Origin of the sequence: Providencia sp. PROV150, assembly GCF_028481025.1 — a bacterium.
Lineage (GTDB): Bacteria > Pseudomonadota > Gammaproteobacteria > Enterobacterales > Enterobacteriaceae > Providencia > Providencia hangzhouensis.
The window spans coordinates 115,343-173,013 of sequence record NZ_JAMPPJ010000012.1; the positions used below are offsets into that span (position 1 = coordinate 115,343).

Annotated in this window: 53 protein-coding genes and 2 pseudogenes (1 of these 55 cut by a window edge); 15 read left to right on the plus strand and 40 right to left on the minus strand. The window is 38.4% G+C overall.

Annotation, left to right across the window (positions count from 1 at the left end; all coding sequences use genetic code 11):
- The 28 genes from PSE83_RS09990 to PSE83_RS10125 all read right to left on the minus strand — a co-directional run.
- Window positions 1-154, minus strand: partial view of a LemA family protein gene (locus PSE83_RS09990; RefSeq protein ID WP_164564627.1) — the 5' end (the start) only. The gene continues 389 nt to the left of window position 1, outside the view; 154 of the gene's 543 nt are visible here — the first part of the coding sequence; the start codon lies at window positions 152-154; its stop codon lies off the left edge, out of view.
- Between the two features lies 1 nt (window position 155).
- Window positions 156-1,196 (minus strand): hypothetical protein, encoded by a 1,041-nt coding sequence (locus tag PSE83_RS09995; protein WP_004905361.1) that lies wholly within the window; start codon window positions 1,194-1,196, stop codon window positions 156-158.
- A gap of 29 nt (window positions 1,197-1,225) precedes the next feature.
- Window positions 1,226-1,783 (minus strand): LemA family protein, encoded by a 558-nt coding sequence (locus PSE83_RS10000; RefSeq protein WP_272660835.1) that lies wholly within the window; start codon window positions 1,781-1,783, stop codon window positions 1,226-1,228.
- 151 nt (window positions 1,784-1,934) lie between these two features.
- The gene (locus PSE83_RS10005; protein ID WP_004905357.1) at window positions 1,935-2,198 is read right to left on the minus strand and encodes a helix-turn-helix domain-containing protein; all 264 of its coding nucleotides are present in this window, start codon (window positions 2,196-2,198) and stop codon (window positions 1,935-1,937) included.
- 49 nt (window positions 2,199-2,247) lie between these two features.
- A complete protein-coding gene (locus tag PSE83_RS10010) occupies window positions 2,248-3,708 on the minus strand; it encodes an O-antigen ligase family protein (protein ID WP_232062764.1) in 1,461 nt (486 codons plus the stop codon).
- Between the two features lie 18 nt (window positions 3,709-3,726).
- The gene (locus tag PSE83_RS10015) at window positions 3,727-4,779 is read right to left on the minus strand and encodes an adhesin (protein WP_094962169.1); all 1,053 of its coding nucleotides are present in this window, start codon (window positions 4,777-4,779) and stop codon (window positions 3,727-3,729) included.
- Window positions 4,780-4,794: 15 nt separating this feature from the next.
- Window positions 4,795-5,304, minus strand: a complete 510-nt coding sequence (locus tag PSE83_RS10020; protein WP_004905345.1) for a fimbrial protein — start codon at window positions 5,302-5,304, stop codon at window positions 4,795-4,797.
- An 11-nt stretch (window positions 5,305-5,315) separates the two neighbouring features.
- A complete protein-coding gene (locus PSE83_RS10025) occupies window positions 5,316-5,843 on the minus strand; it encodes a fimbrial protein (protein ID WP_164564628.1) in 528 nt (175 codons plus the stop codon).
- Window positions 5,836-6,186 (minus strand): hypothetical protein, encoded by a 351-nt coding sequence (locus PSE83_RS10030; protein ID WP_004905343.1) that lies wholly within the window; start codon window positions 6,184-6,186, stop codon window positions 5,836-5,838. Before PSE83_RS10030 ends, PSE83_RS10025 begins: the two co-directional genes overlap by 8 nt.
- A 28-nt stretch (window positions 6,187-6,214) precedes the next feature.
- Complete coding sequence (locus tag PSE83_RS10035; RefSeq protein ID WP_004905342.1) at window positions 6,215-6,943, minus strand: fimbria/pilus periplasmic chaperone; 729 nt, start codon at window positions 6,941-6,943, stop codon at window positions 6,215-6,217.
- 13 nt (window positions 6,944-6,956) lie between these two features.
- On the minus strand, window positions 6,957-9,446 hold the full coding sequence (locus PSE83_RS10040) for a fimbria/pilus outer membrane usher protein (RefSeq protein WP_164564630.1): 2,490 nt from the start codon (window positions 9,444-9,446) through the stop codon (window positions 6,957-6,959).
- A 34-nt stretch (window positions 9,447-9,480) separates the two neighbouring features.
- Window positions 9,481-10,050, minus strand: a complete 570-nt coding sequence (locus tag PSE83_RS10045) for a fimbrial protein (RefSeq protein ID WP_004905333.1) — start codon at window positions 10,048-10,050, stop codon at window positions 9,481-9,483.
- Window positions 10,051-10,092: 42 nt separating this feature from the next.
- Window positions 10,093-10,644, minus strand: a complete 552-nt coding sequence (locus PSE83_RS10050) for a fimbrial protein (protein ID WP_004905332.1) — start codon at window positions 10,642-10,644, stop codon at window positions 10,093-10,095.
- Window positions 10,645-11,046: 402 nt separating this feature from the next.
- On the minus strand, window positions 11,047-11,529 hold the full coding sequence (locus PSE83_RS10055) for a FidL-like protein (RefSeq protein ID WP_004905330.1): 483 nt from the start codon (window positions 11,527-11,529) through the stop codon (window positions 11,047-11,049).
- On the minus strand, window positions 11,519-12,337 hold the full coding sequence (locus PSE83_RS10060) for a winged helix-turn-helix domain-containing protein (protein WP_004905329.1): 819 nt from the start codon (window positions 12,335-12,337) through the stop codon (window positions 11,519-11,521). The genes PSE83_RS10055 and PSE83_RS10060 overlap by 11 nt, the downstream gene beginning before the upstream one ends.
- 363 nt (window positions 12,338-12,700) lie before the next feature.
- Complete coding sequence (gene hpaC, locus PSE83_RS10065) at window positions 12,701-13,219, minus strand: 4-hydroxyphenylacetate 3-monooxygenase, reductase component (RefSeq protein WP_004905327.1); 519 nt, start codon at window positions 13,217-13,219, stop codon at window positions 12,701-12,703.
- Window positions 13,220-13,238: 19 nt separating this feature from the next.
- Window positions 13,239-14,801: a 4-hydroxyphenylacetate 3-monooxygenase, oxygenase component gene (gene hpaB, locus PSE83_RS10070; RefSeq protein ID WP_004905326.1), complete on the minus strand. Its 1,563-nt coding sequence runs from the start codon at window positions 14,799-14,801 to the stop codon at window positions 13,239-13,241.
- 518 nt (window positions 14,802-15,319) lie between these two features.
- On the minus strand, window positions 15,320-16,210 hold the full coding sequence (gene hpaA, locus PSE83_RS10075; RefSeq protein ID WP_164564632.1) for a 4-hydroxyphenylacetate catabolism regulatory protein HpaA: 891 nt from the start codon (window positions 16,208-16,210) through the stop codon (window positions 15,320-15,322).
- A gap of 243 nt (window positions 16,211-16,453) precedes the next feature.
- Window positions 16,454-17,821: a 4-hydroxyphenylacetate permease gene (gene hpaX / locus PSE83_RS10080; RefSeq protein WP_004905323.1), complete on the minus strand. Its 1,368-nt coding sequence runs from the start codon at window positions 17,819-17,821 to the stop codon at window positions 16,454-16,456.
- Between the two features lie 163 nt (window positions 17,822-17,984).
- On the minus strand, window positions 17,985-18,791 hold the full coding sequence (gene hpaI, locus PSE83_RS10085; RefSeq protein WP_004905322.1) for a 4-hydroxy-2-oxoheptanedioate aldolase: 807 nt from the start codon (window positions 18,789-18,791) through the stop codon (window positions 17,985-17,987).
- A 10-nt stretch (window positions 18,792-18,801) separates the two neighbouring features.
- Window positions 18,802-19,605 carry a 2-oxo-hept-4-ene-1,7-dioate hydratase gene (hpaH, locus tag PSE83_RS10090; protein WP_004905320.1) on the minus strand — a complete coding sequence of 268 codons (804 nt, stop codon included), beginning with the start codon at window positions 19,603-19,605 and terminating at the stop codon, window positions 18,802-18,804.
- Between the two features lie 120 nt (window positions 19,606-19,725).
- Window positions 19,726-21,189: an NAD-dependent succinate-semialdehyde dehydrogenase gene (locus PSE83_RS10095; RefSeq protein ID WP_004905318.1), complete on the minus strand. Its 1,464-nt coding sequence runs from the start codon at window positions 21,187-21,189 to the stop codon at window positions 19,726-19,728.
- Window positions 21,186-22,412 (minus strand): Bcr/CflA family multidrug efflux MFS transporter, encoded by a 1,227-nt coding sequence (locus tag PSE83_RS10100; RefSeq protein WP_004905316.1) that lies wholly within the window; start codon window positions 22,410-22,412, stop codon window positions 21,186-21,188. Before PSE83_RS10100 ends, PSE83_RS10095 begins: the two co-directional genes overlap by 4 nt.
- Window positions 22,413-22,452: 40 nt before the next feature.
- A complete protein-coding gene (locus tag PSE83_RS10105) occupies window positions 22,453-22,836 on the minus strand; it encodes a 5-carboxymethyl-2-hydroxymuconate Delta-isomerase (RefSeq protein ID WP_004905302.1) in 384 nt (127 codons plus the stop codon).
- A gap of 9 nt (window positions 22,837-22,845) precedes the next feature.
- The gene (gene hpaD, locus PSE83_RS10110; RefSeq protein WP_004905296.1) at window positions 22,846-23,727 is read right to left on the minus strand and encodes a 3,4-dihydroxyphenylacetate 2,3-dioxygenase; all 882 of its coding nucleotides are present in this window, start codon (window positions 23,725-23,727) and stop codon (window positions 22,846-22,848) included.
- 240 nt (window positions 23,728-23,967) lie between these two features.
- Entirely contained in the window at window positions 23,968-25,434 is a 1,467-nt protein-coding gene (hpaE, locus tag PSE83_RS10115; protein ID WP_094962174.1) for a 5-carboxymethyl-2-hydroxymuconate semialdehyde dehydrogenase, read from the minus strand.
- Complete coding sequence (locus PSE83_RS10120; protein WP_272660845.1) at window positions 25,434-26,201, minus strand: fumarylacetoacetate hydrolase family protein; 768 nt, start codon at window positions 26,199-26,201, stop codon at window positions 25,434-25,436. The genes hpaE and PSE83_RS10120 overlap by 1 nt, the downstream gene beginning before the upstream one ends.
- 11 nt (window positions 26,202-26,212) lie before the next feature.
- Complete coding sequence (locus PSE83_RS10125) at window positions 26,213-26,842, minus strand: fumarylacetoacetate hydrolase family protein (protein ID WP_272660836.1); 630 nt, start codon at window positions 26,840-26,842, stop codon at window positions 26,213-26,215.
- Window positions 26,843-27,272: 430 nt separating this feature from the next.
- On the opposite strand from PSE83_RS10125, the gene hpaR reads away from it, so the two are divergent.
- The 4 genes from hpaR (at window position 27,273) to cdiI (PSE83_RS10145) (ending at window position 35,702) form a co-directional block, all read left to right on the plus strand.
- Window positions 27,273-27,728: a homoprotocatechuate degradation operon regulator HpaR gene (gene hpaR, locus PSE83_RS10130; protein ID WP_004905292.1), complete on the plus strand. Its 456-nt coding sequence runs from the start codon at window positions 27,273-27,275 to the stop codon at window positions 27,726-27,728.
- Window positions 27,729-28,272: 544 nt separating this feature from the next.
- Window positions 28,273-30,054, plus strand: a complete 1,782-nt coding sequence (locus PSE83_RS10135) for a ShlB/FhaC/HecB family hemolysin secretion/activation protein (RefSeq protein WP_272660837.1) — start codon at window positions 28,273-28,275, stop codon at window positions 30,052-30,054.
- Between the two features lie 24 nt (window positions 30,055-30,078).
- Complete coding sequence (locus PSE83_RS10140) at window positions 30,079-35,277, plus strand: two-partner secretion domain-containing protein (RefSeq protein WP_272660838.1); 5,199 nt, start codon at window positions 30,079-30,081, stop codon at window positions 35,275-35,277.
- Window positions 35,278-35,288: 11 nt separating this feature from the next.
- Window positions 35,289-35,702 carry a ribonuclease toxin immunity protein CdiI gene (gene cdiI / locus PSE83_RS10145; RefSeq protein ID WP_136134808.1) on the plus strand — a complete coding sequence of 138 codons (414 nt, stop codon included), beginning with the start codon at window positions 35,289-35,291 and terminating at the stop codon, window positions 35,700-35,702.
- A gap of 109 nt (window positions 35,703-35,811) precedes the next feature.
- Here cdiI (PSE83_RS10145) and PSE83_RS10150 read toward each other — a convergent pair.
- Window positions 35,812-36,078: pseudogene (locus tag PSE83_RS10150) on the minus strand (choline transporter); the annotation flags it as partial.
- A 265-nt stretch (window positions 36,079-36,343) separates the two neighbouring features.
- Here PSE83_RS10150 and PSE83_RS10155 point away from each other — a divergent pair.
- The gene (locus PSE83_RS10155) at window positions 36,344-36,559 is read left to right on the plus strand and encodes a hypothetical protein (RefSeq protein ID WP_004905277.1); all 216 of its coding nucleotides are present in this window, start codon (window positions 36,344-36,346) and stop codon (window positions 36,557-36,559) included.
- Window positions 36,560-36,568: 9 nt separating this feature from the next.
- On the plus strand, window positions 36,569-36,964 hold the full coding sequence (locus PSE83_RS10160) for a hypothetical protein (protein ID WP_164564638.1): 396 nt from the start codon (window positions 36,569-36,571) through the stop codon (window positions 36,962-36,964).
- 591 nt (window positions 36,965-37,555) lie between these two features.
- On the opposite strand, the gene PSE83_RS10165 is transcribed toward PSE83_RS10160, so the two are convergent.
- The gene (locus PSE83_RS10165; protein WP_164564642.1) at window positions 37,556-38,386 is read right to left on the minus strand and encodes a hypothetical protein; all 831 of its coding nucleotides are present in this window, start codon (window positions 38,384-38,386) and stop codon (window positions 37,556-37,558) included.
- On the minus strand, window positions 38,386-38,865 hold the full coding sequence (locus PSE83_RS10170; protein ID WP_036958545.1) for an Hcp family type VI secretion system effector: 480 nt from the start codon (window positions 38,863-38,865) through the stop codon (window positions 38,386-38,388). The genes PSE83_RS10165 and PSE83_RS10170 overlap by 1 nt, the downstream gene beginning before the upstream one ends.
- Before the next feature lie 451 nt (window positions 38,866-39,316).
- On the opposite strand from PSE83_RS10170, the pseudogene cdiI (PSE83_RS10175) reads away from it, so the two are divergent.
- Window positions 39,317-39,472: pseudogene (cdiI, locus tag PSE83_RS10175) on the plus strand (ribonuclease toxin immunity protein CdiI); the annotation flags it as partial.
- A gap of 115 nt (window positions 39,473-39,587) precedes the next feature.
- Here the strand turns inward: cdiI (PSE83_RS10175) and PSE83_RS10180 are convergent.
- The 4 genes from PSE83_RS10180 to PSE83_RS10195 form a co-directional block, all read right to left on the minus strand.
- On the minus strand, window positions 39,588-41,594 hold the full coding sequence (locus PSE83_RS10180) for a BCCT family transporter (protein WP_004905267.1): 2,007 nt from the start codon (window positions 41,592-41,594) through the stop codon (window positions 39,588-39,590).
- Between the two features lie 423 nt (window positions 41,595-42,017).
- The gene (locus PSE83_RS10185) at window positions 42,018-42,284 is read right to left on the minus strand and encodes a DksA/TraR family C4-type zinc finger protein (RefSeq protein WP_096864748.1); all 267 of its coding nucleotides are present in this window, start codon (window positions 42,282-42,284) and stop codon (window positions 42,018-42,020) included.
- A gap of 75 nt (window positions 42,285-42,359) precedes the next feature.
- Window positions 42,360-42,797, minus strand: coding sequence for a GNAT family N-acetyltransferase (locus tag PSE83_RS10190; protein ID WP_004905264.1), 438 nt, complete (start codon window positions 42,795-42,797; stop codon window positions 42,360-42,362).
- Between the two features lie 143 nt (window positions 42,798-42,940).
- Window positions 42,941-43,264: a hypothetical protein gene (locus tag PSE83_RS10195; protein ID WP_036958543.1), complete on the minus strand. Its 324-nt coding sequence runs from the start codon at window positions 43,262-43,264 to the stop codon at window positions 42,941-42,943.
- Between the two features lie 301 nt (window positions 43,265-43,565).
- On the opposite strand from PSE83_RS10195, the gene PSE83_RS10200 reads away from it, so the two are divergent.
- Complete coding sequence (locus PSE83_RS10200; RefSeq protein ID WP_004905262.1) at window positions 43,566-44,252, plus strand: DUF421 domain-containing protein; 687 nt, start codon at window positions 43,566-43,568, stop codon at window positions 44,250-44,252.
- A gap of 49 nt (window positions 44,253-44,301) precedes the next feature.
- On the opposite strand, the gene cptA is transcribed toward PSE83_RS10200, so the two are convergent.
- Window positions 44,302-46,011, minus strand: a complete 1,710-nt coding sequence (gene cptA, locus PSE83_RS10205) for a phosphoethanolamine transferase CptA (protein WP_036958542.1) — start codon at window positions 46,009-46,011, stop codon at window positions 44,302-44,304.
- 360 nt (window positions 46,012-46,371) lie between these two features.
- On the opposite strand from cptA, the gene PSE83_RS10210 reads away from it, so the two are divergent.
- From PSE83_RS10210 to PSE83_RS10240, 7 genes are all read left to right on the plus strand, one after another.
- On the plus strand, window positions 46,372-47,550 hold the full coding sequence (locus PSE83_RS10210) for an ion channel (RefSeq protein ID WP_004905258.1): 1,179 nt from the start codon (window positions 46,372-46,374) through the stop codon (window positions 47,548-47,550).
- A gap of 32 nt (window positions 47,551-47,582) precedes the next feature.
- Window positions 47,583-48,215 carry a cytochrome c biogenesis heme-transporting ATPase CcmA gene (gene ccmA / locus PSE83_RS10215; RefSeq protein WP_004914240.1) on the plus strand — a complete coding sequence of 211 codons (633 nt, stop codon included), beginning with the start codon at window positions 47,583-47,585 and terminating at the stop codon, window positions 48,213-48,215.
- Complete coding sequence (gene ccmB / locus PSE83_RS10220) at window positions 48,200-48,865, plus strand: heme exporter protein CcmB (RefSeq protein WP_004905254.1); 666 nt, start codon at window positions 48,200-48,202, stop codon at window positions 48,863-48,865. The genes ccmA and ccmB overlap by 16 nt, the downstream gene beginning before the upstream one ends.
- Window positions 48,866-49,411: 546 nt before the next feature.
- Window positions 49,412-49,633: a hypothetical protein gene (locus PSE83_RS10225; protein WP_036958541.1), complete on the plus strand. Its 222-nt coding sequence runs from the start codon at window positions 49,412-49,414 to the stop codon at window positions 49,631-49,633.
- Window positions 49,634-50,023: 390 nt separating this feature from the next.
- Complete coding sequence (locus PSE83_RS10230; RefSeq protein WP_096864752.1) at window positions 50,024-50,371, plus strand: thioredoxin family protein; 348 nt, start codon at window positions 50,024-50,026, stop codon at window positions 50,369-50,371.
- 42 nt (window positions 50,372-50,413) lie between these two features.
- Entirely contained in the window at window positions 50,414-51,208 is a 795-nt protein-coding gene (locus tag PSE83_RS10235) for a sulfite exporter TauE/SafE family protein (protein WP_004905249.1), read from the plus strand.
- A 222-nt stretch (window positions 51,209-51,430) separates the two neighbouring features.
- Window positions 51,431-52,438, plus strand: a complete 1,008-nt coding sequence (locus tag PSE83_RS10240) for a LacI family DNA-binding transcriptional regulator (protein WP_004905247.1) — start codon at window positions 51,431-51,433, stop codon at window positions 52,436-52,438.
- A 156-nt stretch (window positions 52,439-52,594) separates the two neighbouring features.
- On the opposite strand, the gene PSE83_RS10245 is transcribed toward PSE83_RS10240, so the two are convergent.
- The 4 genes from PSE83_RS10245 to PSE83_RS10260 all read right to left on the minus strand — a co-directional run bounded on the left by PSE83_RS10245 (window position 52,595) and on the right by PSE83_RS10260 (window position 57,303).
- Window positions 52,595-53,566, minus strand: coding sequence for an ABC transporter permease (locus tag PSE83_RS10245; protein WP_004905244.1), 972 nt, complete (start codon window positions 53,564-53,566; stop codon window positions 52,595-52,597).
- 10 nt (window positions 53,567-53,576) lie between these two features.
- A complete protein-coding gene (locus PSE83_RS10250) occupies window positions 53,577-55,061 on the minus strand; it encodes a sugar ABC transporter ATP-binding protein (protein WP_004905242.1) in 1,485 nt (494 codons plus the stop codon).
- Between the two features lie 156 nt (window positions 55,062-55,217).
- The gene (locus PSE83_RS10255) at window positions 55,218-56,078 is read right to left on the minus strand and encodes an ABC transporter substrate-binding protein (protein ID WP_370661211.1); all 861 of its coding nucleotides are present in this window, start codon (window positions 56,076-56,078) and stop codon (window positions 55,218-55,220) included.
- A 151-nt stretch (window positions 56,079-56,229) separates the two neighbouring features.
- Window positions 56,230-57,303: an erythritol/L-threitol dehydrogenase gene (locus PSE83_RS10260; protein WP_004905239.1), complete on the minus strand. Its 1,074-nt coding sequence runs from the start codon at window positions 57,301-57,303 to the stop codon at window positions 56,230-56,232.
- Window positions 57,304-57,671 lie beyond the last annotated feature (368 nt).

The following is a 57,671-nucleotide window of genomic DNA, read 5'->3' on the forward strand; positions in this document are numbered from 1 at the left end:
ATTCAACTTGCTTCTTTAATAGCACATCTATATTCGCAAATGCTTTATGGCAATTGTTTTTTAAGAATACAATATTGTTATAAATATTAATTATATAGCGTATAAAAATATAGCTAATAACAGCGATAATAATGAAAAAAATCAGCTTTTCCATGTTAGTTATCACCGAATAATGATATCTGGTCGAAATGCATATTTAGCAGCCCGTTTTGATAATCCATTGGCGTAACTAAAATCATACCAATCAGAAAAAGTGCAATTATGGCGGTAATAGCTAAATTTCGACGTAATGGACCTGTTTTGTTCCAACGAACGACATAGTCTGAGGGGGAGACGCCTAATAGCATATGAGGTGCCTTACGTATAATAATCGATTCGCCTTTTTCATTGGCATCTGCTGTACCAATTAATAAATAACCGCGGTTTGCTTCAAGTAAATATTCTTTGTAACGGCGATTACCGCTTTCAATATCCATATGCGGTTCTAAGCCAGGGTAAACAAAATAATCTGGGTCGCACTCTACTTTTACCGAACCAGTATCATCCGTAAGAGTGAAGCTATGCATGTTGTATTTACTATTTTGTAAGGTATAGCTTTTTTTACCGTCTTTATCTTTTGATATGGAATATTCAAAATAAAATGAGCCGTAACAGGTTTTATTACCTAGTTGGCTTTTAATGGCTGTGCCCGCCGTGATTTTTCCTTCAATTTCCACAAGCCCCATTGCCATTGAGCGGATTTTGGAGGTGGCTAAATTTTTCTGAAATTTTAAAAAGCGCTTGGTTGGCGTATTTTCAATTGCTTTAAATACAAAAGCTAAGACAAATGCGATAAAAAATACACGCATGTCGATAAAGAACCCTGCAAATAGGCAAGTGGCGATCAGCATACCTATAAGGGTTTTAAGAAACGCACTAAACTTTGATGAGCCTTCATTTTGTAAACGTTGATAACGTTGATAGCCAACTTTACTAGCCTTGACAACATTACGGGTAATAAAAAAGGTGATGATGAGAACAACGACGTAATAAATGATACTGCCATAGTCGCCGATAGAAGGAGAGAGCGAGTACCACATACCACAAGCAACACTGATAAAAGGAATGATCCCCCAGTTTACTTTTTTATTTATCGAGAACTTGTTATCAATAAATAAAATTAAAGCACCAATAGCTGCTCCGAGTAAAAAATACATATTCACGCATTAATACCTTTAGGCTGACATTATTTAAACTGGACGCCCTGATATTTTTTTTCATCTTCAGAAATATCAAGTAATGGCAGTGCTGAAAAAAGAAAGGCATTGGCAATTAGGCTGTCAGGGAACATTTGTATTGCAGTATTATACTCTGTTGTTGCATCGTTAAAGCCTTCACGTCGTTGGGCTAATTTATTTTCAACATCACTTAAGGCGATTTGTAATTGGGTAAATTGCTCACCAGAAATGAGAGTAGGGTAATTTTCTGCAATGGCAATAAGGTTACCCAGTGCACGGTTCATTTCATTCGATGCTGCGATTTTATCGTTCATGTTTTTGGCATTAAAGTAGTTCTGACGCGCATCACTTAGTGAAGTAAAAAGGCTTTCCTCATGTTCCATAGCCTTTTCTGTAATGGTAACGAGTTGTGGGATCTGATCGGCTCTTTGCTTTAAAATAACATCAATATTGGCAAATTGATTGCTGACTTGATTACGGGTGTTGATCAGGCGGTTATAGATAGAGATCCCCCAACCTATAGCCAATAAGAGTAAAACAAATACAACGATAAGTGTGATGGTCATATTGATGCCTTTTAACCCGTGATAAGTAATTTGGGTTAAAAGTATAAGAGCCTTACTACTTATGCAATCAGAAAAGAATGAAAGTAAGGTGAGAATAAAGAAAATCTGATCTTTTTGAGTGACAAGATCAGATTTTACTTTTGAATAGTGCTTAAAGATTTGTATTTACAAGAGAAAGGTTCTTATAGCTATTTTGTTCAAGAAAATAATCTAGGTCACACTGCAATACATTAGCAAATATACAGAGCCGATGAATCGTAAAATTCTGTGTACCGCGTTCATAACGGGAGATTTGCTGTTGGCTTAATCCCGACTTTTTCCCTAAAGTGTGTGCTGTCCATCCCATCTGTAAACGGCGTTTACGAACTTGTAGTCCTATATAGGCATTTGAAATTTCAGTTTGATATATTCTCATAATATTATCCTGATTAATATCACACTACTTAAGTGTAAATAAGGTTTAGTTATGTGTTCTTATATTGATACGTTGTTTTTTCGAAAGTAATTGAATCTGATAGTCTAATTGCTATGTTTTCATTTCGATAATTACCCTGAGTATAAAAAGATTTCTCTCCATTAAACAGAAATAACCCAATAATAAATACGCCTAATCCAATAATAAATACAATAAAGCTGAATAGATAAGATAGTTGCTTGTTAATATAAAATAGGGATTGTTCCTCTAATGCAAAAGCGGAATCTGAGAATGATAAAAATAATATGACGATCCCCCAGTGTAATACAGAAAGCAAAAAAGGGTATTCAACATGATTATGTATAATAATAGGGATTATTGATAGAATGATTGCCAATGGATAACCATTTCCATTAATTTTATATTTTATAAAAGATTGAAATACGACATAGATACCTCCGGTTAATAATAAAGATAAAAATATCAAATTAATGAGTCCTCCAGTCATCAGCCAGAGTAGTATTTCATTGTGTGGGTGAGGAACAATATACATTTTAGGACTAAAAAAAGGAATTGCTGTTCTTTCATAACTATTTTCAAATAAAAATGATTGCTCCCATGCATCATACGGTTTTTCTAAGAATAAAGTAATAGAAAAACGTAGCATTTGTTTTAAATGGAATTGATTCATAACATCAGTTCCAATGTACTGTGGGCATAGTTTTATTAAATAAACTCCAATAAAGATTGCTACAGCAATAATAAAATAACTAGCACTAACACGTAGAGGGTTTTTCTTGTAAAAAAGACAAATGAAAATAAATGCACAAACAGTAAAGCTTAGCCAAGCAATAACAGATTGCAGAACGACTAAAGTTAATGTGAAAAATAAAACGCATGTTCCTAGTAATACAATCCTGATTTTTTCATGGCGTTTAGATAACAACGAAAATTGTGATAATACAAGAGTCATAAGAGATAATAAGCATGCAGTCGCCATGTTAACCGATAATATATTAACTTGCTGTGATAAGCCATTTGAACGCATTCCTGATGCAAGATAAAAAATATCAGCTTCAAATATATATTGATATGCAGTGATAAAGACTTGAGCTACATTAATAATGATATAACAGTAAATACAAAATGATTGTATTAACCATTTTTTTTTCACTTGTAACCCTGCAATATATAGTAATACGCCAACGGTAATACCAGAAAAATACCAAAAATCAACATTATTATTTTCTCCCTGATGAGATATTAACCCCATCATTAAAATAGCTAAAGAAAAACAGTAGCAAATAGCAGGTAATGTAATGATTATTTTAATTTTCCGATAGAAAACTGTAAATGCTATAATGGATATCGTCAAGGAAATAGATAACCAGCTAATAATGTTTTGTGGTAATGATTGTCTCAAGCTTCCTAGACTGTCAATATAAATAAGACTAGCAAGGTGCCAAACAATAAAGATACCAATAAATAGTGAGCGGGATATTATGATCATAGTACGCTTACCGCTATATTAAATAAATGTTGCTATTAACCAAGCATTGCCTTTGTAGTCTCCAGGTTCGGCGTCATAGCCTGAAACTTTACTTTCAATCGTAATGTTTTTTACTTTATCTATTGTTGTTTCGAGCGTTTTTCCACTTTGATTATTTTGTTCATCATAAAGTATAAGCTCAGAATAAATAGTATTATTTCCTGATTTTAAGGGAAGTCGTTTTTGTGGATCACTATCCGTGGCATAATCTAATGCTAATTTTACTTTAACTGGCTGTACTCTATCGCATGTATAAGTAACAGTACGCGTTTCTTTACTATTAAATTCATAAGCATCCAATGTTTTGTGATCAATGTTTAAATTATCAATATTAGAATGGCAATTTGACGGATAATTGATAACCGATGTAGTGAGATCTAATTTAACGGTGGCTTTATCAATAGGTACATAAATATCTGGTGTCCCATAGTCTTGGAATAATCGTGTGTAACCTGCAATCATTGCATTTGGAATAACAATTTTTCCATCAACAGGGATATCTTTGACATAAACTCTAACGGTAAAAGGAAAATGAACAGTAAAAAATGATGTTGCTAATGGCCCCATTTCTTCATTAGAGCATCCTCTCCCTGAAATATTCCGCCAGCCACTGGTTATTCCATTCTCAGAATAAAGTGTAAAAAATGTATTATTGTTTATTTTAAATGCGGTCAGCCCTCCAATAGTAAAGCCTGCTTCTGGCATATAGGCAAAAACACGGTGGTAGGCATAAGCCGGAACAAGGCCTGCTGAATAATTACCTTGTAAGAAATTCACAGTACAATATACAGACCCATAAGGCTGAGATGTGTTTTCATTAATAACAATACCGGAGCTATTTGCTGGGGCTATTAAAAAATATTTATTGTTATCACTTCCAATTGCTGGTGTATCAGAAACAACAGAATTGTTAGATACTAAACTCATTTTATAGCCACCACCACTTCCTGAATAGCGAGTCGCACTATAGGAATTTAAGTTAACTAATAGCAGCAACAAAAATAATGGTGAATACTTTTTTATATTTTTCATAAAGACTTCCCAATATTACAGATAATCAACCATCACTGATAAAGCGGCACTAAATGGCCCAGCAGTGAGATTTTCAATAGCTTGATTAGTGACTAATTGTGATTGGATAACAACTTTCCCTGTATCACCACTTACGGATGGAGCAATCCTTTCCCATTTATTAAGGTTGAGCGCATTACTTTTATTTTCTTCTGAGAAACGAATACCCAATCCATTAATAGAGGTTGCAAGTACGGTTTCATTGTTTATTGTCAAAGTGCTTCCTTCTCTTGGAGATAGGTAAACTTGTAAATTTTTTCGAAGTTCACATTGTTTAATGAGAATACCAAAGGACTGTTTTTCTTCAGTTAGTCTGTCTAGCGCTACCTCACGGAAATTAATGACTAATTCTTTTTCACCATTTTCTGCTGTAAGTACACATGGTGGTCGAACCAATTTTGCAGAAAGAGAAATTAGTACATCCGCTTGAGTACCTAAGGAAACTAATAAACTAATTAAAGGGAATGAAAAACAAATAAATTTCATTTCAATTCTCCTTATTGATAATCAAGATTAAAAGTAACAGTTGAGGAGAACCCCCCTGTTTTTAAAAGAGAACTAAAGGGCTTCTGAGCATAAACACCGAATAAAAGTGTATTAACGGACCCTTTACCTGATTCAGTTACTGTACTGACATCAATTGTTGTATTCAGTTCTAGTTCTTTACCACGACTATCAGTCAGTGCTAATAACACATTAGATTCACCAGTGGTTTTTAAATAATTAATACCATTATGTGTTTCAATATTTTGGGTATTTAACGTTATTTTGATCGTTTTATTCAAAGCCATCGCTGAACAGTCCATGATATCCAATTTAAATGGTTGCATATCTGAACGTCCTAATGTTTCGATTGAAGAAAAACGTAGCCCAGAAAGATATATTTTTTTCTGTGTATCATCATCACTTAGCCGGCAACCAAGCGGTACTAACACTCCTTCAAAGTAAACTGTTAGTGTATTGGCAAAGCTGGTATTCCATGTTAGGAATAAAAAACTAAATAATAATATTGAGCATCTAATCATAATTTATCTCCACACGTTGCATCTTATTACTAGCAGGAATAGAGAATAAAATGGTGTTATTGCGTAGTGGTTGAGTTAGCACATATTGGTTACTGCCTAATTTCAGTCTTAACGGTACCCAAGCTTGCTTTTGTATTGGTTTGCTACAATGAGAAAAATGCATTTCCACACTATAGGTTGCTGCAATTAAAGTACTTTCATTTAATTTTAATGAGATATTAGGTAGACAAGGAGCAGTAACAATACGCGCATTAACATATATCGTGCCTGTTGTCACAGGCACCGCAGACTCAGCAAAAATAGGTATAGTAAAAGCCCATAGTGCTAGGTAATTCAATTTCATTGTTCTGCTCCTATCTATTTTTTACTCATTATTCCGTCACACTGCACTTTGAAGCTTGGCATTTGAAAGCAAGTGAGGGCTTTCCACCATAATCATTGATATATGTCAGGTAAGGTGTTGAAAATTTGGATGATTTAATCAGTTGATTAGATTTTGGCGGTATCATGACTGCGTCAAAATCACTTTCTTCAGATTGTTTTTGGCTGTTCCCTATACCAATTACAGTTAAATAAAATGGTGTTGGGTTATCTAACGTATAACCCGATGATGTTGCTGTTAATGTTATGTATTTCGTCCAATCGGTTTTGCTTTGTGCAACAATGCTTTCAGGGCGATAAAATAGTTTTACACGGCTCTGTAATGCAATTTGCAACACACCCGCTTCTGATGACTTAGGCGGGATTTCACGCAGGTTGTAATAAAACAGGGATTCCCTGTCTTGCGGTAACTTTGCAATGTCGGGTGCGGTGCTTAGGCGAACTAGGCTAGTGGATTTGGGTTCCATGCGCTGAATCGGCGGAGTGGCAATAATAGGGCCTGTTTCCAGTTTTTGTTCTAACGCATTTTCTAACCACGACTGGGCCAAATAAGGCAATTCCGGGTTATCATTACGGATCGTAATATTAATAGACGACTGGTTTCCATCGAAAATTATACGAGTACGATCAAGTGTAACCGCGGCATTCGCAGCTGAAATTACACTTATAGTCAGCGTGAATACGCTAGTAAGTAACAAAAAAGGGGAATTCAATTTCATCTTAGTTCTCTTATTAACGACAAATAATAGTTGGGTAAATTTCTTGAGGATTAATCACGTCAGGCACATCGGCACTACACTGGTGTTTATTTCCCCAGTAGAGATTGAGTAAATCTTTAGGCTGGATACCAATAATCCACGTAATACCTTGTTCGCCAACAATTCCGAGTTCAATATTGTTGCTATTACGTACGCTGGCGCCAAAAGGCGGATAAGTGCCATCAGCTAGTTTTAAGCGAGCAAACGTTTTTTCACCTTGAATTACGTTGAGGCGACGATATCCGATTGCCCCACGAGTCAGAGTCGTATCAGTGACGGTCTCTAATGCTTCAACATCTTTTGGTAATTTACTGGTATTAATTGATGCGCTGGTTTTCCGATAACTACTCACGTTTGGCAATACAGCGAGTCCAAAGTGATTAGTTTGATAAACGCCACCACTCAGAGGAACGTTAGCTGCACCAGGTGTTTCTATAACGAGTCGAGTACCACCATAAGCGGCTTGGTGCATGGCAATACCTTCTTTAATTAAGGTAATTCCACCATTAATTGATCCCCCAACGCTGTGATACTCGTTCGGGACATAACTCGCATTTCCTGAAATTGAGGCATAAGGAAGATTTTGGTTTAAATAACCACTAAAGCTGGTTTGGTCATTCTGATGACTTCCTGTTTGATAACCGACATTTAAGTTATAATTGCGCTGCTCACTATATCCGCTATAACCGATATTATGTGTTGAACTGCGTTGGCCATTTTGGTTTCGGGTATAACCTTCAGAAAAGCTGACGCTGCTTCCTTGACTTAAAGGAATAGTGAAATACAAGCTGATCGCATCATCTTGATATCCCGCTCTTTTTGAACGAGAAGCAGAAGCTGTCAGGTTAATATTTTTGAGCCCAATAGCCGCCCAATTTAAAAGAGTACTTAGGTATAAGCTGTATTGTTCTTCTGTTTCACTATTCCAATACGTATTGTATTGATAGTTTCCACCCAATGAGAAATCATCAAAATATTTATTAATATTAATTTGATAGCTTTCTTTTTGAGCTTGGCTTTCATTACCTGTACGTCGTTCATCCAACGTTTGTTGCAAAGAGCGATAGGTTTCATCAGAGAAACGATACCCTGCGAATGTAATGTCAGTTCTGGCTTCATCAAATGATTTTGAATAACTAAGTCGATAACTTCGGCCAGTTAACGTTTTATCAAGTAATTGAGCATGTGACTGAGTCGCATCGAACGAAAGGCTACCGAATGAAAACAGGTCACGACCAAAGCCTGCTGAAAATGCCTGATAATTTTTTGATAAAACGGAGCCCCCATAGATAGACCAAAGGTTATTTAACCCGTAAGAGAGTTCTCCCGAAGCAGTTAAATCACCTTCGAGCTGGCGGCCATTAAAACGTGGTTTACCCGCTGCAAATTTATAGCGGATTTGCCCTGGTCTCGTTAAGTAGGGTAATGCTGCTGTGGTAATGCTAAATTGTTGTTCTTCACCATTTTCTTCTCGCACAGTCACATCTAATGTTCCACGAATAGAGCTATCTAGTGTCTGGATACGAAAGGGACCAGCAGGTACGGTTGTTTCTAAAACTATACGGTTATGGCTTTTGACAATAACAGTGGCATTAGTTTGAGCAATACCAATAATCTCTGGTGCATAACCTGTTAATTTAGGGGGCATCATATTTTCATCGGTTTCAAGAGATACCCCGGTGTACTGCCAAGAATCAAAAATAGCAGAGTAAAAGTAGTTCTCACCTAACGTTAAAATAGACGCAATGGATTTTATTGAGCGGTATGCAAATAATCGGCTAAATGTGGCATCACTATATTGGTTTTCGAAGCTTCCTGTCGATTTTCGATAGTTTGCTTGGTAATCACCGCGTAAACGCCATGCACCAAAATTAAGCCCTGTTGTTCCGTTAGCAGAAAGGTACGATTCTCGTGAACCTGAATTTTGATGCGTTAAAGAACCTGTTAGGTTGTAATCTAATAAAAATCCATTTACACCTTCCTCCCAACGTGAAGGAGGAACCCAACTTGGATCTGTATATTCTAAATAGCTTTGTGGGATTAAAATGGATAGCGTTAATGTCGATAAATCTACACTTAATGAAGCACCTTCAAGCGGAGATAAATCAAGGCATTTACCCTCATCACGATATTTAATTAATTTAATTGCGTCCGGAGTAAGCCCTAAACGATCAAGAATATTAACGGGAACACAAACGGTATCGAATAAATTATTGTTTTGGGATTGTGGCGCTATCACAGTGATATCTTGCGCACTACCCATGCCCTCATTATTGACTTTGAGATTTAAATGATAAATACCAGGCATAATAAATCCAGCCTGAGAAAATTGGCTAAAGTCAATATTTTGAGTGTCTTCTGTATCTAACATATCGGTATTGAATTCGACAGCATAGGCTAACGAAGAGATTGAAGATAAAAAAGAAGTCACAATGATGTAAGAGTAAATATTAAATTTAACCATGATTTTTTCATCAAATTAATTATGAGTTTATTTACTAGTCGTAAGTAACGTTGAATTTAATTGTGGTAAAGTAATCACCAGGTGTAATTTCGTTATTACTTGTGCCTAATTCTGTTTCATATTTTAAAAAGCTCTCTTTACTTTTGTTATCAAAATAAACGTAATTATTAGAAATAGAGTAGAGCTTATTTGGTATTAATAAATTATTGTTAATGTCGTATATATATAGAACAACTCCAGGCTTAGGGCCTGATAGTTTTATTGCATTAGTATACGTATCTTGCAGCGCAAAAAAACGAATTTTAATACCTTTATGATTACTACTGTCATATTCACTAATACAGTTATTTAATTTTATATAGAAAGGTCTTCGCATTAATTTTTCATCATCTATATTATTTATACTGTAATTAGAAATGTAATTATAGTTTATATATTGATACTGACTATCAGTTTCAATTGAACAAGGTGCCGCAACGATATAACCTTGCATTACTGTTTCGCCTCGGAGGCCATCTTGAATATGTCCAAGGTTAGAGCTAGTCGCATTAGAGTTAATAGGGTTAAATAATAAGGCAATCCATAGATAAGTATTTTTTTTCATAATGAGCCTTTTATGGGGAGAGAATTCTCTCCCCTAAAAAAATTACTCGTATGTGATTTTAAAGTCAGCGATAGAACTAAATTCACCTTCAGTAACTGGTGTTGCACCATCAACACGTTTAGCTAATGCAGTAAATTCTAAAACGTTTTCACCTTGGCGGTTACGAATTTGGCTTAGGATAGATTTAGCTTCATCAAATTTAAAATCTTTGATTTGAATACCGATATTCGAAGCGGTACCAGTAGTACCTAAGAATTCTTTATCAGTACCGACATAGTTTTTACCACCAAAGGTAATTTTAATATCTTTAACAGCAACCCACTTACCTTCAGTGTCTTTGCTAAACTCATCAAAATTACATTCTTTTAATTTGATAGCGATATCTTTTTCTGCTGCATTACCCGCTTCTAAAGATGCACGAGAAAGTTGACCAAATGGAACTTCTTGTTTTGTACTTTCTGATTCAATATTACATGGAGCATTAACAACTTGGCCGCTGAAATGTAATTCACCGCTATTACCACTAGCAAAGATAGAAGTTGAAATAGCAGAAGACGCGAATAAAACAGCAATAGAAAGTTTATTTAATTTCATATCTTACATCCTTAAAAATAAGTAAATATTTGATCCCTAGTGAGCCTTTATATAAGTACTGCCATAGGAATAAAGTTCAGTATCCATAAATGGATTTTCAAATGTCCTAATCACAGAACGCTTAACGTAATCGTTTTTAGCGTGGGTCATTTCGACGGAAGGAATCTTATCCCTATCAGGTGTAAAATGGAATAAAACTCTTTGATTTTAATTAAATTTGAATTATTTAACTTATATTTAGTTTTTTTTAATATGTATCAATGTTTTTATGCTAATTTAATTGTCTGTGAAATGTTTAATGTTTGTGCTTTTAAGGTGTTTTAAGGTTGGGGGGGGGTTAGAAATAAAAAAAATGCATCAAAATATCAATATTTGATGCATTTCTTATGATTTTTTTTGGTACTACAGAGTGCAAATAAAAAGTGGAGAGAAATTTTCTTCAAAAATATAACTTGTGTCGGTTAATTTTTTTATTTTTAAAAAATAAAGTTGGTTAATTTCAGGAACACCTCGAATATTGATTTTGTCTTGAGCCTGATCAGCTGGGTCTATAAATATATTTTCAACGCGTAAAAAAAAATGGTCACCTAAGTATTCATGTTTCATCAGAAATTTTCGTGAAATAGTATAGTTTTTACCATTATCACTAATGCTTCCATTCATGATGAATGTGTGTTGGTCAGGTTTATTTTCGTTAGGGATAACACTTAGCAGGTAAAATCCTTTTAAGGTAGAACGATGGTCAGAGATATTTATTTTTAAGGTTGTTTGGCAATCAGGAATAATAGGAGTGTTAATTATGTGATGAACATATAAGCTAATGAAAACCAAAATTATAGATATAATGGACAAAAAAAACATTCTTGTTGATATTTTATTTGACATAAAAATTCTCACAGCTCACAGTTGCACTTTCTTTCGGTACTGTTGGGCAATAGGACAAAAATAGGAAGTTGTCATATAAATTTTTATCATTTGCTACGATACCAACATTATAATAAAAAACAGTTGCTGGCTTTTTACAATCTAGGTTTAATTTCGTGAGTTCATTTTGAATTGTCGCAAAGCTGATGGTTGTTGTATCGGGTTTATGGTAACTATTAATGTAGCGGATACTGCATTGATCGATACGACCAACTTCAGGGTATTCTGTTCGGCTTGCAAAGAAATAACTTTTAAAAAGGTATAATAAGCAAAAAATAATGAGCCCAATAAGTGAAATTTCAACATATCGGTTATTCAACATGTAGCTTTTTTTATTTTCGACTGCCTGGGGGAAAGTCCCTTCGGGTACTTTTGATGAAGAGTCTAGTTCTTCCTCACTAGTGAATAAAGCTTTGTGATTATTATCACTAATTTCCTGTTGCTCATTTTCAATTTTCAGATCAGCAGAAAATTTAATCCCAACTTTAGGTACAGTCGTGATAATTTCATCATCAGAAAAAGATGATAAATGGCGTCTGAGTACAGAGACACTACTATTAAGGTTATTATCGGAGACAACTTGGTTATGTTCCTCCCAAACCCGACGTAATATGGTTTCTCGGTCAACAATATCATGATTATTTTGTACTAAGACTAATAACAAACGGTTTAAGGTGGTTGTTAGTTTTAATGCATTATTAACATCGTCGATATATAACAGCCCCTGATGACTGTCATAATTAATATGATTATTAATCAAATAGTTCATTTTTAGATTGATTTTATTTATAGGAAAAATATTTATATTATTTGAGTTTATACCTGTTATTTATGTTATGTCAATTAAGCATATTTGGTGTAATTTTGAAAGTTATTGAAAATCATATAGTTAAGTTTTTATTTACGCATGTTATGTTTAAGGCGGGAGGTTGAAGAGGTATTTATTTTTTTTAGAAAAACACTATTTTTTTAACATTATACAAAATAACTAATAGTTATTATGCGTAAAAAATTTTAGGCTGAAACATTTTATGAGGAGTAAGTCTGTTGCTAGCTATTATTTTGGCTAAACGATGATATATAAAAAATAGCCTCAAATATAAGAGGCTATTTCATATAAATACTTTACCAATTAAGCCGTTGGCTCAAGGATTTGGTGCATAACAGGATGGAATTTACGTTTAAAGTAAACGAGACCATGCCCAGTATCGTTCACAATGATTTGTTTCATTTCAACCATGTAGACAGAGTGCGTACCGATATCTTGAACTTGAGTGATTTCACCTTCAAGGTTGGCAAGCGCGTTTTTTAACATTGGTTGCTGTAAAATACCGCTTTCCCATACACTCCAGCCAAAACGTTCTTCCATCGTTGAACCTTTCATACCAGCGAAATGGCATGCGAGTTCTTCTTGTTCATGGCTTAGCACGTTGACACACAGGCGGCCATTCTTTTGAAATACCGCATTCATAGCGCTATTGCGGTTAACACAGACCATCAAAGTGGGTGGCGTATCTGTAACTGAACAGACTGCAGTGGCTGTAATTCCACAGCGACCCTCAGTCCCATCCGTGGTGACGATATTGACTGCTGCACCAAGACTTGCCATCGCATCTCTGAAACGCAGGCGATGTTCATTTTCTAAAGACATTTTGACCTCCTGCTGCCGACTATTTCAGCAGCGAATCTAACTGATTAATATCATTGTTGTTATGCAGGTGTGGACGTTTCCATCCGTGTTGATCGTAGTCTGATAAACAGCGATCAACCATATCTGTCATGGCTTTCATATTGCCAGAACCGTATGCATGACGCAGACATTGCAGACGAATTTCATCTTGGCTTCCTGCGTAGTTAATTTCATACAGTTCATGGCGGCCACCAAATTCACTACCGATTGCATCCCACATGAGTTTAAGGATCTTAATACGTTCAACGTGATCCATACCATTAGAGCCGCGAACATATTTAGCTAAATACTTATCAATTTCTGGATTATTCATATCACGAACGCTTGATGGTAGGTAAATCAGGCCACTTGTCACGTTACTTTCAATGATATTCTTGATTTTGGTGTAAGCCATTGGTGCCATAACACGGTAAGTTTGGATAGCTTGAGTATCGGGTAGATAAGCGCCGCCTTCCCATGCTTGTGCTTCAGAGGTCATTGCGTCGGTTAATGACCAAAACAGATTACGCCACGCAACCACTTCACCGAGATCAGCCTGTACACCACGGAAATCAATAACACCTGTACATTCTAAACTTTTTTGTAACAATCCGGTAATGAAGTCTAATTTAACCGCTAAGCGGACACAAGCTTGTAATGGGAATAAACGTGCGAACCCACCTTGTACTGCCCAATTACGTGCACGGTCAAAGTCACGGTAGATCAGGACGTTTTCCCATGGAATTAACACATGGTCCATCACCAAGATGGCATCATTTTCATCGAAACGGCTTGATAATGGGTAATCAAATGGTGCGCCAGTTGCGCCAGCCACTAATTCATAAGATGCACGTGAGATTAATTTCACACCATCTGCGTCCATTGGTGCAACAAACATCAATGCGAAATCAGGGTTATCGCCCATGACTTGCGCGGAACCAAAACCAATAAAGTTATAGTGTGTTAACGCGGAGTTGGTCGCAACAACTTTAGCACCACTGACGATAATCCCTGCATCTGTTTCTTTTTCGAGTTTGATATAAACATCTTTAACTTCATCAGCTGGCTTGTGACGGTCGATTGGTGGGTTAACAATGGCATGGTTAAAGTACAGGCCACTTTCTTGAATACGTTTATACCAGTGACGTGCGTTGTCTGCAAACTGACCATAATATTCAGGGTTAGCGCCTAAACAGCTGGCGAATGCCGCCTTATAGTCTGGAGTGCGTCCCATCCATCCGTAGCTCTGACGTGACCAATCTGCGATAGCGTCACGCTGTTGGCGTAGTTCATCGGCACTTTTAGCGAAACGGAAGAATTTGTGAGTGTATCCGCCGTTTCCTGTGTCGGTGTTCCAGCAAAGTTGGTCATGAGTCGTTTTATCATGAAGCGCATCATATAATTGTCCTATAGAAGCGGCTGAATTACGAAAAGCAGGGTGAGTGGTGACGTCTTTTACGCGCTCGCCATAAATATAGATTTCGCGGCCATCTTGTAAGCTTTTTAAATATTCTTGGCCATTAAAAGGGCGTTTAGCATCGGAACGAAAATCTTCTGGTTTCATGTCTACCTCGTTATCTCACAATGAGGGCTTGCATTGATAGGGTACAAAGGTTGCAAGCGAAATATGTTAATTTTATGTTTGTTTTGTGTTTCTTAATTGAATCGCTTTACGAGGGAGTTTTAAAGAGACTTTCTAAAGGTTTGCTGGTACTTTTCGTTGGGAGCTGCATTTTGTGAAAGAAATGTGATCATCTCGATGTTTTGATATTAATATAAATCTTAGTTAAATATATAATGCATTGATTATTATCTGATAATAAAATAATTATCATATTAATATTGTAGTTTTTATTTAGCGTTCTTGTTCTTTTTTTAATCTATGCATTCACTTTTTGTTAAGCATTATTAGCATCTTGATAAAATTAAAACAAAATTTATAAGATATCAAAAATGTTTTTAAAATGTAAAATTATTTAAAGGGTAGTTTGTAGAGATAGGTTAGAAGTAGGTATGATATACCGTTCAGGAGGCGTTGATGATTTTTACCTAAAAATAAGGATAAAATCACTAAGCCTCTCCTTAATGAATGTTTTGTTCTCGCCATAGGCTAGGAGAGCACCCGACTAACCGGTTAAAAAATCGAGCAAAATAGGCAGGGTCTTTGAAACCGAGCTGGTAGGCAATTTCTGAAACGGGGCTATCGGAAAACAGTAACATCCGCTTAGCTTCACGTAATATTCGGTCAAAAATCAACCTTTTTGGTGGCCGGTTAGCAAACCGCCGGCACATATCTTTAAGGCGTGACTCTGTGACATCAAGTTTTTTGGCGTATTCAGGTACCGCAAGGTGTTCATGATAATGTAAGTCAATGAGCTGATTAAAACGCTGGAATAGGCGGTGTTCGCCTCTAACTCCCGTTGTAGGGTGCTCATCAAGAGGAATAGAGCGCAGTAGAAAGGTAAACAGCGCTTGAGATAAAGAGGCGAGGGCTTGGTCTTTGCCGATAGAGTTATTTGCCGATTCGCGAGCCATCAAGGCCCAGTAATGGTTAAAGGTATCGATATCATCAGGCTTATCGGCAACAGATAAGCAAATAGCGGGGATATCGACCAAATCTGGATTCGCTGGGTACAATGAGCCAAGAAGCGGTGTGATCAGGTCTTGCCGTACGGTGAGTACGTGGCCATCAGTGTCTTCTTGAGTGAAAAATGCATGTGCAACCGAAGGGGGCGTAAGAATAAAAAGCGGCGCTTGAACAGAATAGCGTGACTCATCGAGCTGCAAAGTAATATGGCCCGTAACTAAATAGTGCAACTGGAAGAAACCATCATGGCGATGAGCTTGCATATCACGACCAAAGAAAGCGGCCATGTTGCCAAAGGTTTGGTAGTGGACGTCGTCGGTGCCTTGGGTTTCGTCGTAGTCTGTGCTGATGTCAATATTCGTAATTAAAGTTGAGTTACCCTTCATTCTTCGGCTCGCAGCGTTGTTGGCCTCACAAGCCAACCCTAGTCACATACTTCAGTATGCTCCTAGGGATTAACTTGCTTGCCGCCTAGCTGCAAACCAAATTATTTTGGGTAACACCCTTTAATAATTATTTGCAGCATAAGTTATTAAAACATTTGAAACATTTAAAACATTTAAAACATTTAAAACATTCAAAACATTCAAAACATTCAAAACATTCAAAACATTCGAACCATCAAAATTTTAAGGTGTTGCTCTTGGCCTTGAGTTTTTCATTGGGATAGCAATGACTAACAGCGCACCGACCACCAATAGGCCTGCAACAAAATAGAGGCCAGAGTTAAAGCTACCGGTTTGGTCTTTCAGCCAACCGATAAGGAGTGGGCTGACAGCGGAACCTATATTACCTGTTGCGTTGATAACCGCAATACCGATGGCACGAGCACGTAAGCTGATTGACTGGTCTGGGGTTGTCCAGAACACTGCCATCGCAGTAAATGAACCTGTTGAGGCCATAATAATACCAATCAACTGAATGACGGGATGGCTTGTCATCGCAGCGAGAACCCATCCTGCGGCCGCAAATAAATACGGTAGTGCAGTATGCATTTTCCGTTCTTGTAACCTATCAGAACGGCGACTCCAATAGATCATCCCTAAGATAGTACAAAACTGTGGGATTGCAGTTAATAGCCCAATCATGGCATTACTACTGCCTTCATTGAAGCTTTGCATGATCTGCGGGGTCCAGATATTAATCGCACTTAACGTATTGGTTAAACAGAAATAAGCGACGGTATACATTAAGATCACAGGGGTAAAAATTTCTTTCCATAAGCTTTTGTTCTGCAATGCGGTATGGCTTTTGGAACCATGCGGCTGGACAAGCTCAAGCTGGTCTTGGTCCATCATTTCTTGCAGTGTGTCTTTGTCTTCTTGGGTCAACCACTTAGCTTTTTTCGGCGAATCATCAAGGTAGAACCAAACCAACACACCGAGGATCACGGATGGGAAACCTTCTAGCAGGAACAGCCATTGCCAACCTTTTAGGTTTAAAATGCCATCCATACCTAGAATATAACCGGATGCGAGTGAACCGAATGCCATGGTGACTGGCATCGCAATCATAAATAAGGCATTAGCACGAGCGCGGAAATAGGCAGGGAACCAGTAAGTCAAATAAACTAAAATCCCAGGTAAGAAGCCCGCTTCAGCGATACCCACTAACATCCGTAGGACGTATAAACTGGTTGGCCCTGTGGCAAACATGGTGGCTGTAGAAGCAATACCCCAAAGCACCATGATGGTGGCTATCCAGCGGCGAGCACCAACAATTCCTAACATGATGTTACTTGGAATACCAAAAATTACGTAAGTGGCATAGAACAAGGTGGCGGCTAAGCCGAACATGGTGGAAGTTAGGCCGATGTCTTTCCCCATGGTTAGACCTGCAAAGCCAATATTAATACGGTCTAAGAAGGAAAAAACGAATAGCACAAATAAAAATACAATGAGACGTTTAAATAACTTATTAATCACCCGCTGCTGCGGTTCGGTTAAATTTTTATGTTGTTCAGCAGGGTTAGTGCTTGCAAGTTGTTGATTACTCATATTGTAGGGCCCTCAATTCTTTCTTTTACAGATTATTATAGGTACAAGGGACGAGTAGGCAGTCATGGTGCTGTCTGCCCAATGTTGCGATATTGATTTCTTATTTATCTAATTAAGTTATTTGTCTGTAGGGTTAAAATTAACTTATTTAGAGACAGTTTAATTAATAAACGCTTGGTGCACTCGAGGCCACCTCTGAGACGGTTTTACCAAATTTTGCTGCTAGCGCTTCTGCGGTGCGTGCTAGTAGCGTGGTATCAACCCCGACGGCAACAAATAGTGCGCCGAGTTTAAGATAATGTTCAGCGACATCTGGGGCTGCCATTAAAATACCAGGTGCCAAGCCGGCCTCACGAATTTGTACAATCGCTTTTTCGATTGTGGCTTTGACTTCAGGGTGGTTAGGGTTCCCTGAGAAGCCCATATCTGCGCTAAGATCCGCAGGGCCAATAAACACACCGTCGACACCTTCAACTTTTAGGATCTCGGGAAGGTTATTCATGGCTTCACGGGTTTCAACCTGTACTATCACACACATTTCATCATTGGCACGGGTTAAATAATTAGGTACTCGGTTCCAACGAGAAGCACGTGCCAAAGCACTGCCGACACCGCGTATCCCAGCTGGCGGGTAACGTGTTGCGCGCACCGCTTGCTTGGCTTGCTCTGCATTTTGTACCATTGGTAGCAAAAGGGTTTGTGCGCCAATATCCAGTAATTGCTTAATGATCACCGGATCATTCCACGGTGGGCGTACCACGGGCTGTGACGGATAAGGGGCGATCGCTTGTAATTGAGATAATGTCGTTTGCACATTATTTGGTGCATGTTCACCATCAATTAATAACCAGTCGAAGCCTGCACCAGCAAGTAATTCAGCACTATATGGGCTGCACAAGCCAAGCCATAAACCGATTTGCGGTTGACCACTTTTTAGTGCTTTCTTAAATTTATTTTCTAAAATATCCATGCCATTTTCCTTACACGAAGCGGCAGCTAATTGAACCCATATTGCCGTAATCAACGTGGAACACATCACCTTTACGAGCCGGAACAGGGCGTGTAAATGAGCCACCTAAGATAATTTGACCAGGCTCAAGTTGCACATTATGCGGTGCTAATTTATTTGCTAACCATGCCACGCCATTTGCTGGGTGGTTGAGTACAGCGGCTGCCACGCCAGATTCTTCAATGACGCCATTACGATATAAAAGGGCGCTAATCCAACGCATATCCAAATCGCGTGGTTTGATTGGGCGACCACCTAAGATTACCGCGCCATTTGCTGCGTTATCTGAAATGGTGTCGAACACTTTGCGTGGGCGGTTGGTTTCAGGGTCAACGTTATGACAACGCGCATCGATCAGCTCAAGGGCTGGGATCACATAATCAGTCGCGTTATACACATCAAAGATGGTGCAATTTGGCCCACGTAATGGTTTCGCCAGTACGAATGCTAATTCAACCTCAATACGTGGTACGATAAAGCGGTCTGTTGGAATATCACAGCCGTCATCAAAAAACATATCGTCAAGAAGCGCACCGTAATCAGGTTCATCAATCTGTGAACTTGCCTGCATGGCTTTGGATGTTAGCCCAATTTTATGGCCTTTTAGCACACGTCCTTCAGCAATTTTCACGCCAACCCACTCTTTTTGGATAGCGTAAGCATCGTCGATCGTCATTTCTGGGTGATCGAGTGAGATCTGACGGATTTGCTCACGTGATTTTTCAGCCAGATTTAGGCGCTGCGCGATTTGTGATATGACATCTTTTTGTAACATGCTGTTAATACTCCTATTCACCTATTCTATTTCGAGAGCAGCGCTGCACTAAAGCGCTTTGCTGCCACTCGGACTATTCAAGGTGTAAATTGAATGCGTACCCAGCGGTACTCAATTTAACTAATTGGAAAGACCACCAAAGCAGAGGTATTTCACTTCCAAGTAATCTTCGATTCCGTAGCGTGAACCTTCACGCCCCAGACCTGACTGCTTAATGCCACCAAATGGGGCCACTTCATTTGAAATAATGCCTTCATTAATACCCACCATGCCGCTTTCCAAAGCCTCCGCGACGCGGTAGATACGACCGATATCTTTTGAATAGAAATAAGATGCCAAGCCAAATTCAGTGTCATTGGCAAGATCAATCGCTTCTTGCTCATCGCGGAATTTAAATAAAGGTGCCAGTGGGCCGAATGTTTCTTCTTTAGAGACTTTCATGGCTTCAGTGACGCCAGTGATAACGGTCGGTTCAAAGAACAAGCCACCTAATTCTGCCGATTTACCACCAGCGATGACTTTTGCACCGTGGGAAACGGCATCAGCAATATGTTCAGTGACTTTATCGACTGCGGCTTGGTTAATCAGAGGACCCTGCTGGGAGTCTGCTTGTGTAGCGGGGCCGATTTTCAGTTCATTCACGGCTTTTGCTAAACGAGCCGCAAATTCATCGTAAACACCTTCTTGGACTAAAATACGGTTTGCACAGACACAGGTTTGCCCGCTGTTACGGAATTTAGCCGCTAAAGCGCCTTGCACTGCTGCATCTAAATCGGCATCATCAAACACGATAAATGGCGCGTTACCACCGAGTTCCAAAGACATTTTTTTCACGGTGTTAGCGCACTGTTCCATCAGCAATTTACCAACTCGTGTTGAACCCGTGAACGTGAGCTTACGAACGATTGGGCTAGAGGTCATCACGCCGCCAATGGCTTTAGCATCCGTACCTGGGACAATGTTAAATACACCAGCAGGAATACCGGCTTCTTCTCCTAACGCTGCCAATGCTAATGCAGATAATGGTGTTTCTGCCGCAGGTTTTAATACCATCGTACAGCCAGCTGCAAGCGCAGGGCCGACTTTGCGGGTGATCATGGCGTTTGGGAAGTTCCACGGTGTGATAGCCGCAACCACCCCCACGGGTTGTTTTATCGTCACAAGGCGACGCCCCGGTAAAGGTGATGGAATGGTTTCCCCATATACACGTTTACCTTCTTCAGCAAACCACTCAATAAAGCTGGCACCGTAGGCAATTTCTCCCATCGATTCAGTGATCGACTTACCTTGCTCAGCACTGAGTAACTCAGCCAGTTCTTTTTGGTTATCCATCATTAAACGGAACCATTTATTTAAAATTTGGCTGCGCTCTTTGGCGGTTTTAGCACGCCATGCAGGCAGGGCTTTTTCTGCGGCTTCGATAGCTTGTTGGGTTTCTAAAGCACCGACATTGCTGACTTTAGCGATAATCTCATTATTTGCTGGGTTAGTGACCTCAAACACACCTTTATTTTGGGCATCAACCCATTGGCCGTTGATATAAGCTTGTTGGCGAAATAACGTAGAATTGGTATTTATGCTCATTTTTCGTTGTTCTCCGAAGACACTGATTGGACTTGTGGGCGGATATTTTTAGCTGATAGCTGTTGGCTAACAAAACTTAACCCGGCACACAGCGCCATAACAAGTGCCATAGCGAATGGGGATTCATCTTGTAATACAGAAACTGCAACGCTGGCGACAGCCGCTAAGGCAAACTGAATAGAAATAGCAAGTGCACTGGCACTTCCTGCAATTTTCCCGCGATGTTGCAGCAATAGTGACAAACTGTTGGTGCCGATAGCATTGACCATCGATAAGAACAGCACGACTAGAATAACAATTATGGGCAAACTTTGTTGGTAAAATATGAGTAACAGCAGACCAAATGCTAATTGAAACCCACTTTGCATAGTCAGTATGCGCGTTAAACTATAGGTTTTTAGCAGTTTAACGTTCAACAACAACATGACAATCATCCCCAAGATGTTACAACCGAACAGCAAACCATAATGTTGTTCAGAAACACCGAAATAATTGATGTACACAAACGGTGAACCACTGATAAAGGCAAACATACCGGCAAAAGAGAATGCCATGGTGCCAATAATACTCAGTGCTTCTCGGTCTGTGAGCACCTGTGCATAATTCTTAAAAGCGACACAAAGTATATTTTCAGAACCGCGCTGGTGGGTTAACGTTTCAGGGAGTAAGAAAAAAATCGCACACACCGAAGCCAAGCCAATTACTGCCAGCAAATAGAAAATCACTTGCCACTGAAAATGAACGAGTAAAAAACCACCTAATAGCGGTGCCAGTAATGGCGCTATCATGGTCACAAGTGTCATTAATGACAGCACTTTAGGTAGTTCATGAGCAGGGTAAACATCCCTTGCAATCGCCCTAGCCATAACAATGGCCGCTCCACTACCAAAAGCTTGCAGCGCTCGGAATACAATCAAGGTATTTGCGTTGGTGGCTTGTGCGCATAACAAACTGGCAATAGTGAAAATGGCAAGGCCACTTAACAACATTTTCCGCCGGCCAAGAAGGTCACTTAATGGGCCATAAAACAGCATTCCCACGCAGAAACCAGCAAAAAAAGCCCCAAGGGTGTACTGCATTTGCCCTTGAGTGGCCTGTAATGCAATTCCCATTTGAGGGAGGGCAGGGAGGTACATATCGATAGACAATGGACCGAATGCCACTAATGACCCCAGTAATGGAATCAAGTAGTGCGGTATGTGTTTATCGAAATTTTTAACCATCTTGCCCTCTCAATAAAACGAAGAATAAAGCTTTAAACTCTTAGCCCTTAAACAAGGCATGAACATTGTTCTGTTTATAATTTAAAACAGGATCAAGCTCTTCCATGGTAAAAGACAGTGCGAGGTAGCGTTTTGCCATTAAATCGGCAAAATGGGTTTTGATCAGGTCGAAAATCATTTCCCCCGTTTTTTGTCTATCTTCAAGAGAGCGCCCAGCACCGATCTTCAACGTCATATGGACAAAAGCATAATCGTGCTTGCCATCGGCCATTTGCCAAGTATCCAGCCAAATAGCACGACTACGAATGCCACCTAATGGGAAGATACCGGTTCCCGCGAGGGCTTCATTCACTTTGGCGAAGAGCTCAGGTAGTTGAGCTTCATCACGAATATTTTCTGTACATTCTGCATAAAAATGAGGCATAACAATTCCTTATGCGGTGACAGCTTGTTTATCAGTAATATAGCTTGGCAGTGGGAACACGGCATTGATTTGCCCTGTGCCTGAGCTGGCAAACAAGTCAGTTAAAACTTCCACTTTCTCAGCGTATTTATCCCAACCTAACATACCTAGCAGCATCACGGTGTCGTGCATATGGCCTTCTCCATAGCAGTAATCTGCGTACTCAGGCAACATTTTGCAGAACTCTTCAAAACGACCTTCACGCCAAAGTTTGACGACACGTTTATCCATTTGCTCATCAAATTCACGCGTGTAGCTGTTCATGCCATCTTCGGCTTTTTGGTCATCAATAAAGCGGTGTGATAATGAACCACTCGCTAATACAGCGACGGTGCCATCGTATTTTTCAATCGCGGTTAGTACGGCTTCACCTAATTTGCGGCTGTCTTCAAAACTATGGGAAGTACAGAATGCTGAAATTGAGATAACTTTAAAGTGACGGTCACTATTCATATAGCGCATAGGAACTAATGTCGCATACTCAAGGGTTAAGCTTGGGATTTCATGAGCTTGAGCACGAACACCTAACTTACGCGCTTCCTCACCAATCATTTGGCCTAATACCGAGTTCCCATCGTATTCATATTCCATATCGCGAATAAAATGTGGAAGTTCATTACTGGTGTAAATACCTTTAAAGTGGTCAGCACAGTTAATGTGATAGGCGCTGTTGACTAACCAGTGCGTATCAAAAACGATGATGGTATCAACGCCTAATTCACGGCAGCGGCGGCTGATTTCTTTATGCCCATCGATAGCGGCTTGGCGGCATCCAAAGTTTTTACCTGGTAGTTCTGATAGGTACATGGATGGGACGTGTGTTATTTTTGCGGCGAGTGCCAACTTACCCATTTCATCCTCTCTTACCCGTTATATTTTGAGCTGTAGCGGTGTTGGCCGCACAAAACCACCCTAATCACATACTCATGTATGCTCATAGGGATGATTTCGCTTGCCGCCTAGCTACAACTCAAACTATTTAGGGTAAGGAACGAGTTTACCCATAATTTGTTGTAGCTATTATTTATCATGAATCATTTACAGTTCAAATTTTCATGGGTATCTAATTGATAAATAAAATAAATTTATGAATCACACACCCCAGCGAGGGATGTTGTGGTCTCCGTAGGAGATACACACGTTCTTCATTTCTGCGAACACTTCGAAGCTGTACTCGCCACCTTCACGGCCTACACCGGAGGCTTTGACACCACCGAATGGTTGGCGCAGGTCACGCACGTTTTGGGTGTTAACAAACACCATTCCAGCTTCAATACTGCGTGATAAACGTAAAATCTTGCTGACATCTTGCGTCCAAATATACGAAGCAAGGCCGTACTCGATATCATTTGCCATGCGTAAACCGTCTTCTTCAGATTTAAACGGAATTAAACAAGCCACAGGCCCAAAGATCTCTTCTTGTGCAACACGCATGCGGTTATCGACATCAGCCAGTACGGTAGGACGTAAGAAATTACCGCCTTTGAGGTGGTCAGGTAGATCAGTCGGTTTGTCTGGGCCACCCGCTAACAAGGTTGCGCCTTCTTCCATACCTAAGCGAATATAACCCGAAACTTTGTTCCAGTGCTGCTGGCTGATCAATGCACCCACTTGGGTTTTCGGATCGTTCGGGTCACCGACGATCAAGCGGTTTGCACGTTCCGCAAAGCGTTTAACAAACTCAGGATAGATACTTTCTTGGATGAAAATACGTGAGCCAGCCGTACAGCGTTCGCCATTAATGGAGAAAATCGTAAACAGGGCAGCGTCTAGTGCACGCTCAATATCCGCGTCTTCAAAGACCAGTACCGGTGATTTACCCCCTAATTCCATGGAATACTTTTTCAAGCCTGCATTTTGCATAATAGTGCGGCCAGTAGCCGTGCCCCCAGTAAAGGAAACCGCACGGACATCATGGTGTTTGACTAAAGCATCTCCCGCAGTGCTACCGTAGCCTTGAACCACGTTCAAAACGCCTGCTGGAATACCGGCTTCCAGAGCCAGTTCACCAAGGCGATTCGCTGATAATGGTGATAACTCAGACATTTTCAGAACCGCAGTATTACCCAGTGCTAAACAAGGGGCGGTTTTCCATGTTGCGGTCATAAATGGCACGTTCCATGGGGAAATCAGCGCACAGACACCCACAGGTTGAACCAAGGTGTAGTTCATCATCTTGTCATCAACAGGGTAAGTACGGCCATTCATTTGCTGGCAAATTTCAGCAAAGAATTCAAAGTTGTGTGAAGCGCGTGGGATCAACACGTTTTTAGTTTGGTGAATAGGCAAACCAGTGTCTTTGGTTTCCATTTCTGCAATTTGCGGGACATTTTCGTCGATCAATTCACCAAGGCGACGCATTAAGCGAGCGCGCTCTTTCATTGGGGTATTGGACCATTTTGGAAATGCGTCTTTTGCTGCGGCAACGGCTTGGTTGATTTCGTCTTGTCCACCCGCTGCGACTTCAGCGAGTACTTCACCCGTTGCAGGGTTGGTGGTTTCAAAATAGTCTTTGCTAGCGACGTTTTTACCGTTGATCCAATGATTAATCTTAGTCATTACACTCGTTCCTCATAGTCTTTTTCGCTGATAATGGTGTTGACCAGTCTGCCAACGCCTTCAACTTCAACAATGACTTCGTCACCCGGTACGACATCTGACAACCCTTTTGGTGTCCCTGTCGCAATCATGTCTCCCGGTTGCAGTGTCATAAAGTCACTGAGGTAAGCAATTAAAAAGGGAATATCGAAAATCAGATCGGCAGTGGTGCCTTTTTGGCGTAATTCACCATTTACATAGGTGTATAAAGCTAAATTATGCGGATCTTTAATGGCATCTTTATCGACAATCCAAGGGCCAATCGGCGTTAAGGTATCACGGCTCTTAACACGTAAATTTGGGCGATAATAGTTCTCTAAATAGTCACGGATCGCATAGTCATTACACACGGTATAACCTGCGACATAATCCATGGCATCTTCTCTTGAGACCTTGTGAGCCGTTTTTCCAATCACCACCACTAACTCAGACTCATAATGCATATATTCCACATTATCAGGGCGAACAGAAACTTGGCGATGGCCTGTTAAGCTGCTTTCTGCTTTTAAGAAAATTAAAGGCTCTTCAGGTGGCTTAAATTCTAACTCTGCGGCGTGGTCGGCATAGTTCAAACCAAGGGCAAATAACGTCCCTTGAGCAGGAGGCAGCCATGTAACATCAGGAGAATCACCCGCGATCACATCCCCATTAGGTAATGTAATGGCTTCGTTATCACCAACAGTGACGGAATATTCAGTGCCTTTAAAAAGGATTTTGGCGCGTTTTATCATCGTAGACATTATTTTCCTCCTGCTGCCACAACGGTATTTTTCAGGCTAGGAAAGCCTTCCGCTTGGATAACCACGTCATCACCGGGTTTGATGGTGACACGTTGCTGTGGCGTTCCGAGCAGGATCACATCCCCTTGCTTTAAGGTGGCGAAGTCACTTAATGCAACCACTAACTCGCTAGCATCGCGGATCAGATCTTTTGTTGACCAGCGATCCACTTCTTTGCCATTCACTAGGGTGATGATATCAACAGGAGTATTTAGCGAAGTAGCCACCATTTCACCGATTGGGCAGAAAGTATCACGGCATTTTGCTTTAATTGCAGGGCGATAGAAGGTGTCTTCTGGCAAGCTCACTTCATTTGCCAGTGCAAACCCAGCAATAAATTGATGAGCATCCTCTTTACTGACTTTGCGTGCATTTTTACTGATCACCAAAGCAAGCGTAGCGCCACTTTGCACTTCTTCACCTACAGGGTGCAAAATTTGCTCGCCTGAATTGATACGTGTATTACGCGGCTTGATAAACCACACAGGGGTTTTTGGTGGGGTCTTATAAGGGGCTTGCTGGAATGCCTCAAGCCAATGGCTAAGCTGGCTTTGATGATTGAGGGCAACGGCAAATACAGTGCCTTTCATTGACAACTCCTTAATGAAAAGAATTCAACTTTCAAGTAATTATTAATATATTAATAAAGTATAATTTTTAAATTAGCAATAGGTTTATGGAAATGTTAATTTTAATTGTGATCTCATTAACATAATTGAGTTATCTTTTTGTAAGATACTGTTATAAATGAATTTATTATTTTTTCAATTTTTTTTGATTTACAAAAAATTAACTTTAAAGTTGGATTTTAAATTATTTACTCATTAATATTTTAGGGTTTTTCTTTGAGATTGTTATTTGACCGTGCTACTCTTGAATAAGGCAAATTGGCGATGTAGAAATTCATGGTGATAACCAAAGGTTTCACTAAAGCATTGTGCCAATAAAGCACTGTGGCAGCCGCCATAAAATACCTAAATTAGGCTAAATAACGTTAATTAAGTGGTGAGTTTTAAGCTTATGCATGAATCATTGACAATTGCATTATTGCAGGCAAGGGAAACCGCTATGGGTTTTTTCCGGCCGATATTAAAGTCGTATAATTTGACTGAACAGCAATGGCGTATCATTCGCGTTTTAGCTGATAAGCGTTCAATTGATTTTCATGAATTATCAGTCCAAACCTGTATTCTGCGCCCAAGTTTAACGGGGATCCTAACCCGTATGGAGCGCGAAGGTTTAATTTTCCGCTTAAAACCGTTGAATGATCAGCGCAAATTATATGTCTCTTTGACACCAGCAGGGCAAGAACTGTATGACAAAGCACGGCAGGAAGTGGAAGAAGGTTATCAAAAAATTGAGCTGGCTTTTTCGCCAGAGAAAATGCAGCAATTAACCGCGTTGTTGGATGAGTTAATTGCTTTAGAGAGCCCAGATTATAGTAATATCGCTGCTGATAAGAGAAAGAGCGCCTAAATTTTCGTCATATTTCGAGCTCTAGCTGTGTTGGCTTCTTTCGGCTATTTGGGTCACATACTGATGTATGCTCCCCAAACTATCCTCAATTGCCGCCTTGCTAGAGTTCGAACTATTTAGAAAATTAATTTGTCTTCGTCATATTTCACATTGTGACATTGTGACATTGTGACATTGTTGCTGGCGCTGGCGCTGGCTACTGGGTCACATATTGGTGTGTTTTCATCGGACTTTCTTCAATTGTCGCCTTCTTATAATTCGAATTATTTAGAATATAGTTATTACTTAAATAATTCACTTTTCCGTTTAGATTCACTGAAGTTGAACTTCATTTATACTTTTAGTTGAGTAGCCAATCCCTCACTATCATATCTTATTTGTAATTGTGAAATTACCTATAGGTTACTTGTGACAAACTCTTCAGAAAAATCATTCCTAATAAAATCAAATGATTGATTTTCAGTATATGGCATTAAATTTTATTATTAATTGCGGTTTGGTCAGATTAATATAATAAAATGGCGCAAAAAAAATCATATTAAGAATGAAAGTATTAATTTTTAGTCATGGTGGATTTTTTTATCTAAAAACAGTTAATGAGAATAAGTTACATTACGGTAAATTTACTGTTCGTAACGAAAATTTAGATAACATGACAAAATATCAAATTATATGGCGTTTATTATACTTATCGTTGTTTATGATTTCGCCTTATGGCTACACGGAAAATCAATTATTCCCTTCCACGAATGAAAGTATTCAATTTGAACAGAAACAACGGTTAGAATCGGAGTTAATCCAACGTAACCTATTGGAAAAACACAATGTAATCACCGTTGATGATACTTTTTCCAAACACGGTCAAGATGAAATCTGTTTCCCGGTCGATAAGATCCAATTTGTCGGTGCCACACAACTCACCAGTAAAACTCAGACTCAGTTAACCTCACCTTACTTAAAACGCTGCCTCACGCTAGGTGAAATACATAAGCTCACCAAGCATGTGACTAATTACTATATAGAACAGGGGTTTATTACCTCTCAAGCCATCATTCCTGAGCAAGATTTATCGTCACATCATCTCGCCTTACAAATGATTGAAGGAAAGATTGAAACTATCGAGATTGATAACTCCCCAGAGCGCCTAGTTCATCAAATATTTCCTTATCAACAAGGTAAAATATTAAATCTACGGGATATTGAACAAGGGTTGGAGCAACTCAACCGGTTATCGTCCGCTAAGTACACTATCGATATCCAGCCAGGAAGCCAAAATAGCTACTCTCGGATTATTATTCATCAGCAAGGGAAAAAATGGCCTATTACGGGCCAATTGAACTTCGATAATTCAGGGATGAAAGCAACAGGAAAACAGCTGATTACAGGCGGTTTGACGGTAGATTCCCCATTAGGGTTTGGTGAGCAGTGGTCAGCCTCGGCCAATACCGATATGGATGGAAGTGCATCCCATCATAGTCGTTATATCGTTGCGAATGTGAATGTGCCTTATGGTTATTGGTCATACCGTTACCAATTATATCGTAATAATACATTACAGCCGTTTTATACATTGGATCAGCAATACCGTTATGAAGGCAAAAATACCAACCAACAATTTGATATCAGCCGCTTAATTTATCGCGATGGAAAACAGCGTCTAACCTTACAAGGCAGTTTGAAACATAAAAATGCCCGCACTCAGTTAGCTTCCCAAACCCTGAGTATCAGCAGCCCAACTTTAACCTCGCTCTCATTTACCCCGCAGTACAGCACTACCCTCGGGCAAGGTTACTTCACGTTTAACCCTGCTGCTGAATGGGGAATATCCGCCTTTGGCGCCTCACCGGACACCCTCGCGAAAGACTCACCGCGCAGCCATTACCGCAAATTCAGTCTAAGCAGCAGTTATCAGTATTTTTTCGCTAATGGCATGACCTATTTAACGTCATTTTACGGTCAATACTCCCCCGATAATTTATACGGTATTGAACGCATCAGCATCGGCGGTCAGTACTCTGTCCGTGGCTACCATGAGCACTCTTTGAGTGGTAACCGAGGTGGCTATTGGCGTAATGAAATCAATAAAGACATCGCCAATACGGCAATTGGGCAACTGCGTTTTATCGGAGCGCTAGATTATGGATTTATTGCCTCTGATACGTACCACGTTGAACATGACACCCTAGCGGGAGGAGCTGTTGGTCTCTCTTTTACAGGCAATAGCCCAATTTATTCTCAGTTTCTACTCAGTAAACCTTTGCATTATCCCTCACAACTCAAACCAGACAATTGGTCGGCTTATTGGTCGGTCTCATTCTCTCTGTAGCTTTACGTTTTTAAAGGATTATTTATGCTAAATGAACAGTTGCCTTCTCGCTCTAAGCGGATATTAAGTTACACCATTATTTTCTTAACCGCCGTCTACCCCTTACATCCTGCTTGGGGAGCAGCCATGACGGCGGCAGATAAAAACACCCAAATCAGCCAACAAAATAACGTCCCGATTATTAATATCTCCACGCCGAATGGGGCAGGAATATCCCACAATAAATTCCAACAATTTAATGTCGATAAACAAGGTGCGGTACTCAACAACGCCACCACTAATGTGAATTCCCAAATTGCAGGGCAAATCAAAGCCAATACGAATTTAAAGGGAAATGCCGCTAATCTGATTATCAACGAAGTTACCGGCAGTAGCCGCTCAGAATTACAAGGTAAGTTGGAAGTGGCAGGTAAAGGCGCAAATGTCTTAATTGCCAACCCGAATGGCATTACCTGCAATGGCTGTAGTTTTGTGAATACCCCTGCGATTACCTTAACCACGGGAAAACCTATTCTGGATAACAAGGGGGCTTTGTCTGCGGTTGAGGTGAAAAAAGGCAGTGTGGTTATCGGCGCCAATGGCATGAATACCGAAGCGCAAACGTATGCCGATATTATCAGCCGCGCCACCGAACTAAATGGGCAAATCAAAGCCAAGAACCTGACCCTGATGCAAGGCACGAACCGTGTTGACTTTCAAAAAGGCACCGTGACACCGATTGCGGGTGAAGGAGCAAAACCCAGTATTTCGGTAGATACCAAAGCACTGGGGGGGATGTATGCCAACCAAGTTAAATTGGTCAGTACGGAATCAGGGGTGGGGATTAACCTCAGTAATATGCAAGCCAACCAAAATGACCTGACGTTAACCGTCGATGGAAAAATTACTCTTGCGGGTAATATCCAAGGGAAAAAAGACATCAATGTCAGCACCAAAAATCTGCAAATTAATACCAATGCCAACGTGAATGCCACCAAAGACATCACATTAGCCACCAACACCCTCGCCAATAACGGGAAAGTTACCGCAGGCAAGGATATGCGTGTCTTTGCCGATTCAATAAGCAATACGGGCAATAGTGCGCTTATTCAGGCACAAGATAATTTGTGGATGCAAAAAAATGCCAAGGGGGATTTGAGTACGCTGATTGAGAATAAATCGGGGACGATAAAGACCAATGCAGGGGATTTGGTGGTTCGTACGAAGCAATTGACCAACATGTCGTTAAATACCCACTACAAGGAAAATACGATACAACCGACCTCCACAAGTAAGAACTTATTAATAGACCGAGTTAGAGAAGGAGGCGGGAATTATGATGTGGTCATGAATGCAAAGTTGGTTAACCCTCTTCCTAATAAGTGGTTCGGTGTAGCTGATTTTTCAAATGCATTTTATAAAGAGGGTGTTTTAGTCAATACAGGTCAAAGTATTTACTCTGATGATTCAGTTCGGCTCGGAGAAATAGTTAGCGGTGGAAATGCTTATCTTAATGGTAATCAAATCACTAATGATAACGGTATCATTTCTGCTAAGAAAAATTTAATTTTAACCGGTAATACTTTAGATAACAGTCAAAATATTGGCTGGAAAAAATACACCTATAAAAATTATGTCATCGATCCTTCGAACAGTGGAAGTGGAATAGTTAATATTAGAAATATCAAAGAATTAATTTTAGAAACGCATTATAAAATACAAGGTGATGTGTTCATTTTGGAATTGATTGATAATGTAAAAACAAAGAAAGGGTTACATTCAGGTGCGAATCTCATCCTCGATTTTAAACATTCGATCAGCAGTGAGAACAAACTACCTATTACCTCATCACTGATCTCAAAAATAAATCACATCGATTCCCCCGCTTATTTAATGTCAGCAAAAAATATTATTTTAAATTCTAATAATATAAATATTTCTACTAACTTACAGTCTGAAAATGATCTGTCTATTATCGCTGGTCAAAACATCAATATTCATGATGCACAACTGGTTGCAAAACAATCACAAAGCCTAATTGCCGGTAACGACCTTAATCTTAAACAAGTCAATTTAACGGCTAAAGACAGCACCTTAATTGCGAAAAATGGCGATCTTCAATACAGTTTAAACCCCGTTTCTGCCTTTAAAGACAATGTATTATCGCCCCCGGTTCTCAATGCCGCAAATTCGTTACATATCCAAGCGGGTAAAAATATCACTTTTGATAATGCGCAATTAGCTAAAACGAATAAACTTACCCTAAGTGCCAATGACAATATCCTTATTCGTCGCGATGAACTCAACTTAATGAAACTCGCGGCTTCAGAGCCTGTCGCCAATATCAATGCGTTACTCACAAAAACAGGAAATTGGGCAAGTTCAGGGGAGATAAACCTCACTGCAGGTAAGAATATTGAAGCGCGTGGCATTGCCTTCAACAGTGGAAAATCACTGACGTTCAATGCAGGCCAAGATATTTTGTTAGGCTCAAAAGCGATTAAGGATGTCGATAATGTATTTAAAACCAATCGCTATCCAGAGTTGCGTTCTCAGCTCATCGCGAATGGCAATATTACGTTAAATGCAGCCCGTGATATTGACTTGCAGTCGGCTAACCTTCAATCCACAGACAAGGTCATAGCGCTTTCAGGTCGTGATATTAAATTAACGGCTACCGCTTACTCTGCCATTCCCAACCCCAGTGAAGATAACCAAGATGTACGTTATGTGACTTCGACACTTTCCGGTGACAAAGGCATCACACTGGCCTCCAATGGTGCCTTAATCGCACAAGGCAGTACAATCAAATCCCTAGGTGATATCACACTCTCAAGCGGTGGAAATGTACGTTTAGAGTCGGTCAAAACGAATTATCGAAAACAGTCAGGGAAAAAATTTGAAGAGTTATATCGCCAAATTGGCACTGAAATTAACAGTGGTAAAACCCTGACCATTTTGTCTGAGGGGAGCATTCTTTTCCAAGCGTCTCGCCTCGTTGCCAAAGGCGCGATGGATATTGCGGCAAAAGGCGGCTATCTCTACGCCCAAGCCATGGAAGAAAGCAGTTACTTCGAAGAGTATAAAAAGAAATGCAATAGATGGACGCTTTGTATTACGAAAAAGGAAGTGAGAAAAACACGCAGTGATAAAACCAATAAAGTCACTGAGTTTACTGCTGGTGGCGATATTAATCTGTATGCCAAGGATGATGTGACATTAGAAGCGACCAAAATTAATGCGGGCAAGAATGCCAAAATCACCAGCCAAATAGGCAAGGTCAATTTTAAAGCGGTCAAAAACTCGCAATTTGAACAGGTGATTACAAATTCTAACGGTTTTTATATCACCCAACGTAATAAAGGCTATACCTCAGATAAATGGGTTTTACCTGCATTGCATATTGGTGGAAAACTGACTATTGATGCGAATAAAGGGATTACTGCGGATGTTAAAACTAAAGAAGGGCAGTCATTCGAACAGGCATTAGCAATATTAAGTCGTACTCCTGGGTATGAGTGGCTCGGGGACATTAAAAATAACAAAAACGTCAATTGGGCTGTTGTAAAAGATGCTTATAGCCAGTGGGATATAAAAACTGAAAGCCTTAATCCAGTCGTAGGTGCTGTGATTGCCATTGCTGTCGCGGCTGCTACTTATGGAACCTCTACAGCCGCCAGTATTGGTGGGTTAGCGAGCTCTACTGCTACAACCATGGGTGCTTCAGCGACAACAGCGTCAATGGCTTCTGCTGCGGCACAGGCGGGGTTTGCCTCACTCGTTTCTCAAGCTTCCGTCGCATTAGTCGAGAACAAAGGAAACCTGTCAAAAACCTTATCCAGTCTAGGGGAAAGTGATACCGTAAAATCAATTGTGACCAGCATGATTATTGCGGGTTCACTTGAAGGATTTGATATTGCGTTATATGGCAAAGCGACAGATCCGGCCAAAGTGACTTTACCAAAACTCAGTGATGGAAATTGGACTCAAGTCGCACAGCGTGTGGCAGGGCAAAGTGCTATCAGCTCAACCATCGGAACAGCGATCCAAGGTGGGAGCTTTAGTGAAAACTTTAAAACAGCCCTACTCAGTAATGTGGCAGGGCAAATTCAAGCTGAAGGGGCTAACCTGATAGGCGATAAATTCCAGTATTTATATGTAGATAAACAGGGAAATATTCTAGGGCATACAGGAAAAGCTCTTAGTCATGCGGGTTTGGCTGCGCTAAGTGCAGAAATTAGTGGTGGCAATGTAAAAGGAGCCGTTGTTGGTGCATTAGCCGCTGAATTGGCTGCACTATCTCTTGATAACAAAAGCAAAAATAATTTAGAAGGTAATACACAGAAAATTAAAGTTTTAGGAGCTATAGCTGGGGCTATTGTAACCGGTGAGTCGAATGGCGTACACAGTGCTGCAGGTGCAGCTGAGAATGTATTTCTTTATAACCACTATTTGCATAATTTCTATGGTTCAGCTGGTGATAAGTATTTTGGTGGCGCATTTTCGTTAGAAAAAGCACTTGAAAGTGATAGTAGTTTGACAGCTCAGGAAAAACAAAAAATAAGATCCCAATATTCAAAAGGGGATGGTAAAGAAGATCCTATAAAGGCTATTTTAGAAACTTTGCCAGTATCTGATACCATGATGGCATTAATGCAGGCTAAAGATACCAAAGACTATGCAGCGGCAGTATTAACCTCATTACCGATGGAAAGAGCTGTTGTTGTTTTGGGTAAATTAGCCAAAGTTACGAAAGTTAATAATGTTTTCTTTCCGAAAAGATCAATTAAAACTCCTGAAGGTATAAGTATCAATATTGATTTGCCAATGCATTTAGCGACGATGGATAAATTTACTCAAAGAGCGGGGGTTTCTGGAGCCCATAATGCAGATGCGTTTTATGGTGCAGTTAGAGAAAAAGGTTTACAGATTATTAGTGAAACTGCAACAGGCGTGAAAGGTATCACCCAAATTGAATATAAGATACCAACAAAAGATGCAGCAGGAAAATTAACAGGTAACTATAAAGGTAATGGTGCGGAACCATTTAAAAAAACAGTTTATGACCCGAAAGTTTATACAGACCAAAAAATATTAGATTTAGGGCAACAGGCAGCCGCTAATGGATATAAGGATGCTATAGTAAAAGGATTACAATCTTATAATGCTAAAGCAGGTGGAGTTACCTTTAGAGTTTATTTAGATCCCAAAACTAAAGGTGTTAGTAATTTTCATCCTCAATAGGAATAATTTATATGAATGAGTCTTTTGATGAATTAAATCATTTATTGTTTGGATTACCTTATAATTATGAGGATAAAAACAATTATGATCATCACGATTGGGTCATCAAAACTTATTTTGATCGGATGTATAATGATCACCGTTTCTTAGATGTTGTAGACCACATAGTTCATAAGAGAGGCTATAGTACTGATGGTGCATATTGTCATTTTGCTTGTGAGTATGATGGATTTTTAGATGATATGATTTTTAAAGAGGGGGTTTTTTTTGCAATAGGTTATCCTCCAGAAAAAGAAGATGAAATAGTCGTCAGTGAAGAAACTTGCTTCCACTATGTCAGATTAGCTTGTGAAAAATATTTAAAAGTTCATCCTGAAGACTTAGCTAGCGTAAGTAATTTATTATCAAAAATGCAAATGTCATAAAATAGGATTCTATTGCATTAATAGACAATTGAATAAACACGGGCGGCTATAATTTTAGCCGCCCGTGAATTCTTATCGACACATTTTAGGTAATGTTTCTTTTTTGGGACTACTTACCCAGTAAGTGCAAGAAATGAATATGTTTTTCATATTGGTCTAGGATATCGTGAATGATCTGCTCTTTTGCCCAGCCCATCACGTCATAATCTTGCCGACCTTCTTTTAAGTGAATCTCAGCACGATAGTAGCGTTGCTCCTCGCTCTTTTCATCATCACTTTCTGTCCCCATACCTGCTAAAGCAAAGGCTGGTTGAATGTAGTAACAGGGGAGAAATTCATAGAAAAAGTTTATATCTTTGCCTAAATCGACTTCAAAGCTAAATTACCAGTCCTTCCCACATGATTTAAATAACAGAGCAGTCGGTTTCTATATCTCAATTAGCAACAACGGCAATAATGCGAAGCTCAAGTTGTGTTTTAAATTCATCGCAAATGGCAATATCACGTTAAATGCAGCCCGTGATATTGACTTGCAGTCGGCTAACCTTCAATCCACAGACAAAATTATTGCACTTTCAGACCATGATATTAAATTAGGCTTAATATCTCAAAATTAACCCCCCATCATAGAAAAAGATCAGTTGCATGCCTCTGCGACTAACAAATTGGTTGAGGAAATTAATAAATTAAATTCTAAATCACAAGCCGAGAAGTTTGCAGTTGGGATTGGTGCTTATGATCCTTCTATGGAGAAAACAGCATTTGGGTTTAGTAATGGTAAAGTCAGTGCGGAACTCGTTATGTTTTTATTGCTTTATGTGAAAAAAAATGGCTTACTAAAGCCAAATGCTACATAAGGAAATCGCATGAAACATCAAATAATCATGAGAATAATTGGATCTGAACAGGGGGTAATCACGAAAGACCTTTCAAATTCAAAAAATGATGCGATCCTAATTAATTCAATTAGTTATTCTAGAGAAAAAGATGAAAATGGCACTCCAATTCTACGATTGACGATTGATAAAGATTTGGGTCACTCAACCAAATTTATCTTTGATGCTATCAAAAACGATGAAAAAATAGATATTACTCTTAAATATTTTATTGATGGGGAAGAACCTTCTATTATCAATTATAACAATGTCATTATTGACAGTATACAATCGTTATTTTGTGCTGAAGGATTCAATTTCGATGATAACCTTGCGATAAGACAAGGTAAACCGTATGAATTAATTCAAGTGATTTCATATAATTAAGTATTATAACCTTGATGGTGATTATTATAAATCACCACCATCAAAATGAAAAACAAGACTATTTACACCAATTAAGATAAAAAGCTATATATTAGTATCAGAGGTCATAGTGAAAATAAGAAATATAGATAAGTTAAATAAAAATGACTTTATCAAACTTAGTTCAATTCATTCATCCATTGGAAAAGGGGATGATTTTGATTCATGGTTTGAAGAATCAGTATCAAGTAAAAAGATTCCCAAAATATTGTATTTGATTTATATTATTAACTATTTAACTCTTGTTTTTTTTATGGGGGCACCATTAATTCTATCACTAATACCTTTAACAATCGTATATTTAATCCCTGTATTAATGGTTTTATTTATAGACTCAGTAAATAGTAAAATACCTTTTTTATTTTATCTATCCATAAAATTTAAACTTTTAATTCACTAATGAAAATAAAAAAATTATAAAATACTAATTTTCGTCACTATGTAATTCAAGAATCAATTTCAATTTTATTGCTGATGCTGTTAATGAATATAATAACATTGGCTTATTTCCTATAGCTAATTTTCTTTTATAATTTTCACTAGTCCATCTTTCTATTCTAAACCCGACGTTATCTGGAAAATAGCGTTCAAAAAACCTAATTTTCTTAATCCTTTAGAAGTTTTTGTTGGTAATTGTCTTATTTCAGTTCTTTTCTTTGGATCAATAATTTTAAATGCTCCAAAACCGATATAAAGATTATTTACAAAATCAACATCATAATAAATTTTCTTAGCTGTGATGCTATCTCCACCTAATGCTATAGTACCTTGTTCTATTAAAAATTTAACTGGATCTTGTCTAAAGTTTATTTCACCATCAGTTAACTCATACGTAATATCAGAAATACCTTGATATACACGACCTCCACCATAGGCCATGCTTATCGCACCGGACGTTTTCATTCCGTGACTTCCAATTGTTTTACCTATTCTATAACTAAAAATACCAACTGCTGTTTGAATTGCACCACCTAATATATCAAGGCTCTTGTCACCATAAAAAAGCCAGCCTTCACCAAAATAAGACCTAGTTGCATTATATAGTTCTTTACTTGCCTTTCTTAATTGGGAATACGCTAATTTTTCTGATTCATATTCGAGTTTAATTTCCTCAGTGTATTTATATATATCGGGCCAATTCCCCGTTGAACCTATGTTCTCTCTAAACCAATCCCGAGTGCTATCTACTCGTTGATGCCTAGCATTATTATTATACAGTGCTATATTAAAATCAGCTCGGATCAACCTTATAACTTCATTTATTTCACTTCTGTAACCTTGTTTACAGTAGGGGTCGTCAAGAAAATACCTTGCAGATAACTCAGATATTTTTCTTAATTCATTTGCATACCATTCAAAGGTCTCTTCTGGGCTAGAGAACATTAAAAGCTCCTTTCTTCCCATATACTGTATGTACTAGTACCAGCAATAACATGCTCCCAGGTAACCGATTTAAATCGAAACGATACAGACTCTTCTGGTTGGGCTTGATTGTGAGTAACAGAATTAGGATAAAAACAATTTAGGTCAACAATTGAGGCATCTGTCAGTTTTATTTTATAATACAGCTCTAACCCACCATTCATTGATGTTCTATAAAAAGTAAAGTCGCACGTTAATATCTCACTCGATGTTAATGCTTGAGAAAGTAGTGGGGAAGACTTATCAATTGGCTTACGAATACTAATAGGCTGAAAACTGACATTTTGATGCATCGATAAATTAGAAGACAACTCATTAATAAGAATTTCGTTTTCATGTCCCTTTTGATACTTATTCCCGATAGAATCTATCGTTGAGCATCCTTTCGAGATTAAACCTTGTTTATTTCCTTTTAGCGTAAGATAAATTATATTCGCCATTTTAAGCATTCCCTTTGTCATTAAAGATCAATATAGATAGTTCACAATACCATATACATTACTTAAGTTAAATATTATGATTTAGCATAGATTGCGTTTACCTTGATTTTAAAATTTCCATAAGACCTATTATGTTAAACTGGCGAACTTAGTGTCTAAAACACCCGTTAGGCATCATAAAACCGCCTCAGCGCGTTTTTAGCAACGTTGAGATTGAATGCGAAAACACACTGAAATCGTCGAAAAACATAAACCTGTTTTGTGGTGATAGACGATTTAACCAACCAAGTTAACGAGGGTCGTAGCCGAATCAATTAGGAAAAAGACACGTGGTCATGTCTGTCTATTTGAGGGATAAAACTTACATGAGGGGAGAAAATAAGAGTGCTAATTTTGCTTGTGAGTATGATGGATTTTTAGATGATATGATTTTTAAAGAGGGTGTTTTTTTGCAATAAGTTATCCTCCAGAAAAAGAAGATGAAATAGTCGTCAGTGAAGAAACTTGCTTTTACTATGCCAGATTAGCTTGTGAAAAATATTTAAAAGTTCATCCTGAAGACTTAGCTAGCGTAAGTACTTTATTATCAAAAATTCAAATGTCATAAAATAGGATTCTATTGCATTAATAGATAATCGAATAAACACAGGCGGAGGCGGCTATAATTTTAGCCGCCTGTGAATTCTTATCGACACATTTTAGGTAATGTTTCTTTTTTGGGGCTACTTACCCAGTAAGTGTAAGAAATGGATATGTTTTTCGTATTGGTCTAGGATATCGTGAATGATTTGCTCTTTTGCCCAGCCCATCACATCGTAGTCTTGCCCACCTTCTTTTAAGTGAATTTCAGCGCGATAGTAGCGTTGCTCTTCGCTCTTTTCTTCATCACTTTCTGTCCCCATACCCGATAACGCAAATGACGGTTGAATATAGTAACGTAGGCGAACTTCGTATAAAAAGTTCATATCTTCGCCTAAATCCACTTCAAAACCTATTCGGTCATCTTTATCAGTATGGATATGGCATACAGTACCTTGCTTAGCCAGTTCTTCAGATACCATTTCCATTGATGGCTTCACAGATTCTTCCATAAAGCGTTTAACATGCGCGCGTTTAGGGAAATATACGATGTTACGCAAGCGTCGCTGCCACGGAATAGGGTTACGGCTGGCAGTTGGTGCAATGGTCGCTAACTGTTGGCTATCGCGCTTATAGGCATCGACTCTTAAGGCTTTGAACAAGCCATAAATGGAGGCGAGCAAAACGACAGCAAAGGGAAGAGCACTCGCAATTGTCAGTGTTTGTAACGCTTGGAGACCACCTGCGAGTAACATTGTTATCGCAACGATACCCATTAAACCCGCCCAAAAGATACGTTGCCAAACAGGGGTATTAGAATCGCCGCCTGAAGCTAAAGTATCAACCACCATTGCTCCTGAATCCGCTGAAGTCACGAAAAACACAATGACCATTAGCATAGCAAAGAAAGATAAAACCGAAGAGAATGGAAAATAATTAAGGAATTCAAACAAAGCGAGAGATACGTCTGCCTGAACAGTTTCGGCTAATAAGGTTGCGCCTTTATTTTTAATTAAATCAATCGCTGTGTTACCGAAGAATGTCATCCACATTAAAGTGAAGCCAGCTGGGACAAATAATACCCCCATGACAAATTCACGAATACTACGACCGCGAGAGATACGGGCAATAAACATACCGACAAATGGCGACCAAGATAACCACCATCCCCAATACAGTAGTGTCCAGCCGCCTAACCAATTACTTGATTTGGGTTCATAGGCATAGAGATTGAAGGTTTTATTGACGATCTCTGAAAGGTAGCCACCTGTATTCTCAACGAAAGATTTTAAAAGAAGCACAGTTGGCCCTAAAGCAACGATTAATACGAGCAATAGAAATGCGAGGCCAAGATTGAGTTCCGATAAGATACGGATACCTTTATCTAGTCCTGAAACAACGGAAATTGTTGCAAGCCCTGTAAAAATGATGATCAAAGCCACTTGTACGGTTTCGCTGACTGGTAAACCAAATAAATGGTTCATCCCAGCGTTAACTTGCAGTACACCGAAGCCTAAAGATGTTGCAACACCAAATACCGTCCCTACTACTGCAAATACATCAACTGCATGGCCTATTGGGCCATAAATACGCTCACCAATAATGGGGTAAAGGGCAGAGCGTAATGTGAGAGGGAGGCCGTGGCGATAGCTAAAAAACGCTAAAATTAATGCGACAATGGCATAGATAGCCCAAGCATGTAACCCCCAGTGGAAGAACGTTAAGCGCATGGCTTCTTTTGCGGCTTCAACGGTTTGCGGTTCACCTACAGGTGGGTTGAGGTAGTGCATTACGGGTTCTGCAACCCCAAAAAACATTAGCCCAATTCCCATACCTGCTGAGAAAAGCATGGCAAACCACGAGACATAGCTAAAATTGGGTTGGGCGTGGTCCGGGCCTAATTTTATTTGCCCATAACGGGAGAGTCCCAGATAAGTCACACTCAAAAGAATAATAGCGACGGCTAGAATGTAAAACCAGCTAGCATTATTGAATAAGTTTTGCTGAAGATGACTTAGATGAGATTCTGCGACTTCTGGCATCAAAGCGGCAAAGCCCACGATAACCAAAATAATAACGGCAGAGCTATAAAATACAGGGGGACTAATTTTAGAACGAATTTTTTTAGAATCAGTATCAATTTGACTCATAACAACCTTCTTTTGTTTTGTTTTATTTTATTTTTGGCATACCGATATCGACAAATATGCAGCGAGCTGTCCTTCTTAATGAAACAATGAATAATTGCGAAAAATTTCCCCTAAGGAAACGAGATAGAAAGAACAATAATATGGTGTTGAGGGCAGGCTAAACTGCCAAAAATAGCGATGAAACCCGAGTCTTTATCACCTTCATAAGTTAAAAAATAGGCGGTTATACTGCCATGATACGAGTGAATGATCAACAAGATCGGGAAATAACATTAAATAGAGGATAAAAATATCATGTTAATTATCATTAAATTAATAATTAACAGTGCAGTATTTACATGTTTTACCAATAAGTTAACGCAAATGAGTGAAAGTAAGTACTAGATAAGTAAAAACCTTAGATAAATGGAGGTGGAAATGTGATTAGCGTAATTGGCTATCCTTACTGCCACGCCGATTATAGCCACTAAATGTAGATTGTTTTTTATCTAATTCATTTTGGCAGTTGATACAGAATTTTACGCCGAGTAATGCTAAACGGCGAGCCTCAGGAATTGCCTCACCACACTCTTCACAAAACTCGGCACTTTCACCTGAGTGCAATTGGCGACGAGCTTTCGCTACCGCATCATCAAGAGTGGCATCAATTTGTTCTTGAACAGCATCTTCATTTGCCCAACCATTTGCCATCATTCACCTCTGTTTGATTAAATATTGATCTATATACCAATATAGAGGCGAGAAAATTTAATTCAAGGGCAATTATTACTCTAAAGATAATGTCATATAAATGTGGTCCATTCCCTCTTCATCATACATTTCTCCCTCAGTTTGGTACCCCAGAGTATGGTAAAAATCAATGGCAGTATATTGCGCTGAAAGAGCGATTTTATGGTAATGATGAGAACGGCCATATTGCTCTACAAATTTCATTAATTCACGTCCTAACCCTTTACTTCGGTGTGATTTTTGTACTGCGACACGGCCAACTTTGATGAGATTGTCTTCAAGTAGTACACAACGTAATACCGCAGCTGGCTGCCCATCTAAATACAAAACGACATGTAATGCGGACTCATCATATTCATCGACATCGATATCAGCGGGAAACCCCTGTTCTTGAGTAAAAACTTGTTGGCGCAGGTTGAAAGCATCAGTAAGGAGTTCTGGGTTTGTGTACCCCATGCTATGTTTAATTTGCATTAGTTTTCCTGGTAGCTAGCGAATAAGAAACATAATTATATCGTGGAATGGCGAAAGAGTTAGGTGGGTTTTGTTGTCTTTTTGCACCAAATAAGAATGCAGGCATTTAAAGCCCACATTCTTGAAGGGAACTGAGCGGAAAATTATTTTTTATTGGTTTCTGCGTCATTTTCTGCTTTGAGTGATTCCGTTTTTTCTTTCATATCGGTTGCGACTTCGTCAGCTTTATTAATCGCATCCGTTTTAACTTCTTGGCTCAGTTCTGACGCATTTTGTTTTAACTCTTCAGCTTTATTTTGCGCATCTTTCGTTAATTCATCAGCTTTTTGTTCACCATCTTCTTTTAATTGCTGGGCTTTTTCTTCAGCTTGTTTAACGGTGTCACTTGGTTTGGATGAGTCATCACAACCTACGATAACTGTAACAATTCCCGCGAAAAGAAGTGAAGTGATGAGTTTTATATTCATAAACATATCCTTAGCACGATGCTGGTAAAAATGTTATTGAAGCTCGATATTGGCATAATCGCCAATGTGTATATTTAACTATAGTTGAAATTAAGTGAGTTATAAAATAATTAGGTAAAAAACTGAAATCGTTATATTTTTTTTGATTGTAAACTCAAGTGAATGCTTTTTTTTGGAAAGTCATCTCTTGTTCCATGTTATAGAGTTATAAAATATAGAAAACCAAGCTAAACTGTTCGAACTTATTATTAAATAAATAATGAAAACAAATGTATGGCTTAGATAACAAAGGAATAGCATTATGGCGTACTATTATTCGTTGATTATTTTAAAATTTATTATCGGTTTTGCCATTGTTATCACTCATATGAATCTATCGGGAAAAACGCAGCTTTCCCAAATGACTCCTATTGATTTTATTGGTAATTTTGTTTTAGGAGGTATTATTGGTGGGGTGATTTACAGTGATACTATCCCATTGTACCAGTATGTGACTATTTTAATTATTGGTGTTTTGTTTATAAGCTTTTTGAACTTTTTAACAAAAAGATTTAATTTTTTTCGTAATGTGGCCATTGGTAATCCCATACCTATCATTAAAAAAGGCCAATTTATAATGGAAAACATCTTAGAAAAAGCCAATAAGATAGACCTCATCAATATTTCATCTCGAATTCATGCACAAGGCATTCATTCCTTTCAAGAAATTTATTATGCACAAATAGAACCTGATGGGCAGCTAACCATTATTTGTGATGAAAAAAATATGCCATCAGTGATCCTGATAAAAGAAGGGGTTATTAGAAGCTATGGTTTGGAATCTATCGAAAGAGATGAAGCTTGGTTAATGCAGCAAATTGAATTACAAGATATTGAATCAATAAACGATATTTTCTTAGCTGAATTTTGGCGTGGTGAAGTCACGTTTATTTTGCGGGATGGTAAAATAAACCGCAAGGGAGCACAGCATCTGAAAGTTATAGCTTAAATGAATAGGTCGGTGAAATGCAGATAACATTTCACCGACAGAGACCTAATTATTGTTTTAAATCATCATAAAGCATTAATGAGGATTTATTATCTGGGTCACCAATATAACGAGGTTGAGGTTTAAATGCCTCATTAAACAGGCTTTTTTCGGGCTCAAACCCAGTATAGTTTAAACCTGCTAAATCAGACCACGCGTAGATAAAGTCCATGTTACTGAATGGTCGGGTTGTTTTATCATTCAAATCAAATTGATGAGTTGATAGCCACTCAGGTGATTGCCAAACTAGGAAAGGCACATTATAAATGACCTTACTTGGCTTACCTTCACTACGCCCTAACATTTCATGAGGCGGGGTATCATAAACATCTTCACCATGGTCTGAGAAAAACACCAGAAAACCATTTTCTTTTGAAGAATCAAAGTCCTTGATTAATGTTGAAACAACATAATCGTTATAATGTTGTGCGTTATCATAAGCATTATAATCTTTCACTTCGTCATCATTTAGGTTAGCGGGAACCACGCTGTCTTTATCTTTGAAAATGGCTTTATCTTCTGGGTAGCGGAATTCATAGCGCATATGTGTTCCTAACAGATGGACAACGATAAATTTCTTTTCTGCTGGGTCTGCAAGCGCTTCTTTGAATGGTGCAAAAACCACGTCATCATAGATACGTGAGCTTTGAGCCATATCATTATTCAAATAATATTGCTTATCTGTTTGGCGAGAGAATGCCGTTAATAAGGTGTTGCGTTCAGTCATCGTCTGCTGGTTAGTGATCCAAAACGTTTTAAAGCCCGCTTGCTTCATCATGTTCATCATAGAAGGGCGCGAATTGAACAGTTCAGGCTCAGTTTGTGTCGCAAACGTCAGAATTTGTTGTAGTGCTTCAATAGTATAAGGTCGCGACGTCACAACATCATTGAATACGGATAAATTAGCAGGATAATCCCTTGCAAGTTCATCTAACTCAGGTGTCGTTGGGCGTGAATAGCCATATAGGCTCATTCTATCGCGGCTGGTGGACTCACCTATTACTAATACAAATGTGCGGGGTGTATCACCGTTTGCATCGACAAAGTTTTCTAATGGTGGAATTTTACTGTTGTCGCGGATTAATTCCTCCATGTTTGCTAGCTGGTTTTTATATAAAAAGTAACCACTCACAAACTGCCATGGCGCAGCGTAGGCGAGTTTACTATTTAAATATGATGCGACATTGGCCATTGGTCGGTCTTGTTTAATACCTTTGTTATAATAAGGAATACCGAACAAAATAACTAAAATTAACAATGAAATACCGATTCGCCCTGACTTTGGCAGTGTTACCGGTTTTAGACGTGTCCATAGAAAAATTGCGACTACAGTATAGGCGAGTATGACTCCTAAGACTTTGAAGCTAAAATATTGTTTAAGGAATTCGCCTGCTTCATTAGTATTGGTTTCAAACATCACAAACATGACACTTTGGGATATTTGATGCCCATAAACCACAAAGTAGGCGAGGGCAACTACCGAAGAAAGCCATAAAACAATACCAATTAGTCCCGCAACTAACTTAACTTTTTTAGGGAACAGTAGGGCAGGAACCAGCCAAAGAGAGCTATAGAGTAGTGAATCTCTTAGGCCAATAGAATTACTTTGTCCTGTTACGAGCACATATAGTTGTAATAGTGATGAAAAATACCAAAAGTAGATTAGTAACCAGAACAGTGAGGTCCAGCTAAATTTTTCCGAGTGTGTAGTGTTACTCATAGGTTTTTAAACTCTTGTTTTCTATTATTGTTAAATCGAATTGAAAAATAATTGAGAAATCGGTTTTTAGATATAAAGACGTAGTTTAAGTTCCAAAATATATTATCTATAAATAATATTTCCTTAATAATCATATAACCGTTTGTTTACTAGTGTTTTTTAAAAGCCGTTTTGTTCGCTTGGAATTGGGCAGCTATCGTGATATTCAATTATAGACGATGTTTTGCTAGCCATTGTTAAAATAGTAAAATGTCCAATTAGCATTTGTCATCGTCTTTACGCCATTGGTACTATCCTTTGATATATTTATGGTATATAAGAAAATTTGACGAATGCATTAATGAAGGGTGAGAGCAATACATGTTAGATAATTCATTTGTGGCTTTTTTAAAATCACCCCTATCAATCAGGGTGTTGCTTTCATTGCTAATTATTATTGATGGCGCAATGATTTTAAAGCCTGTATTAAGTGCTTATACCGACTACATTGATTGGCGCGAGTCAGGGCTAACACAGTGGTTAAAATCACTCGGCTTTATGAAGTTACTGGATATTCCTCGTTTTTTATTGGGAATTTCACTGATTTTCCTGTCGCTATTTATGGTTAACGGAGCCCGTATTGCTTGGGTGTTCTCCTTATTTTTACTTGGGATTATTTCATTTGTTGACCTGCGGTTAACACAAGAAAACATACATCAAGGTTATTTTTCCCTCTTTTTATTGGTTGCTTTGTGCCTTTTTTGGAAGTTGTATCATCACCATAGCTTAACCAGTGCCGGGTTTGTGGCAATAACCTGTATTATTGCATTATTGCTGTATTCCATTTTTGGTACTTTATATATTGGTGATGAATTTTCACCAGTGGTTAAAGACGGCACAACGGCCTTTTATTTTGCTTTAGTTTGCATGACAACGGTCGGGTTTGGTGACATTGTTCCGGTTACCGTGGATGCGCGTGTATTCACGGTGACGGTGATTATTTTAGGAATTACAATTTTTACCACTTCAGTGGTTTATATTGTTGGGGTGTTAGCGAAAGGTACGAAAGAAATCGTGCGTAAGAGGTTTTCTTATATGAAAAATCATTATGTGGTGATTGGTAGCACACCAATGGCTGTCAATGTCTATCAAGGGCTGAAAAAACGAGAGCTGCCGGTGGCTGTGATTTGCCAAGAAAACCATCGCAGTCATTATCCCGAAAAAGATAATATTGTGACCGGTGACCCAACCAGTTCCGAATTGCTCGCCGCTGCTAATGTTAAACACGCAAAGTGTGTGTTAGTGATGACAGATAGCGATTCGCTCAGTACTTTCGCTTTATTGGGAGTGAAAGAACAAGCAGGGGAAGGTGGCTCGGTAAAAACCGTGGTGCTAATTAACCAAGAAAGCAATATGGATAAAGTTCGCTTACTTAAACCTGATATGTTGTTTTCATTATCTACGCTAGGTTCAGAGGTTTTGATGCAAGTGCTTTGCGGTGAAGCAATATCGAGCGACTCTATTAGTGATATGCTGTTGAACAAAGTTGCAAAAAGCTAACCTTAAAATAAAAATAACGGGAATTGTGCTTCATGCTAAGTGCTCAACAAGTGAGTTGCCATCGGCAAAATAGGGTGTTATTCCATCAACTTGATTTTATAGTGCAACCTAGTGAAATCTTGCAAGTTGAAGGGCCAAATGGAGCGGGGAAAACAACCTTGCTACGAATGATGGCTGGGTTATTAAAACCTGATGAAGGGGCTGTCTGTTGGAATAATCAATCGATTGATAAACTAAAAGAAGAATTTACTCGTCATTTACTTTATTTAGGCCACAAACCAGCGGTTAAATCATTATTAACACCTTATGAAAACCTCAAATTTTATTACCAAATGCACCATAAAGGGCATGAAGGTGAGCGTATTTGGTCTGCTTTAGAGGAAGTTTCGTTAATTGGTTATGAAGATATTCCTGTTAGCCAACTTTCTGCTGGGCAACAACGGCGTGTTAATTTAGCGAGGTTATGGCTAAGCGAAGCTCCTTTGTGGATACTTGATGAGCCTTTTACCGCAATTGACGTGGCGGGGGTTGCTCGTTTAACAGAACGTTTTCATCAGCATGCAGAGCAAGGGGGGATTATTTTGTTTACCTCCCACCAAGCGATGTCAGGGCAATTTGGTTCACTAAAACTGACGGGTGGGGTTGAATCATGTTTTGGTTATTAATTAAAAGAGAGCTCAAAATTGCGTTTCGAGGTTTTTCTGAGCTCGTTAATCCGCTATGGTTTTTCTTAATTGTTATCACACTATTTCCCCTGAGTATTGGCCCTGAACCTCAATTATTAGCGCGCATTGCTGTTGGGGTGTTTTGGGTTGCGGCCATTTTGTCTTCACTATTATCACTAGAGCGTTTATTTAAGGATGACTACCTTGATGGCTCCCTTGAGCAACTGTTACTCGCACCGCATCCTTTATTTATCACTGTATTTGCGAAGGTGATTGCCCATTGGTTAGTTACAGGGCTGCCCTTGATCTTATTATCCCCTGTTGCGGCATTAATGTTGTCTTTTAGCGCAGACACACTATTTGTATTAGCAGGGACATTATTATTGGGCACACCTGTATTGAGTTTTATTGGGGCGATTGGTGCAGCATTAACCGTTTCCTTAAAAAAAGGCGGTGTCTTGGTGAGCTTGCTTGTTTTACCGCTGTATATTCCTGTGTTGATTTATGCAACAGGTACGATGGAAGCCCACAGTTTTAAAATGCCTCTCGATGGTTATTTTGCCATTCTTGCCGCGTTATTTGCCGCCAGCATCACCTTTTCGCCACTCGCTATTGCAGCTGCATTGAAGCTTAATATTAGCAATAGCTAATTATTTTTCTCTCGTCAAAATAGATAACAAGAGCAAATTAATTTTTGCCTTGTTATCTATTGTCGATTCAGAATTGAAATATAATAATTACTTATACATTTAACGGGTGTTTTTTCTTAAGATTTCATTTTATTCAACTAGTTAATGGGCTTTATTTGTGTTTTTGATACAAATAAAGGTAAGTTTTATAAAAAATCGCATTGAACTCAAATAATTTATTTCAATTGCTACCGTTTTATATTGTTTATTACAAAAAATATTTTTATGTTAAATTATAATTATAATTATAATTATAATTATAATCATAATCATAATCATAATATATGAAGTTAGATGAGTTATAAAAAAGCTTAAATGAGTGTGATTGTAATTTGACTTAAGGTGTGTGAAGTTTCGTATATTACTTTATCTCAAACCAATACAATTAATAATTCTAATGATTTTAAAACGTAATTTTAGCTATAGATCGATTTTGCTTACCTTTTGTCTCCCTATGGTAGCCAAGCGGGCGGTGGTTCACTGAGTCTCAATGCCAGCAAAACCGAGATGCACAGCGATTACCAATCGGTGGATAAACAAACTGGCATCAATGCAGGCAAAGCCAGCAACACCACTCATACAGCGGTATCGGAAGGTGAGATTGTTATTTGCGATAAGGCAAATCAGAAACAAGATGTTACTGATTTAAGTCGATATACAGACAATGCCCATGAGAAGCTGAATATGATTTTTGATAAAGAAAAAGAACAGAAACGGATACCCATCTAAATGGGCTAAAATTGAATGGCTAATAAAGAATAAGAGTAAAAAATAGTTTATTATTTAATGATAAACATCTTTAAATTATATTAAATAATCTAGGTTCATCAATGCTGATAATATTCAGGAATAAAAATCCAATGTATAATAAAAAGCTAAAAGTGGTTTATATATCGTATGATTTTTTAAAGTTAATATAGCGAGTTTGTTTTTACTATTTATTATGAATCATATTTTTATGCTTTATTGTGATAAAATGTTAAATTGGTTTATTGTTCTTAAATGAAAGTAATCAAATGCCAAATAATACTAAATAATTAATGGACAAAAGGTGACTTATTATCTAGTGTATTGTTCCAATATGTTAGTTTAGGAAAAAATCACAAAAGGTAGCATATAATGTCGAATATTTTATCATTAGATAGTGATAATTTCTCGAGTACACTTTACCCCCTAGAGCAAGATGAGCAACAAACTGTAGTTGTTTATTTTTCGGCTTCTTGGTGTTTACCGTGTAAAAATATGTATCCTATTTTTACTAAGCTTTCTGAGTGTTTTCAAGAAAATAACATCGATTTTGGTATTGTTGATATTGCTCAATCGCCCACTTTAGCTCCTCGATATGGTATAAAATCAGTGCCGACAATTGCGGTTTTCCAAGATACTCGGTTAATCGATATTATTGCAGGAGAAGTACCATTTAATAGGGCATTAATGGTATTGGAGAAAACGCTCGGTAAGCGTTAATATTCAGCGAATATATTTAATAATAATGATAAGACATTCATAATGTTAATACTGATATTAGAAGGGCTATTGATAGGCTGTCTACTAGGTTTAACGGGAGCGGGAGGTGGAATTCTTGCTGTTCCTGCTTTAATGGCAAGCCAAAATTGGAGTGTAGCATTAGCAGCACCTGTAGGGCTTTTAGCTATTACAATAGCGGCTTTTATTAGTGTTATTCAAGGGCTTATAAAAAAGAATATTCGCTATAAAGCAGCTATTTGGATAGCGCTATTGAGTATTCCTTCTGCTAAGTATGGTATTTACCTTGCCCATATTGTTCCTCCAGTTTGGTTAACGCTTATTTTTAGCCTTGTTATGCTTTATGTCGGGGGACGTATATTTTTCAATCGGGGTGATGAGCAAAATGATGCACATTGTTTAATTAATACAGAAACTGGGAAATTTATTTGGAACACTAAAACAGCGTTAATCTTTGGGGGAATTGGTGTCATTACAGGATTACTTACTGGCATGTTAGGTGTCGGTGGTGGTTTTATTATTGTTCCTGCATTGCGAAAATTCACTAATTTGAATATGAAGAGTATTATCGCAACATCATTAATGGTTATCTTCTGTATTGGTAGTATTAGTATTTTTATTAATGTCTGGAATGGGTTTCAATATCCTAAAGAAATTAGCATCGTTTTCATTGCTTCATGTGTTGTTGGCTTATTAATTGGTCGATTAATAATGCATTATATTTCTAATAAAGCCATTCAAATACTATTTTCAAGTGCTGTTATCTTTGTTGCCTTAGGGTTGATTTCATCAGTATTGATTGAATTTAATGTCATTTGAAATAGGTTTTAAATATCACTTATTAAATAAATTTTTATAATTCATGCAGTGTGTCACTATTTTGAATGTTCAATCATTTATTCTTCTTTAAAAAAGTAAATTTGATTTATCTTCAAGCTCAAAAAGGTATAATGAACCATCGCATTTTTCTACCCTGATAATAGTGAAATGGATTGCTAATATACTCTTCTGGGTAATCATTAAAGGTTGACTAGTATAATTATGACAAAACAAGATAGCTCAACAACGATAATTGATATAGCTAAACGTGCTAATGTAACTGATATTACAGTCTCTAGAGCATTTAATCATCCTGAGATGGTAAAGAAGGAAACTCGAGATAAAATATTAGCGATAGCACAAGAGCTCAATTATGTGCCAAATCTTTTTGCACGTAATCTGAAAAACAAAAATAGCCGCATAATAGGTGTGGTTACTGATAGCACATTTAACCCATTTTATATCGTACTGATTCAAACTGTCTCACGCTTAGCGAAAGAAAAAGGCTATCAAGTCATGATTTTTGATTCAGATAGTGATGAAAAAGCAGAAAAAACAGCAATCGAAACTTTAGTCAGCTACAAAGCGAGTGGGATCCTACTATCGCCAGTTCGTGATGATAAAGACTATCAACCAAGTTACTTATCATTAATTGATCAACATAATGTGCCTTTAGTTTTTGTTGACCGTTCAATTTATGGTTATCAAAATAAGTATTCAGGGCTGTTTTTGAAAAACTTTGAAATTGGCGCTTTAACAGGAAAATTTCTTAACCAGCAGAATAGTGAAAACACACTGATTGTTTCAGGGCCAGAAGGATCTGAAATTAGTTTGTCTCGTTTAGCGGGTATATATGAAAATTTTCCAAATAGAAAAAATATTAATGTCTTATACAGCAGTTATATGTTTAATAAGAATGATGAAGATTATCTAAGAAAAAAAGTTCAAGAGCTTTATACACCAAATATGTATATTGTTGGGTTGAATGGAATTATCACGGCAGGGATGTATAAAATTATTTTAGAGCTAGGCCTTTCTTGCCGTTATTTTTCTGTAGATTTACCACCCTATGCAGATACTTACCATTTATCTATTTCTGGTGTACACCACGATTCAGTATATCTTGGTGAATTAACAACTGAGTTATTGTTTTCTGAAATAGAGCGAGACTCACATAAAGATCATAAAACAAAACAAATATTTGTTGATGGGAAACTTGTTGTTTATTAATAAGAGTTAGAAAGAAAATCCGTTATGATTTATATACTCTAAAGAATTCGAGTCATATATGAACACAGTCAACACCCATGCAACTTGAAGTATGGCAATTATAGATAGGCAGGTAATGATACCTGCCTATCTTAATGGCGATGAGGTATTATTAATTTAGCGTTTCATTGAGCTAATTAAGGTAGCGCCCCAAATAATTAAACCTTTTACAATATATTGAACATAAGGTGAAATACCTAATAAATTTAAACCATTATTAAGTACGCCTAAGATCATTGCGCCAATCAGTGTGCCAATGATCATACCACGGCCTCCTGCAATTGAAGCGCCGCCGAGTACGACCGCAGCAATAGCATCTAACTCAAATCCTACCCCTGCATTGGGTTGCCCACTCATTACTCGAGAGGTAAATATTAACCCAGCGAATGCAGCAGTAAAACCGCTAATGACGTAAACTAACATTTTATAACGTTCAACGCGGATACCACTCAGGCGTGCAGCTTCTTCATTACCGCCAATGGCGTAAATATAACGGCCAAAAGAGACATGATTTAGTACAACATAGAAAATAAGATAAAGGCCAAGCATTAATAAAATAGGAACTTGAATTCCCATTAATTCTTCGCGTCCCCAAAAAGCAAATTCTTGAGGTAATCCTGACACTGGGTAGCCACCGGTATAAATTAAGGCTAGCCCTTTAGCAATAATCATGGCGCCTAAAGTGACAATGATTGGTGGCATTTTACCATAAGCGGCTAAAATTCCATTAATGAAGCCAAAAGCAACACCGGATAATAAGCCCAGAGCAATTGCGGCGTAAGGGTCCATTCCATAATATTTCATTAAGCCAGCCATCAAGGTTCCAGAAAGCGCCATAACAGCACCAACGGACAAGTCAATTCCACCTGTTAAGATAGCAAATGTCATACCAATAGCGATGATGGCATTAATAGAAACCTGACGAGCAATGGTCGAAAGGTTATTTACAGTTAAAAAATGTTCATTAAAAATGGACATGCAGACAAATAAAAGAATTAAACCAACAAGTGGTAAAAATGCAGGTATTTTTGTTAGCTTAGAAAAACTAAATTTATTTTTAGTTAATGGAATTGCACTTTGATTAGACATAGTCGTTATCCTATATAATATTGCCGGCCGCATGTACCATGATCTGAGTTGAGTTTATTTCGTCTCCAGTTAACTCAGCAGCAATTTCACCATCTCGAAAAACCAAAACTCTATCACTGACACCAATAACTTCTGGTAGCTCCGATGAAATCATAATAATGGAAATTCCTTTTTCAGTTAGAGAGCGCATTAACTGATAAATTTCTGATTTTGCCCCAACATCAATACCTCGAGTGGGTTCGTCGAAAATAAGAATTTTGGCTTGTTTATTTAGCCAGCGAGCAATAACAACCTTTTGCTGATTTCCACCACTTAAAGTAGAAACCGGGGTGTGAGGTTCTGGTGTTTTAACTTTTACTTGGGAAATTAAATCAATAGATAAAGTGAGTTCTTTTTTATTTTGAATTAAAAATAATTTTTGAGCATGATTGTTTAACCATATATTTTCTTTAACGGAGAAGGGCAGTACAAGGCCTTGAGTTTTTCGGCTTTCTGGTAATAAACCGATACCTAATTGCAATGCAGCCGCAGCCGATTTAACTTTAACTTCTTTGCCTTCTAAAATAACTTTCTTCTTATATGCTTTATCAGCACCGATCATGGCAAGAATAGTTTCTGTGCGGCCCGATCCCACCAACCCCGCAAGTCCCAAAATCTCACCTTTCTTTAATTGAAGGTGGTTAGTTGGGCTATATGAGAAACGCTGAACTTCTGCATCTAAGATGACTTCTTGCTCGTTGAATTGGCGTTTATGAGGATAAATATTCTCAACTTCACGGCCAACCATCATTTCGATAATAACGTCTAAATCTGTTTCATCGACTTTACGCGACCCTATATATTGTCCGTCACGTAGTACACTGATGGTGTCGCAGATTTCATAAATTTCTTCTAAATGGTGGGAAATAAAAAACATTCCAACCCCTTTAGCTTTTAAATCACGCATTACATCGAATAAATGGTTTGCTTCATTGGGGGTTAATGTCGCAGTTGGCTCATCTAACACTAAAATTTTAGCATCCAAAGACAGAGCCTTTGCGATTTCAACAAACTGTTGCTCTGCGATACTTAAATGGCTAATAGGTTCATCAATATTGATATTTACACCCAGCTCAGCTAGGATTTCCTGCGATTTTTTTCGCATTAATTTTCTATCTAATAAACCAAACTTATTTTTTAACTCTCGATTTAAAAATATATTTTCAAAAGCGTTTAAATAAGGAATAAGAGAAAATTCTTGGAAAATAATACCTACGCCAGCTTTGATGGCATCTCTGTAGTTATGAAAGGTGTGTTCTTTGCCTTCAATCAGAATTTGTCCGCTATCAGGTTTATGTATTCCACATAACACTTTCATTAGCGTTGATTTACCTGCGCCGTTTTCACCTAATAATGCGTGAACCTCCCCTTTTTCTAGGGAGAGATTAATATTATCTAACGCCTTAACCCCAGGGAAAGTTTTACTGACATCTTTTAATGCTAATAATTGCATCATATTGCTTCCCTATATTTCTCAACTGCTTAAAAATGGGTAACAAAGCCATTTGGAATTTTTATTCCAATATGCATTTAATAATTAATATTTATGAAAATGTATTGCACCGAACATCAGAAATACAGGTGCAATACATTGGTTATTGATAACTAACTATTACCAGTGAAAATCTTTAGCATTGGTTTTGTCGATCAATTTAACATCAATTGGGACTTCTTTAGGGACATTGGCACCCCAGTATTTTGCTAAGCCCATAGCTAAACCAATACGAACTTGGTCACGAGGGAATTGCGCTGAAGTAGCAATAAATGGAGAGTTACCTTTGGCAATTTCAGCAACCGCTTCAGGAGAACCGTCAACACTCACTAATTTGACATCACGACCAGAGGACTCAATCGCTGCTAACGCACCTAAAGAGCCGACATCGTTAACACTGAAAATCCCATTGAGTGTTGGATTTGCTTGCAACATATTTTCTGTAACGTTCATTGCAGTATCACGTTCTTGTTTACCGTTCAATTTAGTTACGATTTTGATATTTGGATATTCTTTCATCGCCGCTTCAAAACCGCGAACACGCTCAAGAATTGGCACAACAGGAATACCATCTAAAATTGCCACTTCGCCTTTGCCGCCTAGTGCTTCACCTAAACGTTTACCTGCCATTAAGCCAGCATCATAGTTTTTAGAACCAACGAAAGAGTCAATTGGGCCATTTGCTTGAGCATCAATGGCGATAACTACAACTCCCGCTTTTTTCGCTGCCAGTACAGCCGTTTCTGCACCAACGCTATCTGCCGGGTTTATTAACAGAATATCGATTTTTTTCTGTAACATATCTTCGATATCACTGGTTTGTTTTGATACATCATGAGCCGCATCAGAAATGTATAGTTGTGCGCCCATATCACCCGTTGCGCTCTCTAAGGCTTCCTTCATGGTGACAAAATATTCATTGTTTAATTCTTGAAATGACATACCCACTGAAACTGGCTTAGCGGTAGCGTTAAATGCCATACCTAAAGTCAGTACACTTGCAGCGACAGCTAACTTTTTAAATTTACTCAGCATAAGATGTTCTCCTAAAAGAGCGTTTAATTATATGTAGGGTTTTTACTTATTTAGTGTTTATTTGAATTATCAATTATTACTGCCAGTTAAAACATGTTTATGGCTTGATGACGACTTTAATTGAGTCTGCCGATTTCGCCATGACAAAGGCTTCTTCCCAATCATCGATGGAATAGAAGTGAGTAACGATATCATCAGCACTAACTAAGCCACGGCTAAATAGGTCAATAGCGACTTCATAACTATATGGCCCTAAGTGAGCACCGCGGATATCGAGTTCTTTGCGGTCACCAATGATTGACCAGTCAACTGTTGTTTCTTTACCAAACACGCTGAATTCCACGAAACGGCCAAGTTTGCGGATCATTTCTAGCCCTTGAGTAACACCGATTGGTGCACCCGTTGCTTCAATATAAACGTCACAGCCATAGCCTTCAGTCATATCTTTGACTAATTTAATCGCATCTTCTTTCAGTGGATTGATAACGACATCTGCACCAAATTTTTTTGCTAATTCAAGGCGCTCATCAATCGCATCAATGACAACCAGTTTTTTCGGCGTTTTTAATTTTGCGACTTGGATCATGCACAGCCCTAGTGGGCCTGCACCTGCAATGACGACGACGTCATTTAAATCAATATCACCACGGCGTACAGTGTGGATAGCACAAGCCATTGGCTCAATTAATGCGGCATCTTTATCAGATAGTTCATCAGGGATTTTATGAATAATGGCGCGTTCTGAAAAACGCATATATTCAGCCATACCACCGTCGGCAACTTCTTTTTGGAAACCGTAAATATCATGGGTTTCACACATCCAGTATTTGCCAGACTTACAGAAACGGCACTCCCAGCAAGGGACTATCTGTTCCGCTAAGATGCGGTCGCCGATTTTCAGTTTGAATTTTTCAGCGGAGCCTTCACCGAGCTCTGCAACGCGGCCATAAAACTCATGGCCAGGAACTACTGGGGCTTTGATCCATGGGTCATCTCCCCAAAACATTTGAGCACCATCGTTGGCTTTACAGTCGCCAGCACAGATCCCGCACCCATCAACTTTGATGACAACTTCTCTAAATCCTGGCGTTGGTCTTTTAATATTTTCAAAGCGATAATCATGTGGGCCATGACAAACAACTGCTTTCATTTTTTCAGGTAGGTTACTCATGTTCTAAGACCTCTTTCTAGTTGTTAACCCTAATGTTGACGTCAACATTAAGCGTTTTTTTATAACGCATTTGCTTTAGTTTTTTAACGCTTAACTATCAATATTGATATGTATGTAAGAAAAATGGTTGTTTAGTGTTATAGATAAAATAAATTTTTTTTAATATGACGACGTCGTCATTTTTGAAAGTCAGTATCTTAAAAACTAAAATTTGTGATTTAAGCCCTAATTTTAGTCACTTAATTGAGTACTTTCATTGGGAAATGAGACTGCCGAAACTGACTTTGTAACATGATGAAAATCATAATAAAAATCTTAATTCATTCCTTATTTTGTTTTTTTAAGAAATGAATATGAAGCCGAGTATA

What these genes read in the sequence shown, in the direction of transcription:
- PSE83_RS10260 (WP_004905239.1), bottom strand. Translation starts at nt 57,303, where the DNA reads ATGAGTAACCTACCTGAAAAAATGAAAGCAGTTGTTTGTCATGGCCCA.
- PSE83_RS10100 (WP_004905316.1), bottom strand. Translation starts at nt 22,412, where the DNA reads ATGGTTAAAAATTTCGATAAACACATACCGCACTACTTGATTCCATTA.
- PSE83_RS10225 (WP_036958541.1), top strand. Translation starts at nt 49,412, where the DNA reads ATGCACAGCGATTACCAATCGGTGGATAAACAAACTGGCATCAATGCA.
- cdiI (WP_136134808.1), top strand. Translation starts at nt 35,289, where the DNA reads ATGAATGAGTCTTTTGATGAATTAAATCATTTATTGTTTGGATTACCT.
- PSE83_RS10250 (WP_004905242.1), bottom strand. Translation starts at nt 55,061, where the DNA reads ATGATGCAATTATTAGCATTAAAAGATGTCAGTAAAACTTTCCCTGGG.
- cptA (WP_036958542.1), bottom strand. Translation starts at nt 46,011, where the DNA reads ATGAGTAACACTACACACTCGGAAAAATTTAGCTGGACCTCACTGTTC.
- hpaX (WP_004905323.1), bottom strand. Translation starts at nt 17,821, where the DNA reads ATGAGTAATCAACAACTTGCAAGCACTAACCCTGCTGAACAACATAAA.
- PSE83_RS10125 (WP_272660836.1), bottom strand. Translation starts at nt 26,842, where the DNA reads ATGAAAGGCACTGTATTTGCCGTTGCCCTCAATCATCAAAGCCAGCTT.
- hpaI (WP_004905322.1), bottom strand. Translation starts at nt 18,791, where the DNA reads ATGGATATTTTAGAAAATAAATTTAAGAAAGCACTAAAAAGTGGTCAA.
- hpaH (WP_004905320.1), bottom strand. Translation starts at nt 19,605, where the DNA reads ATGTTACAAAAAGATGTCATATCACAAATCGCGCAGCGCCTAAATCTG.
- PSE83_RS10200 (WP_004905262.1), top strand. Translation starts at nt 43,566, where the DNA reads ATGGCGTACTATTATTCGTTGATTATTTTAAAATTTATTATCGGTTTT.
- PSE83_RS10045 (WP_004905333.1), bottom strand. Translation starts at nt 10,050, where the DNA reads ATGAAAAAAAATACTTATCTATGGATTGCCTTATTATTTAACCCTATT.
- PSE83_RS10055 (WP_004905330.1), bottom strand. Translation starts at nt 11,529, where the DNA reads ATGTCAAATAAAATATCAACAAGAATGTTTTTTTTGTCCATTATATCT.
- PSE83_RS09995 (WP_004905361.1), bottom strand. Translation starts at nt 1,196, where the DNA reads ATGTATTTTTTACTCGGAGCAGCTATTGGTGCTTTAATTTTATTTATT.
- PSE83_RS10195 (WP_036958543.1), bottom strand. Translation starts at nt 43,264, where the DNA reads ATGAATATAAAACTCATCACTTCACTTCTTTTCGCGGGAATTGTTACA.
- hpaR (WP_004905292.1), top strand. Translation starts at nt 27,273, where the DNA reads ATGCATGAATCATTGACAATTGCATTATTGCAGGCAAGGGAAACCGCT.
- PSE83_RS10135 (WP_272660837.1), top strand. Translation starts at nt 28,273, where the DNA reads ATGAAAGTATTAATTTTTAGTCATGGTGGATTTTTTTATCTAAAAACA.
- PSE83_RS10020 (WP_004905345.1), bottom strand. Translation starts at nt 5,304, where the DNA reads ATGAAATTTATTTGTTTTTCATTCCCTTTAATTAGTTTATTAGTTTCC.
- PSE83_RS10240 (WP_004905247.1), top strand. Translation starts at nt 51,431, where the DNA reads ATGACAAAACAAGATAGCTCAACAACGATAATTGATATAGCTAAACGT.
- PSE83_RS10105 (WP_004905302.1), bottom strand. Translation starts at nt 22,836, where the DNA reads ATGCCTCATTTTTATGCAGAATGTACAGAAAATATTCGTGATGAAGCT.
- PSE83_RS10235 (WP_004905249.1), top strand. Translation starts at nt 50,414, where the DNA reads ATGTTAATACTGATATTAGAAGGGCTATTGATAGGCTGTCTACTAGGT.
- PSE83_RS10140 (WP_272660838.1), top strand. Translation starts at nt 30,079, where the DNA reads ATGCTAAATGAACAGTTGCCTTCTCGCTCTAAGCGGATATTAAGTTAC.
- PSE83_RS10030 (WP_004905343.1), bottom strand. Translation starts at nt 6,186, where the DNA reads ATGAAATTGAATTACCTAGCACTATGGGCTTTTACTATACCTATTTTT.
- hpaE (WP_094962174.1), bottom strand. Translation starts at nt 25,434, where the DNA reads ATGACTAAGATTAATCATTGGATCAACGGTAAAAACGTCGCTAGCAAA.
- hpaD (WP_004905296.1), bottom strand. Translation starts at nt 23,727, where the DNA reads ATGGGTAAGTTGGCACTCGCCGCAAAAATAACACACGTCCCATCCATG.
- PSE83_RS10035 (WP_004905342.1), bottom strand. Translation starts at nt 6,943, where the DNA reads ATGAAATTGAATTCCCCTTTTTTGTTACTTACTAGCGTATTCACGCTG.
- hpaB (WP_004905326.1), bottom strand. Translation starts at nt 14,801, where the DNA reads ATGAAACCAGAAGATTTTCGTTCCGATGCTAAACGCCCTTTTAATGGC.
- ccmB (WP_004905254.1), top strand. Translation starts at nt 48,200, where the DNA reads ATGTTTTGGTTATTAATTAAAAGAGAGCTCAAAATTGCGTTTCGAGGT.
- PSE83_RS10230 (WP_096864752.1), top strand. Translation starts at nt 50,024, where the DNA reads ATGTCGAATATTTTATCATTAGATAGTGATAATTTCTCGAGTACACTT.
- PSE83_RS10095 (WP_004905318.1), bottom strand. Translation starts at nt 21,189, where the DNA reads ATGAGCATAAATACCAATTCTACGTTATTTCGCCAACAAGCTTATATC.
- PSE83_RS10040 (WP_164564630.1), bottom strand. Translation starts at nt 9,446, where the DNA reads ATGGTTAAATTTAATATTTACTCTTACATCATTGTGACTTCTTTTTTA.
- PSE83_RS10255 (WP_370661211.1), bottom strand. Translation starts at nt 56,078, where the DNA reads ATGGCATTTAACGCTACCGCTAAGCCAGTTTCAGTGGGTATGTCATTT.
- PSE83_RS10000 (WP_272660835.1), bottom strand. Translation starts at nt 1,783, where the DNA reads ATGACCATCACACTTATCGTTGTATTTGTTTTACTCTTATTGGCTATA.
- hpaA (WP_164564632.1), bottom strand. Translation starts at nt 16,210, where the DNA reads ATGAAGGGTAACTCAACTTTAATTACGAATATTGACATCAGCACAGAC.
- PSE83_RS10170 (WP_036958545.1), bottom strand. Translation starts at nt 38,865, where the DNA reads ATGGCGAATATAATTTATCTTACGCTAAAAGGAAATAAACAAGGTTTA.
- PSE83_RS10025 (WP_164564628.1), bottom strand. Translation starts at nt 5,843, where the DNA reads ATGATTAGATGCTCAATATTATTATTTAGTTTTTTATTCCTAACATGG.
- PSE83_RS10165 (WP_164564642.1), bottom strand. Translation starts at nt 38,386, where the DNA reads ATGTTCTCTAGCCCAGAAGAGACCTTTGAATGGTATGCAAATGAATTA.
- PSE83_RS10010 (WP_232062764.1), bottom strand. Translation starts at nt 3,708, where the DNA reads ATGATCATAATATCCCGCTCACTATTTATTGGTATCTTTATTGTTTGG.
- ccmA (WP_004914240.1), top strand. Translation starts at nt 47,583, where the DNA reads ATGCTAAGTGCTCAACAAGTGAGTTGCCATCGGCAAAATAGGGTGTTA.
- PSE83_RS10005 (WP_004905357.1), bottom strand. Translation starts at nt 2,198, where the DNA reads ATGAGAATATATCAAACTGAAATTTCAAATGCCTATATAGGACTACAA.
- PSE83_RS10050 (WP_004905332.1), bottom strand. Translation starts at nt 10,644, where the DNA reads ATGAAATTAAATAAACTTTCTATTGCTGTTTTATTCGCGTCTTCTGCT.
- PSE83_RS10210 (WP_004905258.1), top strand. Translation starts at nt 46,372, where the DNA reads ATGTTAGATAATTCATTTGTGGCTTTTTTAAAATCACCCCTATCAATC.
- PSE83_RS10060 (WP_004905329.1), bottom strand. Translation starts at nt 12,337, where the DNA reads ATGAACTATTTGATTAATAATCATATTAATTATGACAGTCATCAGGGG.
- PSE83_RS10160 (WP_164564638.1), top strand. Translation starts at nt 36,569, where the DNA reads ATGAAACATCAAATAATCATGAGAATAATTGGATCTGAACAGGGGGTA.
- PSE83_RS10015 (WP_094962169.1), bottom strand. Translation starts at nt 4,779, where the DNA reads ATGAAAAATATAAAAAAGTATTCACCATTATTTTTGTTGCTGCTATTA.
- PSE83_RS10245 (WP_004905244.1), bottom strand. Translation starts at nt 53,566, where the DNA reads ATGTCTAATCAAAGTGCAATTCCATTAACTAAAAATAAATTTAGTTTT.
- PSE83_RS10185 (WP_096864748.1), bottom strand. Translation starts at nt 42,284, where the DNA reads ATGGCAAATGGTTGGGCAAATGAAGATGCTGTTCAAGAACAAATTGAT.
- PSE83_RS10190 (WP_004905264.1), bottom strand. Translation starts at nt 42,797, where the DNA reads ATGCAAATTAAACATAGCATGGGGTACACAAACCCAGAACTCCTTACT.
- hpaC (WP_004905327.1), bottom strand. Translation starts at nt 13,219, where the DNA reads ATGTCTTTAGAAAATGAACATCGCCTGCGTTTCAGAGATGCGATGGCA.
- PSE83_RS10180 (WP_004905267.1), bottom strand. Translation starts at nt 41,594, where the DNA reads ATGAGTCAAATTGATACTGATTCTAAAAAAATTCGTTCTAAAATTAGT.